This is a genomic window from Enterobacter sp. 118C5 (assembly GCF_034107645.1).
In the GTDB taxonomy this organism is placed as follows: Bacteria; Pseudomonadota; Gammaproteobacteria; order Enterobacterales; family Enterobacteriaceae; genus Enterobacter; species Enterobacter nematophilus.
The window spans coordinates 114209-156245 of record NZ_JAWNEU010000009.1 but is presented as its reverse complement, the minus strand read 5'-3'; the positions used below and the strand labels follow the sequence as shown (position 1 = coordinate 156245).

Below are 42037 nucleotides of genomic sequence, written 5' to 3'. Positions count from 1 at the left end.
CCCCTCACCCTAGCCCTCTCCCCCTTTGGGGAGAGGGCTAGGGTGAGGGGTGAAGGTCAATCGCTACACCTTACTCGCCATAATCTCAATGATCTGCCGGTCCGTAGCCTGCATCGAACGGCACGCCAGCGCGCACAGGTTGGCGATCGACTGCTCCACGTCGTGCGCCACTATGCCCTCGTTACCCGTCACGGCAGTATTATCCAGCGCCATCATCACCGCTTTCCAGGCGCTGCTGACGCTGGTTGAGACCTTCATGGCACAGCTGTTAGACGCCCCGTCGCAGATCGTCCCGCTGACGTCACCGATCATACTGCCGATCGCCATAGAAATGGTCTGGTAAGAACCGCCCATCAGCCACGCCATCCCCGCCGCAGCACCCATCGCCGCCGTTGTCGCCGCACACAGCGCGGACAGGCGCGGAAGCTGGTAATGAATATAGATCGCCGACAGATGCGAAAGCATCAGCGCGCGCGCCAGCCGTTCATCATCGGCCTGAACGTGCCCGGCGACCACGACAACCGGCATGGTGGCCGTGATCCCCTGATTCCCGGAGCCAGAGTTGCTCATCGCCGGCAGCGTCGCGCCGCCCATGCGGGCATCCGAGGCCGCGCTGGTGCGGATAACAATGTCTGAACCCAGATCCTGCCCCATCCATCCGCGTGCGCGCTGCTTATTGAGGGTCGCGCCAATGTGCAGCCCCCACTTCCCGCTGAGCCCTTCACGAGAGAGCGCGTCGTTCAATTGCCCTGCTTCCAGGATAAAGCGGATCGCCTCGAAAGGTACCTGCTCCACAAACTCCAGGATCTGCGAGAGCGTGGTGTTTGACAGTACCGCCAGCGGATCGTTACATACCTCAGCCTGCCGATCGTCAAGCCTGAAGCGCGTTTCGCCCTGACAAACCACCTCCACCACGCGGGTATGTCCGCCCGCAATGGTCACCATGGCCGAGGACTCACCGGCGTAAACGCAGGCACGCGAGTAGAGGATCTCCTCGCAGGGCTCCTGCAGTTTCACCTGCACCAGACCGGCGCTAAGCATTGCTTTGGCCCGCGCCAGCGCATCGGCGGTGACATCTTTCAGCACCTCCAGCCCCGCCTGCGCATTGCCACCGATGGCGCCCAGCGCCGCCGCAATGGGCAACCCGACCATGCCGGTACCCGGCACCGTTACGCCAAGCCCGTTCTTCATCAGATTCGGCGATACCCACGCCTCAATCTGCGTGACGTCGCCAGGCAACTGCTCTGCGGCAATCGCACAGGCAAGGGCCAGAGAAACGGGCTCGGTGCACCCCAGCGCAGGCTTAACTTCTTCCTGCACTACGCGAATAAATTGATTCCATAAAGGATGAGTTTGCTCAGACATCGTTACGACCTTATTTGCCCTCAGGAAAATGCGAGGAAAGGAGAAACACAAAGCAGCAGCCCGGTGATGACGATAATCACCAGCGAGACGCCTTTATATTTATGCAGCGCCGGTACCTTGTAGACCAGCCATGCAGGGATCAGGCAGCCCACCATGCCGAAGATGGGGCTACAGATAGAGGTGAAGCTCAGCACCGGCGCGTTTAACACGATCGCGCTCCAGGCCAGCAGGATAGCGAACAGCATGATCCCGCGCTGGACGGTGCTTTCATTAATACGTTCAGCCGGCATTTTGCGGCGCAGGATATTCATCACGATCCCCTGCGTGGCTTCGCGGAAGCCGAGGTAAACGCCGAAGAAGGCGGTCATCACGGCAAAAATATTGAGGATCACGCTGACGATTTTGACCCAGCCCGCGCCGTCCCCGCTGATAAACTGCGCCGCAATCGCCAGGGCTGAAATGTTCTGCTCGTAGGCTTTCACCGCCTCGTCGTGTCCCATCGCCAGGGTGAAAGAGACGGCGTAGAAGAAGACCGTGACAAATAGTATGCCAAAGGCGATATTCATCGCCCGCAGCGCTTTATGGCGCGCCACCTCAACGGACTTTTCCCGTGAACGATATGAAATCACCATCGGGCTTAAGGTCTGAATAAACAGAATGGAGGTTAAGGTAAAGGGCAGCGTAATAATGGCATTTTTTATCAGCAGCCCCATCGGCGGCAGCATGCCCACGTTGGCTAAATGCCAGAGTCCAATCATTGAAAGACCCAGCGCGGCAACCACAAATAATTTGGTCAGCACCATCAGGCTGGAGACTTTAAACAGCAGCTTTTCACCGCGCGACGAAATGGCGACCAGGATGCAGATCAGGAATAAGCCGTAGAACGGATTTTCCGAGAGCAAACCGTCGGTCACACCGAAGGTATGCAAATACGAGGCGCTGTCGTTGGTGATGGCCGTTGAATAGACAAACATCCAAATCACCAGCATCACGAAATAGAGCGCGCCTAATAAGATGCCCCAGTTTTTACCTAAATAACCGCTGATCACGCTCGGGTAGTCTTTGCATTCCGGCGATTCCGCCAGCGTATTTATAAACAGCCGCTGGAACAGGTACATGGCGGGATAACCAATAATCGACGAGAGCAAAAAGACCCACAGCCCCATTAATCCCACCTGAACCGGGAGAAAAACAATCCCCGCGCCGATGGCCATCCCGATACTCATGATGACCCAGCCCGTGTCGGTGCTGTCGAATTTAATTGCCTCTCGCCATTCGCTTTCGCTCATTCCCGCCCGCCTTGCCGCAGGGGAATCCTTCACAATCACACTGCTGTTTGTTGCCGTATTCATTGGGCACTCGCTTATTTTGTAGGGTAAATAGTTGTTTTTATTAGGTTCCGATCGCCAGCGATTGCGATTCAGAGGGCAGCAGGTGTTTATAGTTGGTGTGAGAAAATCATAGCCGGAGCGAGGGAGAAAAAAGTCACAAGTTTTATATGGATTTTCTGGCGCTGGAGGAAAACTTGCTACTGAATGTGTAAGTGAGAAGGATATTTTCTAAATGTGACGACATTCACGAAATTAAAAGCCTCCTCACACGAGGAGGCACAATGGCAATTTGAATTACATTGCCTGCGTAAACGTCCGCGAAATCACGTCCTGCTGCTGCTCCCGCGTCAGGGCGTTAAACCGCACCGCGTAGCCGGATACGCGGATCGTCAGGTTCGGGTAGTTCTCCGGGTGCGCGATCGCATCCAGGAGCATCTCCCGGTTCATGACGTTGACGTTCAGGTGCTGCCCGCCCTCAATGGACGCTTCATGATGGAAGTACCCGTCCAGCAGCCCCACCAGGTTGGTTTTGCGCACCAGTTCGTCCTTACCCAGGGCCTGCGGCACGATGGAGAAGGTGTAGGAGATCCCGTCTTTCGCGTAGGTGAACGGCAGCTTGGCGACCGACGTTAGCGAAGCCACCGCCCCTTTTCTGTCGCGCCCGTGCATCGGGTTCGCGCCAGGCGCAAACGGCGTGCCGCCGCGGCGTCCGTCCGGCGTGTTGCCGGTCTTCTGGCCGTAAACCACGTTGGAGGTGATGGTCAGGATCGACTGGGTTGGCACCGCGTTGCGGTAGGTTGGCAGCGCCTGAATTTTCTTTATAAAACGCTCCACCAGATCGCAGGCAATGCTGTCCACGCGGTCGTCGTTGTTGCCGTACTGCGGGTAGTCCCCTTCTATGACGAAATCGACCGCCAGACCGGTATGGTCGCGCACCGGCTTCACCGTCGCGTATTTAATGGCCGAGAGGGAATCCGCCGCCACCGACAGCCCGGCGATGCCGCAGGCCATGGTGCGATAGACGTCCCGGTCGTGCAGCGCCATCAGCGAGGCTTCGTAGCTGTACTTATCATGCATGTAGTGAATGAGATTCAGCGCGCTGATGTACTGCACCGCCAGCCAGTCCATAAAGTGGTCGAGGCTCGCCATCACGGTGTCGTAATCCAGCACCTCATCCAGCAGCGGCTCGGTTTTCGGACCGACCTGGATCTTCAGCTTTTCATCCACCCCGCCGTTGATCGCGTACAGCAGCGTTTTGGCGAGGTTAGCGCGAGCGCCGAAGAACTGCATCTGCTTGCCGATCACCATCGGGCTGACGCAGCAGGCGATGGCGTAGTCGTCGCTGTTGAAGTCCGCGCGCATAAGATCGTCGTTCTCATACTGCAGCGACGAGGTGACGATCGATACCTGCGCGGCGTATTTCTTGAACGCGATCGGCAGCTGTTCAGACCAGAGGATCGTCAGGTTCGGCTCCGGCGCGGGCCCCATGGTGTGCAGGGTGTGCAGATAGCGGAAGCTATTTTTGGTCACCAGCGTGCGCCCGTCCAGCCCCATGCCACCGATCACTTCCGTGGCCCAGATCGGATCGCCGGAGAAGAGCGTGTCGAACTCCGGCGTGCGCAGGAAGCGCACCATGCGGATCTTCATAATGAAGTGGTCGATCAGCTCCTGGGCCTGGACTTCGTCCAGCCTTCCTGCCTGCATGTCGCGTTCGATGTAGATATCGAGGAACGACGCCGTGCGCCCCAGCGACATCGCTCCGCCGTTCTGGGATTTTACAGCGGCAAGATAGGCAAAATAGACCCACTGCACCGCTTCCCGGGCGTTCATCGCCGGGCGGGAGATATCAAAGCCGTAGTTCGCCGCCATCTGCTGGATCTGGAGCAGCGCGCGCCTGTGCTCCGCCAGCTCCTCGCGCAGGCGGATCGTCGCTTCAAGATCTTCACCGCGCTCCAGCCTGCCCTGCAGATCGGCAAACTGCAGTTCGCGCTCGCGCACCAGATAGCTGATGCCGTACAGCGCCACGCGGCGATAGTCGCCGATGATGCGCCCGCGCCCGTAGCCGTCCGGCAGACCGGTCAGCACGCCGGATTTGCGGCAGCGCATCATCTCCGGTGAATAGACGTCAAACACCCCCTGATTGTGGGTTTTGCGCAGGTCGGTAAACAGGTATTCGAACTGCGGATCCATCTCCCGGCCGTAGGCTTCGAACGAGCTGCGGATCATATTGATCCCGCCGTACGGGTGCAGGGCGCGCTTGAGCGGCTTGTCGGTTTGCAGGCCAACGATCGTCTCCAGTTCCCGATCGATATAGCCTGGTCCGTGGGCGGTAATGGTGGTGGCAATGTTGGTGTCGAAATCCACCGGGGCGTGGGTGGCATTCTCCTGGCGAATGCCGACCATCACCTTCTGCCACAGCGCCGTCGTTGCTGGCGTCGCCTGCGCGAGGAAAGCTTCATCGCCTTCATAAGGGGTGTAGTTATGCTGAATAAAATCGCGGACGTTGACGGCGTTTTTCCATTCTTTACCGCGAAACCCGGCCCATGCGTCGCTGTAGGGCGCGACGCCCGTATCGATTGTTACTTTCATGTGATTCTCGCTTTATCAGGCGTAAGCCGCAGCCGGAGTGACCTTTCCAAGACGGAGGGCGTCCAGCGCGATCATTTTTTCTTCGTTGGTAGGGACAACCGCGCAGGCCACGCGGGACGACTCGGTGGAGATGACGCGCTCACCCGCGCTGCCCGGCAGGGCGTTTTTGGCGTCGTCGAGGATGATGCCGAACACTTTCAGATGTTCGGCCACCAGCGCGCGGACAAGCGTCGAGTTTTCGCCAATGCCGCCGGTAAAGACCACCCCATCCAGACGGTGCAGCGACGCGGCGTGACCGGCGATATGCCGCGCTATGCGGTGGACAAAGGTTGTTATCGCCAGCTGCGCCCGCTCGTTGCCTTCGTGCCAGGCTTTCTCCAGCGCGCGTAAATCAGAGGAGATGCCGGAGATCCCCAGCAGCCCGGACTCTTTATTCACCACGCGCTCCAGATCTTCAAACGACTGGCCGGTCTGCTGGGCAATCCACGCCATCGCGCCAAAATCCACGTCGCCGCAGCGCGTGCCCATCACCAGCCCTTCCAGCGGCGTCATCCCCATCGAGGTGTCAACGCTCTCGCCGTTGCGCACCGCGCAGATGGACGCCCCGTTGCCGAGGTGGGCAATCACCAGGCCGCTGTCATCGGGGGACAGCCCGAGAAGCGCGTGCGCCTGCCCGGCCACGTAGCGGTGAGAGGTGCCGTGGAAGCCGTAGCGGCGCACGCCCAGCTCTTCAAAATAGCGGTACGGCAGACCGTACAGATAGGCCTGCGGCGGCAGCGTCTGGTGGAAGCTGGTATCAAACACCGCCACCTGCTGCACGCCCGGGAAGAGACGCTCTGCCGCTTCCACGCCGCTCAGGTTGGCGTAGTTATGCAGCGGCGCCAGCGGGGAGACCTGGCGGATCTGCTCAATCACCTCTTCCGTGATCGGGGTCGACTCGCTGAAAAGGTCGCCACCGTGGGCAATGCGGTGGCCAATCAGGGCCACGCTGCTCATCAGGTTACGCTTCTCCAGCTCCAGGGCGATGGCGGCCAGCGCCCCTTCGTAGTCCTGGTGAGCCAGTCTGACCGGCTCACCCCCGTTCACGGAAATAAAGGCCTTTTCGGTGTTGATACCGTCCGCAATGCCCGTCATCAGGGCATCGCAGCCTGCTGCGTCCAGCACCGAAAACTTAACAGAGGACGATCCGCAGTTAATAACCAGTACAACCGGAAACTCAATCATCATATGACTCCGCTCTTCCTGAGCTTTGGGTTAGAACAGTTTGTAAACGATATTCAGAATGGTCAGCAGGCCAACCACGGTAACGAAGATGTTCTCGGTGCGGCCTTTGTATTTCGCCAGCGCAGACGCCTTGCGGATGGCGTACATCGGCAGCAGGCACAGCAGAGAGGCGATGATTGGCGCGCCCATGGCTTCAATAAGGTCCAGAATGTTCGGGTTGGCGTAGGCCACAACCCAGGTGGAGCCCATGATGAACACCATGCTGATAGTGTTCAGCTTGCCAACAGAGACTTTCTTCTTATCGCCCTTGTAGCCGAACTTAAGGATCAGGCCGTTCAGCCCTTCCAGCGTGCCCAGGTAGTGGCCGAAGAAGGATTTGAAGATAGCCACCAGCGCGATGATGGAGGCGCCGTATTCGAGCACCGTCGCGAACGTCGATTTACTGCCGGACATCGAGGCAAAGTGGTTCGCCAGGTAAGAGAGTACCGGAATGTTCTGCGCCTTGGCGTCCGCCATGTTCTGCGGAGAGAGCGTAAACAGGCAGCTGAAGGCGAAGAACATCACCACGGCCACCATCAGCATGCTGGCGCGACCGATGATTTTGGAACATTTCTGCTCGGTAAACTCTTTCCCGAACTCCGGCTCGTACTCTTCACGCTTGGAAACCACAAACGAGGAGACGATAGGCGAGAAGTTGAAGGAGAAGACCATGATGGAGATCCCCAGCCACACCGTAACCAGAATGCCGTCATGACCGGTGAAGGCGATATCGCTCAGGTTGACCTGTTCGATTACCGCCGAGTTCCAGTACGGGATCAGCGACAGGGAAATCAGCACCAGGCTGGCAATGAACGGGAACACCAGGTAGCTCATCACTTTTACCATCAGGTCCTTACCGAACCAGATAACAAAGGCCATCAGCAGCAGCAGGAACAGCGCCACCACGCCGCGATTCAGCGCAGGCATCTGGAGCTGGTTTTCCCAGAACGTCATAAAGGTGTTCGTAATGGTGACGCCGTAAATCCACAGCAGCGGGCAAATGGCGAAGAAGTAGAGGAACGTAATCACCACCCCACCGGTTTTCCCGAAGTGCTCTTCCACCGTTTCGGTGATGTTGCCGGAGACGTTGCTGCCGGACAAACAGAGGCGCGCCAGCGCGCGGTGGCAATAAAAGGCAATCGGGAAGGCGAGTACCAGCATCAGCAGGATGGGGATCAGTCCGCCAAAGCCTGCGCGAATGGGGAAGAACAGCACGCCTGCGCCAATGGCGGTACCAAACAGGCCGAGCGTCCATGTAGTGTCAGACTTACGCCAGGAGGACGTTTTTGTCTGGCCAACGATAATGCTTTCTGTGTTGCTCATAGGTCACCTTTATGCGTCAACGAAGCCGGTAATTTGGGAAACACGGGAGAGATCGATATTGCCGCCGGAAATAATGCAGACGGTTTTACGGCCATGAATATAGTGGTCGAGCTTGCCGCTTAATAACGCCGCGCAGGCCAGCGCGCCCGCGCCTTCCGTCACCACTTTATTTCGCTGAATAAGGGCAATCATGCTGTTGCGAATATCGTCTTCGCTCACCAGTACAATGTCGTCAACTAATTCGCGAACAATTTCGAAGGTTAATTTGCCCGGACGAGACACGTCGCAGCCGTCCGCTAACGTGCCGGTAACGCGATGGTTAGTTATTTCTCCGGCCTGATAAGAGGCCGCCATGCCGTGAACGTTTTCAGACTGTACGCCGATAATATTAATGGTCGGGTTGATGGATTTAATCGCCGTTGCAATCCCGGCAATTAATCCGCCGCCGCCGATAGGGACAATCACGTTATCCACGTCGTATAAATCTTCGAGGATTTCCAGGCCGATGGTGCCCTGCCCGGCGATCACTTTCGGGTCATCATAAGGCGGGATAAATATGCGCCCTTCCAACTCAACGATTTCGCTCACTTTGGCGATGGTGTCGTTAAAGTTCTCGCCGTGCAGCACCACTTCGGCGGAATAGTCGCGCGTCGCGGCCACCTTGGATTTTGGCGCGCCCATTGGCATCACCACTTTGCCGTCGATACCGAGCATCGCACAGGAGAGCGACACGCCCTGCGCGTGGTTTCCTGCGGAGCAGGCGACGACGCCTTTGCGTTTTTCCGCATCGGTCAGCGAGCTTAATTTATTAAACGCACCGCGAATTTTAAACGAGCCGGTACGCTGCATATTTTCAAATTTCAGGAATATCTCACCTTTACACCGTTCGCTGAGATAATTTGAGCGCGGCATGCCGGTTTTATAGATTTTTCCTGCCAGCCGCTTTCTGGCATCCTGTATATCTTCAATGGTAACCGGGAGATCGTAAGTAATGTGCATAATATCCTCGTTATAATAATTCATTCTTTTCAGGCAAAGTCAGGGTATCAGAGCGTTAAAAATCAGCGCCCCGGGTGTTTTAAAGCGTGATTATTTTTATCGTCGTCTTTCGATATTCATCGAAGAATATTGTTTTGCCAGCTCAACTAATACTGACGCCGATTTTTTAATTCTGTAATTTTTCGACCACACGGCGGCATAGCGCGCCACGGGCAATTCATCTTCCACAGGAAGCACAATAAACTGGTCCGAGCCGAACGGCGCAATCATGTCGCGGGGAATCACCGTCAGATAATCGGCATTCAGGACAAGGTTATAAATGGTGACGACGGAATCGGTCTGGACGATGTTTTCAATGCTGATGTGGTTGTCTTGCAGGGTGGTCAGGAGTTCTTTGTAGTAGCCCATATCGGTTTGCGGCATCACCCACTGCTCGTGCGTGAGCGATGCCAGTGTCGTCGGGCCGGTGCACGTTCGTGATTTACTGGCGACCAGCACAAACTCTGACTCAAACAGCGGCTCGACGTGAAGATCCTGCAGCAGCATTTCGTCGCTCAGCGTGCCGATGGCAAAATCCAGCCGACCGTCGCGAATGGCCGGAAGGAAAGAGGAGAGCTGGGCTTCATACATGGATACGCGCGCTTTCGGGAACACTTCCCTGAATTTTTTGATCATCTCAGACAGGAAGGTGAAGCCAATCAGCGACGGATAGCCAAAGGAGACGTCCATGACGGTGCTGAAACTGAGGCTGTTAATCTCGCTCACCATGTTTTTCATCTCGCGGGTGATCGACTCAGAGTATGAAAGCAGCACCTGCCCCGCAGCAGTCAGTTTGACGCCGGTGTTTTTACGCACCATCACTTCCACGCCGAAGTAAGATTCGATGTCGCTGATGATTTTGCTGACGGCGGGTTGCGTCAGGCCCAGTTGTCTTGCGGCAGAACCTATGGAGCCACTTTTAATGACTTCCTGAAATACCACGAGGTGCTGTGTTTTCGGTAGAATAATAGTGTTCATAATATTCTGCGCTTATTTCCCTATGACGCAGCGGATTCTACCTAATATTGTTTAAGAGGTTATGTGCTGTTACTCACAATTTGCTTTCCCGCGCATTTCACGGGAACAACATCAACATAAAAAACATCGTGCAATCAATGCGATAGGTAAATAAAAGCACACCATTACGCTGATATCGATCAATAAAAGCAGCAGTAATAAAATTATTTTATGGCGATAACCTTGATAAACTTTTCTGGGTTAAATAAATCAATAAAGACGATCTTTCAGGCAATTAAAGGCCAATAAATAACCGTTATTCCTTTGAAACATTCTTTCAAATTATCAAATTTTGCAGAGGATTTTTGGACAGCTTTTTATAAACAGTGGAATACGTCACACATTCACAGCCTGAATGTTTTTAATTTCAATATGTTTATATCAAATAAGAAAATATTTGCGATCGTTCAGTTAACATTCGCAACAAATTAACAATACTGTAAATTCGATCTTTTTTAGCGCGAAATTTTGTGATGGCAATCGTCTGCGGGATGCATATCGACGATGGAAAGGGTAATGCAGTGAAATGTGCTTAATGTCGCAAATATGAGAATTGATGTCGTTTGTGCGAGTTGCCGGGTGGCGATGCGCTTACCTGGCTACGACCCCCTAAAAGCAAAAACCCCGCCGAAGCGGGGTTCTGGAAGAAGTTGAAGCTGACCGATAAGCCGGGTTCTGTCGTGGACAGTCATTCATCTAGGCCAGCAATCGCTCACTGGCTCAAGCAGCCTACCCGGGTTCAGTACGGGCCGTACCATGTGAACCCCTATTTGGCCTTGCTCCGGGTGGAGTTTACCGTGCCACGGACTGTTACCAGCCGCGCGGTGCGCTCTTACCGCACCCTTTCACCCTTACCTGATCCCGCTTGCGCGGGCCATCGGCGGTTTGCTCTCTGTTGCACTGGTCGTGGGTTTCCCCCCCAGGCGTTACCTGGCACCCTGCCCTATGGAGCCCGGACTTTCCTCCCCTCCGCCCGTCTCCCCCGAAAGGGACGACGACGAAGCGGCGACTGTCTGGTCAGCTTCGGCGCGCAGTATAGAGGGTTTGCGCGCCGCTGTCACCCTCAGGCGCAGGCAAGATGCTATTAACGCGCCACTTCCACCTTCGCCAGTTTTTCGTAGTAGCACGCAATCGCGCTGTGATCGGCCGTGCCCAGGCCATCCGCACGCAGCGCCTGCATCATCTCCATGACCGCAGCGGTCAGCGGCAGCTGTGCCCCCACGCCGTGAGACGTATCCAGCGCGTTCGCCAGATCTTTGATATGCAGGTCGATGCGGAAACCGGGTTTGAAATTACGATCCATCACCATCGGCGCTTTGGCATCCAGCACCGTACTGCCCGCCAGGCCGCCGCGAATTGCCTGATAAACCAGGTCCGGATTGACGCCCGCCTTGGTTGCCAGGGTCAGCGCTTCAGACATGGCGGCAATGTTCAGCGCCACAATCACCTGGTTCGCGAGCTTGGTGACGTTGCCCGCGCCAATGTCTCCGGTATGCACTACGGAGCCCGCCATCGCTTTCATCAGGTCATAGTATTTATCGAACACGGCCTTATCGCCGCCCACCATCACAGACAGCGTGCCGTCGATGGCTTTCGGCTCGCCGCCGCTGACGGGCGCATCCAGCATCTCTACGCCCTTCGCTTTTAACGCCTCGCTGATTTCACGGCTCGCGAGCGGGGCGATAGAGCTCATATCAATCAGCACCAGGCCCGGCTTCGCACCTTCGATGATGCCGTTCTCCCCAAGCGCGACTTCTTTGACGTGCGGGGAATTGGGCAACATGGTGATGATGACGTCGCACTGCTCAGCAATGGCTTTAGCGGTGGTGGCCGTTTCCGCGCCCGCCGCCATCACCTCAGCCACAGACTGCGAATTATGATCGGATACCACCAGTGAGTAACCCGCTTTAATCAGGTTCTTACTCATTGGTTTACCCATGATCCCAAGACCAATAAAACCCACTTTCAGCGTCATAATCTGTTTCCTCAATGATGGTTATTTTTTAAAAGCGTCCGCTAATTTCTGCGTGGCCGAGCGGAACACGCCAAGGTCGCTGCCGACGGCAACGAACGTGGCTCCCCACTCCAGGTAGCGACGGGCATCGGCCTCAACCGGCGCCAGAATGCCGCACGGCTTGCCGTGCGCTTTGGCGCGGGCAAAGATGTGCTGGATAGCGCGCTGCACGTCAGGGTGGCTGGCGTTGCCCAGATGACCAAAGGCGGCAGCCAGATCGCTTGGGCCAACGAAGATACCGTCCACGCCATTTGTGGCTGCAATCGCATCGACGTTATCAACGCCCTGCTGGCTCTCGATCTGAACCAGAATGGTGATATTGCTATTGGACTGGGCGAAGTAGTCCGGCACGTTGCCAAACATGTTGGCGCGGTGTGACACCGAGACGCCGCGGATCCCCTCCGGCGGATAGCGCGTTGAGGCTACGGCCAGCGCCGCCTGTTCTTCCGTTTCCACAAACGGGATCAGGAAATTGTAAAAACCAATATCCAGCAGACGCTTGATAATCACCGGCTCGTTAGTTGGCACGCGCACCACCGGAGCGCTGGGGCTGCCTTTCAGCGCCATCAGCTGCGGAATAAAGGTGCTGATATCGTTCGGCGCATGTTCGCCGTCCAGCACCAGCCAGTCGAACCCGGCCAGGCCTAACACTTCGGTGCTAATAGGGTTTGCCAGCGCGGACCAACAGCCAATCTGAATCTGGTGCGCCGCGAGGGCAGCTTTAAACTTATTCGGGAAGATATCGTTATTCATCACTTAACCCTTTTTAATTCCGCAGTTTTAGCCAGTATTATTTTTCCAGAACAGATTCTTTATATTTATTTCTCTGACTGAATATTGGCGTTATAAAATCGTCATTCAGTATAATCGGCTCTGCACGGCAGCACATTGTTTTGATGCTCAAGTATCGCGCTACATCTCAACGCTATTTTGAGCATATGCACAAAGCAGTGGGCGCTAATGCACAGAATCAAGGATTAGTCCGCCTGAAACGATCGCGATCACATTTTCACTTTTCCTCTCCTGACATGCTTTATTTCTGCGTTAAGAAAACGATTATCCAACGAGTTATTTTTCATAGCTGAAACTTTGCCGGAGAAGAGTGAATAATGGCCGATATTGCAATTAGAGAGGCATCGCCGACGGCGTTTTATATTAAAGTTCACGATACGGATAACGTGGCGATTATTGTCAACGACAATGGCTTAAAAGCAGGCACCCTCTTCCCGGACGGGCTGGAGCTGATTGAGCATATTCCGCAGGGGCACAAGGTCGCGCTGGTCGATATTCCCGCCCACGGCGAAATCGTCCGTTACGGTGAAGTCATCGGCTATGCGGTACGCGCTATCCCGCAGGGTAGCTGGATTGAGGAGTCTCTGGTGGCGCTGCCAGAAGCACCGCCGCTGAATACGCTCCCGCTGGCGACCCGCGTCCCTGAATCTTTGCCGCCGCTGGAGGGCTATACCTTTGAAGGCTACCGCAACGCGGACGGTAGCGTCGGCACCAAAAACCTGCTCGGCATTACCACCAGCGTGCACTGCGTGGCGGGCGTGGTGGATTACGTGGTGAAAATCATTGAGCGCGATCTGCTGCCGAAGTATCCGAACGTCGACGGCGTGGTGGGTCTTAACCACCTGTACGGCTGCGGCGTGGCGATCAACGCCCCGGCGGCAGTCGTGCCGATCCGTACTATCCACAATATCGCCCTTAACCCAAACTTTGGCGGCGAGGTGATGGTAATCGGTCTCGGCTGTGAAAAATTGCAGCCAGAGCGCCTGCTGCAGGGCACCGAAGATGTCAAAGCCATCCCGGCTGACGGGGCCAGCATCGTGCGCCTGCAGGACGAACGCCACGTTGGTTTCCGGTCAATGGTCGACGATATTCTGCAGGTGGCAGAACGTCATCTGGATAAACTCAACCGCCGCCAGCGCGAAACGTGCCCGGCGTCGGAACTGGTGGTGGGCACCCAGTGTGGCGGCAGCGATGCATTTTCCGGCGTGACGGCTAACCCGGCGGTGGGCTATGCGTCCGATCTGCTGGTTCGCTGCGGCGCCACGGTGATGTTCTCCGAAGTCACCGAAGTGCGCGATGCTATTCACCTGCTCACCCCACGCGCCGTTAATGAAGAGGTGGGCAAACGCCTGCTTGAGGAGATGGCCTGGTACGATAACTATCTCGATATGGGCAAAACCGACCGCAGCGCCAATCCTTCGCCGGGCAACAAGAAAGGCGGCCTGGCGAACGTGGTGGAAAAAGCCCTCGGTTCGATTGCCAAATCCGGCCAGAGCGCGATTGTGGAAGTGCTCTCTCCGGGCCAGCGCCCGACGAAGCGCGGCCTGATTTATGCGGCTACGCCTGCCAGCGACTTTGTTTGCGGCACCCAGCAGGTGGCCTCCGGCATTACGGTACAGGTCTTTACCACCGGGCGCGGCACGCCATACGGCCTGATGGCGGTCCCGGTGATCAAGATGGCGACCCGCACCGAGCTGGCCAGCCGCTGGTATGACTTAATGGATATAAACGCGGGCACCATTGCCACCGGGGAAGAAAGTATTGAAGACGTGGGCTGGAAGCTGTTCCATTTTATTCTGGACGTGGCGAGCGGTCGGAAGAAAACGTTCTCGGACCAGTGGGGGCTGCACAATCAGCTGGCGGTGTTTAACCCGGCACCGGTGACGTGAGGGCCCCTCACCTTGCCCTCTCCCCAAAGGGGAGAGGGTAAAAACCGCACCGAGCCTTTAAACCAGCACCACATCAATTCCGCTTTTCCGCAGCCCGTCCAGGCTTTCCGCAGGAATGCCTTCATCGACGATAATCATATCAATCCTTTGCGTATCAATGATTTTATGCAGGCTCGAGCGGTTAAATTTGCTGGAGTCGGTCACGACGATAATACGCTCTGCCACCTCGCACATTTTGCGGTTCAGGCGGGCTTCATCCTCGTTGTGCGTGCTCACACCGCGATCGAGATCGATGGCGTCGACGCCCAGGAACAACAGATCAAAGTGATAATTCTGTAAGGACTGTTCCGCCTGATCGCCGTAGAAGGACTGCGACTGACGCCGCAAGTGCCCGCCGGTCATCAGCAGCTCTACCCCTTCTGCTTCCAGCAGCGCATTCGCCACGTTCATCCCGTTGGTCATAGCAATGACGTCCGTGTGCTGGCGCAGCATACGGGCGATCTCAAAAGTCGTGGTGCCGGAATCCAGAATAATGCGGTGCCCCGGCTTCACCAGCGCGGCGGCGGCCTGGGCGATGCTTCGCTTCACCGCCGTATTGAGCGAGCTTTTATCCTCAACGGAAGGCTCGACTGCAGGCGCATTCCCTTCGCAGATCAGCGCCCCGCCGTAAGCGCGAACGGCAATCCCCTGCTTTTCCAGAAACGCCAGATCGTTACGGATCGTCACCGTCGATACGCCATATAAATGAGAAAGATCGTTAACCTGCACGCTTCCCTGCGCCCGCAACCGCTGAATGATCTGCTCCCGCCTTTCACTGGTGCCGGTGATGCGCTTCTCTGCGGATGAATCGCTGCTGCTCATACGAGATCCTTAATCAATAAACTTTCGTTTCATTTCGTTTTGCCTATTAACGCCTTTCTTTTTAGCGAATGCAAGTGCTGTCTGGCGGACATACGCAAGCCTGCCTATAGCTGAAACCTTTCATTATGTTTCTTTTGTGAAACAGATCGGAAAACTATTATCTTTCGTTTTATTTTTACACCACCATAATGCAGGATTAAATGAAACAAAACGAAAGATAAAGATCATTACCATCCGAAATGGAGAGGAAAGTGAAACATCTGACAGAAATGGTGGAACAACATAAACGGGGGAATGCAAACGGGATTTATGCCGTCTGTTCCGCACATCCACTGGTACTTGAAGCTGCCATTCGTTACGCCCATTCGCGCCAAACGCCGCTGCTGATTGAAGCCACCTCAAACCAGGTGGATCAGTTCGGCGGCTATACCGGCATGACCCCCGCCGATTTCCACGGGTTCGTCTGTAAGCTGGCGGAATCGCTTGGTTTCCCGACTTCGCAGCTGATCCTCGGCGGCGATCATTTAGGGCCTAACCGCTGGCAAAATCTGCCTGCTCTGCAGGCGATGGCGAATGCCGACGATCTGATCAAAAGCTACGTGGCTGCCGGGTTCAAGAAGATCCATCTCGACTGCAGCATGTCCTGCGAGGACGATCCGGTTCCCTTGACCGATGCGATCGTCGCCGCGCGTGCCGCACGCCTGGCGAAAATTGCCGAAGCGACCTGTCGAGAGCAGTTTGGTGGATCCGATCTGGTCTACGTTATCGGCACGGAAGTGCCGGTCCCGGGTGGCGCGCACGAAACGCTGACCGAGCTTGAGGTCACGACGCCTGAGGCGGCTCGCGCCACGCTTGAAGCCCACCGCCACGCGTTCGAAAAGGAAGGCTTAAATCACATCTGGCCGCGCATCATTGGCCTGGTGGTTCAGCCCGGCGTGGAATTCGACCACGCGCAGGTCTGTGACTACCAGCCCAAAAAAGCCGTCGCGCTGAGTAAGATGGTTGAAGCCTACGACACGCTGGTTTTTGAAGCGCACTCCACCGATTACCAGACGCCGCAGGCGCTGCGCCAGCTGGTGAACGATCACTTCGCTATTTTAAAAGTCGGCCCTGCCCTGACTTTTGCCCTGCGCGAAGCGCTGTTCTCACTGGCCGCCATTGAAGAAGAACTGCTGCCGGCGAAAGCCAGCTCTGGCCTGCGTCACGTTCTGGAAAACGTGATGCTCGATCGCCCGGAATACTGGCAAAGCCACTACCACGGCGACGGCAATGCGCGACGTCTGGCGCGCGGCTACAGCTACTCCGACCGCGTGCGCTATTACTGGCCGGACAGCCAGATTGACGACGCCTTTGAACGACTGGTGCACAACCTGGCAGACGAACCCATCCCGCTGCCGCTTATCAGCCAGTATCTGCCGCTGCAGTACAGCAAAGTTCGCGAGGGCGCTCTCAAGTCAACGCCGCGGGAACTCATCATTGACCACATTCAGGACATACTCCAGCAGTACCATGCCGCCTGCGAAGGCGTAACGACTCCACACGCATAATTAAAAAGAGGAAAACGCTATGCCAAACATTGTCTTATGCCGCATTGATGAACGACTGATCCACGGACAGGTGGGCGTGCAGTGGGTGGGGTTTGCGGGGGCAAACCTGGTGCTGGTGGCAAATGACGAGGTTGCTGACGATCCGGTTCAACAAAACCTGATGGAAATGGTGCTCGCGGAAGGGATCGCCGTGCGTTTCTGGTCGCTGCAAAAAACGATCGACAACATTCACCGCGCCGCTGACCGCCAGAAAATTCTGCTGGTCTGCAAATCACCCGCCGATTTTCTGAAGCTGGTTGAAGGCGGCGTACCCATCACCCGTATCAATGTCGGAAACATGCACTACGCCAGTGGCAAACAGCAAATTGCCAAAACGGTCTCTGTCGACGCGAACGATATCGCTGCGTTCAACGGCCTGAAAGCGGCCGGGGTGGAATGCTTTGTTCAGGGCGTTCCAACAGAGACCGCTTTGGATCTCTTTAAACTGCTTTGAGGGATTCACAATGGAAATCAGTCTGTTGCAGGCATTCGCGCTGGGGCTTCTTGCCTTTATCGCGGGCCTGGATATGTTTAACGGCTTAACACACATGCACCGCCCGGTGGTCCTTGGCCCACTGGTCGGCCTGATTCTGGGCGATCTGCATACCGGGATCCTGACCGGCGGTACGTTAGAGCTGGTCTGGATGGGTCTGGCGCCGCTTGCGGGCGCGCAGCCGCCGAACGTCATTATCGGCACTATCGTCGGCACCACGTTTGCCATCACCACGGGCGTGAAGCCGGATGTCGCCGTTGGGGTCGCCGTACCGTTTGCCGTGGCGGTTCAGATGGGCATTACGTTCCTCTTCTCCGTGATGTCCGGCGTGATGTCCCGCTGCGATCGCATGGCGGCCAACGCGGACACTAACGGCATTGAGCGGGTTAACTATCTTGCCCTGCTGGCGCTGGGTATCTTCTACTTCCTGTGTGCCTTCCTGCCGATTTACTTTGGTGCGGAACACGCGAAAACCGCCATTGATGTCCTGCCGGAACGTCTGATAGACGGCCTTGGCGTCGCGGGCGGCATCATGCCAGCCATCGGCTTCGCCGTGCTGCTGAAGATCATGATGAAAAACGTCTACATCCCTTATTTCATTATCGGTTTTGTCGCTGCCGCCTGGCTGAAGCTTCCGGTGCTGGCGATTGCGGCGGCCGCGCTGGCGATGGCGCTGATCGACCTGATGCGTAAACCACCTGAACCGGCGGCTCCCGCGGCCCAGAAAGAGGAATTCGAAGATGGCATCTAACCAAACTACCCTGCCGGGCGTCTCTGAAAATGAAGAGACCCTGCTCACCGGCGTGAATGAAAACGTCTATGAAGACCAGACCATTGGCGCAGAGCTGACGAAGAAAGACATTAACCGCGTGGCGTGGCGCTCCATGCTGTTACAGGCGTCGTTCAACTACGAGCGTATGCAGGCCTCCGGCTGGCTGTACGGGCTACTGCCCGCGCTGAAAAAGATCCACACCAATAAGCGTGACCTGGCCCGCGCCATGAAAGGCCACATGGGGTTCTTTAATACTCACCCGTTTCTGGTGACCTTTGTTATCGGCATTATCCTGGCAATGGAGCGTTCCAAGCAGGATGTAAACAGCATTCAGAGCACCAAAATTGCGGTCGGCGCACCGCTCGGCGGCATCGGCGACGCCATGTTCTGGCTGACCCTGCTGCCCATCTGCGGCGGTATTGGTGCCAGCCTGGCGCTGCAGGGTTCTATTCTGGGCGCCGTGGTCTTTATCGTCCTGTTTAACGTGGTGCATCTTGGCCTGCGCTTTGGTCTGGCGCACTACGCTTACCGGATGGGCGTCGCGGCCATTCCGCTGATAAAGGCCAACACCAAAAAGGTCGGCCATGCTGCGTCCATTGTGGGGATGACGGTGATCGGCGCGCTGGTAGCCACCTACGTGCGCCTGAACACCACGCTCGAAATCAAAGCCGGGGATGCGGTCGTTAAGCTGCAAACCGACGTGATCGACAAGCTGATGCCCGCCTTTTTACCGCTCGTTTACACCCTGACCATGTTCTGGCTGGTGCGCCGCGGCTGGAGCCCGCTGCGCCTGATTGGCATCACCGTGGTGCTGGGCGTTGTCGGTAAATTCTGTCACTTCCTGTAAAAGCAAAGAGGTTGCGATGTTAGGCATTATTTTGACGGGGCACGGCGGCTTTGCCAGCGGGCTTGAACAGGCGATGAGGCAGATTCTTGGCGAGCAGCCGCAGTTTATCGCCATCGATTTTCCGGAAACCTCCACCACTGCCAGGCTGACCGCTCAGCTTGCGCAGGCGGTGAGTGAGCTGGATCCAGAGCAGGATATTATTTTTCTCACCGATCTTCTCGGCGGCACGCCGTTTCGCGTGGCCTCGACGCTCGCGATGCAAAAACCGGGTAGCGAAGTGATTACCGGCACCAACCTACAGCTTTTGCTGGAAATGGTGCTGGAACGTGACGGGTTAAGCAGCGAAGCGTTTCGTCTGCAGGCGCTGGCGTGCGGCCACCGCGGCCTGACCAGCCTGGTGGATGAGCTTGGTCGCTGTCGCGAGGAAGCCCCCGCAGAGGAAGGGATTTGATCCGGCTACTTTCCGAACGCTCACCTTTGTAATCTTACATTGCGTGTCCCGGCGGCCTTACGGCATCTGATCGTAAGGCCTTTCTTTTCCTTTCCTTAGCTTTACCCTTTCCTTTCACGATCACACTTTTCGTTTTATTTCCTTTCTTTTATTGAACTTTCGATTTCTTTTCTATAGATTTTATTTAACAGCTAATGTGAAAAAGTGAAACGAAACGAAAGATAGCGACACGTATGCCAGCGTCTGATGTGGAATTCACACGACTAAGGACTGAGTTATGCAACAAACCACCGCCGCCACAACCGGCACCTGGACCGAAAAAGAGATCCGCCAGCAGCCAGCCAGCTGGCTCCGCTCACTCAACAACATCGATAATCTGCGCACCTCGATTGACGGTTTCCTTACGCCGCTGCTGCGTAAGCGCGATCTGCGGATCGTCCTCACCGGCGCGGGCACCTCCGCGTTTATTGGCGAGATAATTGCCCCCTGGCTTGCGAGCCACACCGGGAAAAACGTTTCCGCTATACCGACTACCGATCTGGTCACCAACCCGATGGATTACTTCAGCCCGGCACACCCGCTGCTGCTGGTCTCTTTTGCCCGCTCCGGCAATAGCCCGGAGAGTGTCGCCGCCGTTGAGCTGGCGAACCGGTTCGTGCCGGAGTGCTACCACCTGTCGATCACCTGCAACGAGGCGGGAAGCCTGTACCAGAACGCCGTCGAGAGCGATAACGCCTTTGCCCTGCTGATGCCAGCCGAAACGCACGATCGCGGGTTCGCGATGACCAGCAGCATTACTACCATGATGGCAAGCTGTCTGGCCGTATTCGCACCAGAAACGATCGGCAGCCATAACTTCCGGGACGTCGCCGATCGCTGCCAGGCGATCCTCACGTCGCTTGGGGATTTCAGCCAGGGCGTCTTTGGCAGCGAACCGTGGAAACGCGTTGTGTATCTGGGAAGCGGCGGTCTGCAGGGCGCGGCGCGCGAGTCTGCACTGAAGGTGCTGGAGCTGACCGCGGGCAAGCTGGCGGCGTTCTACGATTCGCCAACGGGCTTTCGTCACGGACCTAAGTCACTGGTGGATAACGAAACGCTGGTGGTGGTGTTTATCTCCAGCCATCCGTATACGCGTCAGTACGATCTTGACCTGCTGGCCGAACTGCGCCGCGATCGCCAGGCCATGCGCGTGCTCGCCATCGCCGCCGAAAACGATCCGGCCATTGAAGCGGGGCCGCATATCCTGCTGCCGCCTTCCCGTCCGTTCAACGATATGGAGCAAGCGTTCTGCTTTCTGATCTACGCCCAGGTCTTTGCACTGACCCAGTCTCTGCATGTTGGCAACACGCCGGACACGCCATCCGCCAGCGGAACGGTCAACCGCGTGGTACAGGGCGTGGTTATTCATCCGTGGCAGGCTTAAGAGGATCGCATTATGAGTATTATTTCGACCAAATATCTTCTTCAGGACGCGCAGGCAAAGGGCTATGCCGTTCCGGCCTTTAACATCCATAACGCCGAGACGATCCAGGCGATCCTCGAAGTGTGCAGCGAAATGCGATCGCCGGTGATCCTCGCAGGCACACCGGGTACTTTTAAACATATTGCGCTGGAGGAGATCTACGCCCTGTGCAGCGCGTACTCTCTCAGCTACGACATGCCGCTGGCGCTGCATCTCGATCATCACGAATCGCTGGATGACATTCGTCGCAAGGTACATGCCGGCGTACGCAGCGCAATGATCGACGGTAGCCACTATCCCTTTGAACAAAACGTGAAGCTGGTGAAATCGGTGGTCGATTTTTGCCACCTCAATGACTGTAGCGTTGAGGCGGAACTGGGCCGTCTGGGGGGTGTGGAAGATGACATGAGCGTCGACGCCGAAAGCGCATTCCTGACAGACCCACAGGAGGCGAAACGCTTCGTTGAACTGACCGGTGTGGATAGCCTCGCCGTCGCCATCGGCACCGCGCACGGCCTCTATACCAAACGCCCCAAAATTGACTTCCAGCGGCTGGCTGAGATCCGCGAGGTGGTAGCGGTTCCGCTGGTGCTGCACGGTGCGAGCGACGTTCCGGATGATGATGTGCGCCGCACTATTGAACTGGGCGTGTGCAAAGTTAACGTCGCAACCGAGTTGAAAATCGCCTTCTCTGATGCGGTCAAAGCCTGGTTTGCCGAGAACCCGCAGGGCAACGATCCGCGCTTCTACATGCGCGTCGGGATGGACGCCATGAAAGAGGTGGTCCGAAGCAAGATCGCCGTTTGCGGCTCGGCGAACCGTCTGCGTCTTCCGGCAGAAGCATAACGAAAAGGATCTTACCCTGATGAAAAAAGTGCTCACTCTCTCAATACTTGCCCTGTGCGTTTCCCATAGCGCGATGGCTGCGAACTATACGCTCGCTAATGACAAGATTGCCCTGTCCTTTGATGACGCCAATTCAACGGTAGTGGTGACTGATAAAAGGGCCAACCATCCCATCACCCCGCAGGAACTGTTCTTTCTGACGCTGCCGGACGAAACCAAAATCCACACCGCTGATTTCAAAATCAAGCACGTCGAAAAGCAGGACGGCGCCATTATCATCGACTTTTCGCATCCGGATTTTAACGTGACGGTGAAGCTCAACCTGGTGAAGGATAATTACGCCAGCATCGATTACACCCTCGCGGCGGTAGGCCAGCCGCGTGACGTGGCGAAAATCACCTTCTTCCCGACGAAAAAGCAGACGCAGGCCCCTTACGTTGACGGGGCAATCAACAGCTCGCCGATTGTCGCGGACTCGTTCTTTATTCTCCCGGACAAGCCCATCGTTAACACCTACGCCTATGAAGCGACGACCAACCTTAACGTGGAGCTGAAAACGCCGATTCAGCCCGCTACGCCGGTCAGCTATACCACGTATTTAGGCACCTTTCCGGAAACCAGCCAGCTGCGCCGCAGCGTAAACCAGTTTATTAATGCCGTGCGTCCGCGTCCGTATAAGCCTTACCTGCACTACAACAGCTGGATGGATATTGGCTTCTTTACCCCCTATTCCGAACAGGACGTACTGGGGCGGATGGACGAATGGAATAAGGAATTTATCGCCGGGCGCGGCGTGGCGCTGGACGCCTTCCTGCTCGACGATGGCTGGGACGACCTGACCGGACGCTGGCTGTTTGGCCCGGCGTTCAGCAACGGTTTTGGCAAGGTACGGGAAAAAGCCGACAGCCTGCACAGCTCGGTCGGGCTGTGGCTCTCTCCGTGGGGAGGCTACAACAAACCGCGCGACGTTCGCGTCTCGCATGCAAAAGAGTATGGGTTCGAAACCGTCGACGGGAAGCTGGCGCTGTCAGGGCCGAATTACTTTAAGAACTTCAATGAGCAGATCGTTAAGCTTATCAAAAACGAGCACATTACCTCGTTCAAGCTGGACGGGATGGGTAATGCCAATGCGCATATCCCCGGCAGCCCGTTCGCCTCGGATTTTGACGCCTCCATCGCTCTGCTGCATAACATGCGCAGCGCCAACCCGAATCTGTTTATCAACCTGACGACCGGCACCAACGCCAGTCCGTCCTGGCTGTTCTACGCGGATTCCATCTGGCGTCAGGGTGATGACATCAACCTGTACGGCCCCGGCACGCCGGTGCAGCAGTGGATGACCTACCGCGATGCCGAAACGTACCGCTCCATTGTGCGCAAAGGCCCGCTGTTCCCGCTGAACTCGCTGATGTATCACGGCATCGTCAGCGCGGAGAACGCCTATTACGGGCTGGAGCAGGTGCAAACGGACAGCGATTTTGCCGATCAGGTCTGGAGCTACTTCGCCACCGGCACCCAGTTGCAGGAGCTGTATATCACCCCTTCAATGCTCAACAAGGCGAAGTGGGATACGCTGGCGCAGGCCGCAAAATGGTCGCGGGATAATGCCAGCGTGCTGGTGGATACACACTGGATTGGCGGAGACCCGACGGCGCTGCAGGTTTACGGCTGGGCTTCGTGGAGTAAAGAGAAAGCCATACTCGGCTTGCGTAACCCGTCGGATAAGCCGCAAAGCTACTATCTGGATTTAGCGAAAGAGTTCGAAATCCCCACGGGAGGCGTGGCGCAGTTTAGTCTGAAAGCGGTGTACGGCAATAATTCAACCGTACCGGGGGAGTATAAAAACGCGGTGGTGGTTACGCTACAGCCGCTGGAAACGCTGGTGTTTGAGGCGATGCCAGGTAAATAAAAAAATGTTTAGTTGGCAGGTTAAGCCATAACCTGCCAGCTTCCCCCTTTCCTTGCCCCCAAGCGTTTTAATTTACCTTTTGTTTGCAAAGAACGGAGATAACGTTCTGCAGTGCGGGAAGTCACGCCCATTGCAGAGGCCAGCATCACCGCAGTCATTTGCGGTTGAACGGTAAGAAGCTCAAGGACTGTGTTTTCCTTTTCCGACAATTCTTCCGACATCTTTTCCGACATCTTTTCCGACATAATGGATGTCACATCCATGCCTTCCCGCAAAGCTTCGGCCAAATTTTGCAGCATAAACGCGACGATTGCAGTGCAATCACTGGCCCGATCGCATTGCCCTAAAATCTGGTAATAGCGCGCTTGCTGAAAGTGAATGAGTGTCTCAACGGGCAGCCATGCAAGCTCTGCACGCCACTGGCTTAAGATCAAGGTTTGCCACAGCCGCCCCATGCGGCCATTACCATCCGAAAAGGGATGAATAAACTCAAACTCGTAATGAAATACCGAGTTGGCAATCAGCGGGTGCAGATCGGTTTGCTTAAGCCAGGTAAGAAGATCGTCGATAAGGCGGTTCATCTGCGAGGCTGGCGGAGCCATGAGGACTAACTGGTTTCCACGGTACACGCCTACGTCCCCATTTCTGAGCTTTCCGGGATGATCGACCAGACCCAGCATCAATAATCGATGTGCACTGAGTATGTCATTAAGCTTCCAGGGCTTCCATTCGGGCAATTTCTCATAGGCCAGGATAGCATTGCGTACTTCCTGAATATCTTTTTCGGGTGCAAGCACGCGTTTGCCATCCATGATCGCCGTCACCTGCCCTGTCGTCAGCGAGTTGTGTTCAATGGCTAGCGAGGCCTGAATGGTTCGAATACGGTTCTCTTTACGGAGAAGTGGCGAAGTTCTACCTGAGTGTGCCGCCCAATGCCCCAATAGCTCACCAATCTCAACCACCTGATTGAGGATAAGAGGGGTGATGGTGAAAGGAGGCTGATAGCGGCTCATCTCTGTTACTCCCCCTGCTGCTCCAGCGCATACTTATACAGCGCATTTTTCTTCACGCCGTGTATTTCCGCCGCCAGCGCCGCAGCTTTCTTCAGCGGCAGTTCCGCCTGCAGCAGCGCCAGCGTGCGCAGCGCATCGGCAGGCAGGGCATCTTCTTCCTCCTTGTGCCCTTCGACAATCAGCACCATTTCGCCTTTACGGCGGTTTTCATCTTCCTTCACCCACGCCAGCAGTTCTCCTACCGGCGCGCCGTGAATGGTTTCCCAGGTTTTGGTCAGCTCGCGCGCCAGCACCACGTAGCGGGATTCGCCCCAGACGGTGACCATATCTTCCATGCTTTCCAGCAGACGGTGGGTGGATTCGTAGAAGATCAGGGTACGCGGCTCGGCTTCCAGTTCCTTTAACACATCGCGACGGCCTTTGGATTTGGCGGGCAGGAAACCTTCGTAGCAGAAACGATCGGACGGCAGACCCGCCGCGCTCAATGCAGCAATGGCGGCGCACGGCCCCGGCAGCGGCACAACGCGAATACCGGCTTCGCGACAGGTGCGCACCAGATGGTAGCCAGGATCGTTAATCAGCGGCGTCCCGGCGTCAGAGACCAGCGCGATGTTCTGCCCCTCTTTGAGCTTCGCCACCAGCGTTTCGGCTTTTTGTTGCTCATTGTGATCGTGCAGAGCAAACAAACGAGCGTTAATCGCGAAATGTTGCAGCAGTAAACCGGTGTGTCGGGTGTCTTCAGCGGCAATTAAATCAACAGCTTGCAATACGGTCAGCGCACGTTGGGTAATATCAGACAAATTCCCGATAGGAGTAGGTACAATATAAAGCTGGCCTTGAGAATTATCTGCCGTTTCGTGTTGTTTCATTGTTTCGTCCGTATTGCCGATTTAATATTGAGCATTGCGTAAAAAAATCACTGGATACAGTATGGTACCGTTAACGTTTCTTCGAAAAAAAGCCACGCGCAGCGTGCCGCTGCTGCTCGCAGCCCTGATTTTTGCAGGCTGTGGCACCCAGGCACCTGACCAGAGCACCGCCCATCTTCAGGGCTCCGCTCAGGCTGATTCTGGCTTTTATCTGCAACAAATGTCGCAGAGTACAAATGATACCAGGATCAACTGGCAATTACTCGCCATTCGTGCACTGCTGAAAGAGGGCAAAACCCAGCAGGCTGCCGAGCTGTTCGGCCAACTGCCGAAAGAGCTTAACGATACCCAGCATCTAGAGCAGAGCCTGCTCTCTGCCGAGCTGAAGGTCGCGCAGAAAGATTATGATGGCGCGAAAAAGATCCTGGGGAGCATCGACCTGAGCGCGCTGGATAAAAACCAGCAGGCGCGCTTCTGGCAGGCTGGCATCACCGCTGAACAGGGTCGCCCTTCCCTGACCCTGCTGCGCGCCTTGATTGCCCAGGAGCCGCTGCTCGCCGGTGCCGACAAGCAGAAAAACATTGATGCCACCTGGCAGGCGCTTGCCTCGATGACCCAGGATCAGGCAAAGGCGCTGGTCATTAACGCGGACGAAAACGTGCTTCAGGGCTGGCTCGATCTGCAGCAGATGTGGTTTAACAACCGCAACGATCCTAAGATGCTGAAAGCCGGTATTACCGACTGGCAGACCCGTTACCCGCAGAACCCGGGGGCGAAAATGCTGCCAACCCAGTTGGTAAACGTGCAGAACTTTAAACCTGCGTCGACAAGCAAAATTGCGCTGCTTCTGCCGCTAAACGGCCAGGCGGCCGTGTTTGGCCGTACGATTCAACAGGGCTTTGAAGCGGCGAAAAACGGCACCACGCCGGTAACGGGCAGTGCGGTACCGGTGCAGGCAGCGCAGGCGGCCAACGTAAACGACGTTGTCAGCCCCTCCGCGGCCGAGACCAGTGACCTGACCACGGCGCAAACCCCGGCGCAGGGCACGATGCAAAACCCGGTTACCGCACCGACTACCCCTCCAGCGACTGCCGCACCGGCAACACAGGCTCCGGCGGAGACACAAGCGATGCCTGCCCCAGAGGCAACGGCAGAACAGGCTCAACAGCAGCCTGCACAACCAGCGTCTCAGCCTGCCGCTCAGCCGCAGGCCGTGGCGACCACCAGCGCGAACCCTGGCGCTGAGCTGAAAATCTACGACACCAGTTCGAAGCCGCTTGACCAGGTGCTGGCGCAGGTTCAGCAGGACGGAGCGAGCATCGTTGTCGGCCCGCTGCTTAAGAACAACGTGGAAGAGCTGATGAAGAGCAACACCACGCTGAACGTGCTGGCGCTCAACCAGCCGGAACAGGTTCAGAACCGGGCCAATATTTGCTACTTCGCACTCTCTCCGGAAGATGAAGCCCGCGATGCGGCGCGTCATATCCACGAGCAGGGTAAACAGGCTCCGCTGCTGCTGATCCCGCGCAGTACGCTGGGCGATCGCGTGGCTAATGCCTTTGCCGACGAGTGGCAGAAGCTGGGCGGCGGCATCGTGCTGCAGCAGAAATTCGGTTCCGTTTCTGAACTGCGTGCGGGCGTTAACGGTGGAGCGGGTATCGCGCTCAGCGGCAGCCCGGTTTCCGCCAGCCTGCCGCAGCAGCAGAGCGTGACCATTGGCGGCCTGACCATCCCTGCCCCGCCTACCGACGCGCAGATAAGCGGCGGTGGTAAAGTGGATGCGGCCTATATCGTTGCCACGCCGCAGGAGATCGCCTTTATCAAACCGATGATTGCGATGCGTAACGGCAGCCAGAGCGGCGCAACGCTCTACGCCAGCTCCCGCAGCGCGCAGGGCACCGCAGGCCCGGATTTCCGTCTGGAAATGGACGGCCTGCAGTACAGCGAAATCCCGATGCTGGCGGGCAGCAACCCGGCGCTGATGCAGCAGGCGCTAAGCTCCGTACGTAACGACTACTCCCTGGCGCGTCTGTATGCGATGGGTGTCGATGCGTGGGCGCTGGCAAACCACTTTACTCAGATGCGTCAGGTGCCGGGCTTTGAGCTTAACGGCAACACCGGCGATCTGACCGCCACTCAGGACTGTGTGATTAACAGGAAGTTATCATGGCTCAAATACCAGCAGGGGCAAATCGTCCCGGCCAGCTAAGCCGTAAAGAGACCGGCGATGCGTGGGAGTTAAAAGCGCGTCGCTGGCTTGAAGGCAAAGGACTGCGCTTTATCGCCGCTAACGTCCGCGGGCGCGGCGGCGAAATTGATCTGATCATGAAAGACGGTCAGGTGATTGTGTTTGTAGAAGTCCGCTTTCGACAGTCTTCCCGTTTTGGCGGTGCTGCCGCCAGCGTGACGCTCGCCAAACAACATAAATTATTACAGACTGCCCACTTGTGGCTTGCCCGCCATAATGGGAGCTTTGATACTGTGGATTGCCGTTTCGATGTGATAGCCTTCACCGGAAATGAGATCGAATGGCTTAAAAACGCTTTTGGCGAAGACGCATAATTAAGATTTAAAAGGGATAACGTGCTCGAAAGAATTAAAGTGTGCTTCACAGAAAGCATCCAGACTCAGATTGCCGCGGCGGAAGCCCTTCCGGACGCGATCTCTCGCGCTGCAATGACGCTGGTGCAATCCCTGCTTAACGGCAACAAAATCCTCTGTTGTGGCAACGGAACCTCAGCCGCCAACGCACAGCATTTTGCTGCCAGCATGATTAACCGTTTTGAAACCGAACGCCCAAGTTTACCTGCCATTGCACTTAATACCGATAATGTGGTCTTAACAGCGATTGCTAACGATCGTCTGCATGACGAAATTTACGCAAAGCAGGTGCGCGCCCTTGGGCATGCCGGCGATGTGCTGCTGGCCATCTCCACGCGCGGCAACAGCCGGGACATCGTCAAAGCCGTTGAAGCCGCCGTTACCCGCGACATGACCATCGTCGCCTTAACCGGCTACGACGGCGGTGAGCTGGCGGGTCTGCTCGGGCCGCAGGATGTGGAAATCCGCATTCCGTCTCACCGTAGCGCACGTATTCAGGAGATGCATATGCTAACGGTAAACTGCTTATGCGATTTGATCGATAACACGCTTTTCCCTCACCAGGATGATTAAGGAGTTTTTATGAAGGCTTTATCGACCCTCGCAGTCCTTATGTCTGCATTAATGCTTCAGGGATGTATCGCTGCGGCCGTTGTGGGTACTGCCGCAGTGGGCACCAAAGCGGCGACCGATCCGCGCTCTGTGGGAACGCAGGTGGATGACGGTACGCTGGAGCTGCGGGTCAACAGCGCGCTGTCGAAAGACGAACAAATCAAGAAAGAAGCGCGTATCAACGTGACGGCCTATCAGGGCAAAGTCCTGCTGACGGGTCAGGCACCGAATACCGAGCTCTCCAGCCGCGCGAAGCAGATCGCGATGGGCGTTGAGGGCACCACGGAAGTCTTCAATGAAATCCGTCAGGGTCAGCCAATCAGCCTGGGCACCGCGTCGTCTGACACCTGGATCACCACCAAAGTCCGCTCCCAGCTGCTGGGTTCAGACCAGGTGAAATCCTCCAACGTGAAGGTAACGACCGAAAACGGTGAAGTGTTCCTGCTGGGTCTGGTGACCGACCGTGAAGGGAAAGCGGCGGCGGATATCGCCAGCCGGGTGAGCGGCGTGAAGCACGTCACCACCGCGTTTACCTACATTAAGTAATCCACACCTGACTGTAGGCCCGGTAAGCGCGAGCGCCACCGGGCTTTTTTTTACATCAACGCAATACTTCCCACCATCACCCCGCTCAACGCCACCAGCCCCGCCGTCAGCCACAGAGCTTTCGCCGGGAAAGACTTACGCAGCATGATGAGCGACGGCAGGCTGATTGCCGGCAAGGTGATAAGCAGCGCCAGCGCCGGTGCGGTCCCCATACCGGCCAGCATCATGGTCTGGACAATCGGAATTTCTGCCGCCGTGGGGATCACAAACAGGCAGCCTGCAACGGCCATCGCAATCACCCACATCAGCGTGTTGTCGATCGCCCCATCCGCATGCGGGAAGAGCCAGACGCGCGCCGCGCCCAGAACCAGTACCGCCAGGATATAGACCGGAATGGTGCTCCAGAAAAGCTGCCACAGCGCCTTACCCCAGCGAGTGAAGAAACCGCCCTGCGGTTCGCTGACGTCCAGTTCAACGGCTGCGGGTTCGACGGCAGTATCCTTCACCAGTTTTTGTACCAGCGTCGCCACCACCAGCACCGTCAGCAGCCCGGCAACCAGACGGATAGCGGCAAAATGCCAGCCGAGCACAAAGCCCATAAACACCAGCGTCGCCGGGTTGAGCAGCGGGTTCCCCATCCAGAACGCCAGCGCGCCGCCCATGGATACGCGCTGGCGGCGCATGCCCGCCGCAACCGGTGCGGCGCAGCAGGAGCACATCATGCCCGGCAGAGAGAAAATCGTCCCCAGCAGCGTGCCCTGAAAGCGCGGCTGCCCGAGTGTTTTCACCAGCCAGTTTCGCGGAATAAGCACCTGAATCAGCGAACCCAGGATCACCCCTAAGACGGCAGCTTTCCACACCGCCAGGAAGTAGACCATGGCGTAATCCCACGCCGCCTTCAGCGGGCTGGCATCAGCCTGAGCGAGAATAGATTTACCGATGCTGTGCGTTTCGGCAGCGGTGAAGGCTTTACCATAATACGGCTGCCATTTCACATACCAGAGGCCAATGATGACCACGAGAAAGAAGAGTGCGGGCTTCCACCATTGGACAGGTGTTGCCGCCTGAGATGAAGACTGACCAGTCATACCATTCCCCGGAGAGTGTTATTTAATAAGCCGGAGAAGTTTACGCCTCGCCCTGCGCGATTTCACGCAGTTTTGCCGAAGGGATGATATTGACGCCCTCCTGCGACGGTGCCAGCGCCTCTTTCAGCATCGCCTGCGCAACGTCCCGCGCCTCAATGGACTTCCAGTTGCCCGGCAGGATGCGAAACAGCGGGGCGAAGAAGGATTCGTTAAAACGCCGTTCGTCGCGGTGCCCCATCAGCATGGAAGGCCGCACGATTGTCAGACGCTCCCACTTCTGGGCAATCAGCGCCTCTTCCATTTTGCCCTTCACCTGATTGTAAAAAAACGGTGAGCCGGTGCTGGCGCCGTGCGAGCTGACCACCAGGAAATGTTTTGCCCCCAGCTTTTTCGCCGTCAGGGCGGTATCCACCACCAGCGTGTAGTCCGCATGAACAAAGGCTTCTTTACTGCCCGCCTCACGCCGCGTCGTGCCCAGGCAGCAAAAGGCGATATCTATCGGGTCCTGCACCTGCGCCAGCGCGTCGGTGAGCTGTGGATCGTGCGGGTTAAAGACGCCGGAGATGTCCAACAGCGGGCGACGCGTCGGTGCAGCGATGAAGTTAATATGGCGATCCTGGATCAGCAGCCGCAGCAGATGCCCGCCCACCAGCCCGGTTGCGCCTGTAATCAGTACCTGACTCATCTTATCCCCTTTACAGAATTGTCCGTTTGCGAACTCAGCGTGGTCGACCACACTTAGAAGTCTGTTACAGGTAAGTATTTACCACAAGCGGAGAAAAATCAGTCTGAAGCCAAAACAACGGAGGAAGCATGGGCAAGAAAATCGCAGTCTTGATTACCGACGAGTTTGAAGATTCAGAATTCACCTCTCCTGCAGAGGCGTTCCGCAAGGCGGGACACGAGGTCATCACCATTGAGAAAGAAGCGGGCAAAACGGTGAAAGGCCATAAGGGCGAAGCCAGCGTGACCATCGACGAAACCATCGATAACGTTAGCCCGTCTGATTTCGACGCCCTGCTGCTGCCAGGCGGCCATTCACCGGATTCCCTGCGCGGGGACGAGCGCTTCGTGACCTTTACCCGGGACTTTGTCGGCACCGGCAAGCCGGTCTTTGCCATCTGCCACGGCCCGCAGCTGCTGATCAGCGCCGAAGTGGTTCGCGGGCGTAAGCTTACGGCGGTGAAACCGATCGTTATCGATCTGAAAAACGCAGGGGCCGAGTTTTACGATCAGGAGGTGGTCAACGACAACGACCAGCTGATCACCAGCCGGACCCCGGACGATCTCCCGGCGTTTAACCGCGAGGCGCTACGCCTGCTCGGCGCGTAGCCAGTGAAGCTTCTTGCCGAAGCCCAGGGTGTTATCGGTAAATTTCAGCTCATCGAGGCGGATTTCCCACACCGGGGCTTTTAGCGCAGCGGCAACCGGGAAGCGGCGCGTGTAGCGTTTACGCTGCGCGTCGCTTTCCTCCCCTTCCAGACGACGAATCTCACCCTTAAACTGCACGCCGCGGATCAGCGCGACCGTTTTGGGCTGGCCGTTTACCGTGCCCGCCACCTTTGCCTGCTGGCCGGTCATCTGCGCATGCCGCGTTTTGTCCTCACTCATGACGTAAAAAGCGACGCGTTCAGGATCGTAGTAGTAAAAGGCGTTGGCGCACCACATCTCGCCCTCGCGATATACGCACCAGGTCACGACATGCTGCTTCGCCAGCCAGCGGTTAATGGCGGCCAGTGTTTCCATTTTCGTTCTCTCTCATGCTATGGTGCGTTCACCTTAACATACTGAATCTGTTTACCGTGTGCTGGTTTCTCTATCTTGTCCGAACCGCTGATAACGCACTCTACACCGGGATCACCACCGATGTGGCGCGGCGTTTTTTACAACATCAAACGGGGAAAGGGGCAAAAGCGCTGCGGGGGAAAGGCGAACTGCAGCTGGCTTTTTCTGCCGCCGTGGGCGACAGATCGCTGGCGCTCAGGCTGGAGTACCGCATCAAGCAGCTGACGAAGCGCCAGAAAGAGCGCCTCGTGACCGGAGACGGCTCCTTTGAGGCGCTACGCGAGAGCCTGATTAAAAGCGATTGAAATGATCGTGGTAGTCCACCAGACCATTTACGCCGTTCAGGGCATCATCCGCCAGGCGATGCACCTGGAAGGCGGATTCGGTACCCGGCCAGCGGCAGCGCAGATCGTAATGCGCGGCCTGCTCGAAGCCTAAACGGCCATAGAACGCCGGGTCGCCCAGCGTGACCACGGCGGCATAGCCAAACTCATTCAGCGAGTCCAGTCCTTCATAGACCAGCTGGCGCGCCAGGCCCTGCCCGCGGTAGTTTTCATCCACCGCCAGCGGTGCCATGCCCACCCACTGAAGATCTTCACCCTGAACGATCACCGGGCTGAAGGCGACATAGCCGACAACCTGACCTTCGTCATCGGTGGCAACCAGCCCCAGCGTGATCAGGCCGTCTTCACGGAGATCGTGGACCAGTTGGGCTTCCGCGTCGCTCTCAAAAGAGCGGCGTAATAACGCATCGATACCCGGTGCATCAATCCCTATTTCGACTCGAATCAGCATGGCTCACCTACTGAAGTGTGTTTACTGTCCGGCGGGGATTTCAGCCCCGCCTCAACGAAATCTGCCATTTGCATTAACATCACGCGCAGCGCCTTCGGCATCTGCTCCAGCTCAATGGCATCCATTAAATTCTTAACGTACAGGCCAAGCTCCGTGTCGCCCTCAATCACCAGACGTCGCTGGAAGAAGAGCGTATCCGGATCCTGCTTGCGCGCGGCAATCATCAGCAGGTCGCTGGCGCTGGCGCTAAAGCTCACGTCCGCCTCGGCGGACTCCCGAACGATCAGCTGGTCGTTCTCAACCGAAGTAAACCAGCGCAGCCCGATGTCACGTACCTCAATGCTTAACCAGCGGCCTTCAAGAAACTCCAGTTCACCGTCCTGCAGCGCCTGACGGAACTGCCAGCTCAGGACCTGCTCCAGCACCTGGCGTTTAAGCGCGAACGGCGCCAGCCTGACCGGCACGCTCAGCATTGATGGACCGAATTGTACGAGACGTGAACGCAGTTTATCCAGCACGAGCTTTACTCCCTGATAGCTATAGTCCCGCTATTTTGCCACATCCATTCCAGAACATAGCGGCGTAAATCAACAAACCGTCGTCCGATGTACCTCATTATTGGTGCCATCAATACGCCATTAGCTGCCTTAAATCAAAAATTGTCGCGTATGGGTTAATTAAAATCCCAGCTCGTTAACAATTTTGCTATCGACTACATCAGGATAATTTATGGAGCTGCTCTGCCCTGCCGGAAACCTTCCGGCGCTTAAGGCGGCCATCGAAAATGGGGCCGATGCGGTCTATATCGGGCTGAAAGATGACACTAACGCCCGCCATTTCGCTGGCCTCAACTTTACGGAGAAAAAGCTTCAGGAAGCCGTTAACTTCGTTCATCAGCACCGCCGCAAGCTGCATATTGCCATCAACACGTTTGCCCATCCTGACGGTTACGCCCGCTGGCAGCGCGCGGTAGATATGGCAGCACAGCTGGGTGCCGATGCGTTAATCCTGGCCGACCTCGCCATGCTTGAGTATGCGGCAGAACGCTATCCGCATATTGAGCGCCATGTCTCTGTTCAGGCATCTGCCACCAACGAAGAGGCGGTGCGTTTTTACCATCAACACTTTGACGTCGCCCGCGTGGTGTTGCCGCGAGTGCTCTCTATTCATCAGGTTAAGCAACTCGCGCGCGTCACGCCAGTACCGCTGGAGGTTTTTGCCTTTGGTAGCCTGTGCATCATGGCCGAAGGCCGTTGCTATCTTTCTTCTTACTTAACCGGTGAATCGCCGAATACCGTCGGGGCCTGCTCCCCTGCCCGCTTCGTCCGCTGGCAGCAAACCCCGCAGGGGCTGGAGTCGCGTCTGAATGAAGTGCTGATCGACCGCTATCAGGACGGTGAAAACGCGGGTTATCCGACGCTGTGCAAAGGCCGCTACCTGGTCGACGGCGAGCGCTACCACGCGCTGGAAGAGCCCACCAGCCTTAACACGCTGGAGCTGCTGCCGGAGCTGCTGGCCGCCAATATTGCCTCGGTGAAAATTGAAGGTCGTCAGCGCAGCCCGGCCTACGTGAGCCAGGTGGCGAAAGTGTGGCGTCAGGCCATCGACCGCTGCATGGCGGACCCGCAGAACTATGCCCCGCAAGCGGCGTGGATGGAGACGCTCGGATCGATGTCCGAAGGTACGCAAACCACGCTTGGCGCGTATCACCGTAAATGGCAGTGAGATAACCATGAAATATTCATTAGGGCCGGTGCTCTACTACTGGCCAAAAGAGACGCTGGAAGATTTTTACCAACAGGCCGCCACCAGCAGCGCCGATGTGATTTACCTCGGTGAAGCGGTATGCAGCAAACGCCGCGCTACCAAAGTGGGCGACTGGCTGGACATGGCGAAAAGCCTGGCCAGCAGCGGCAAACAGGTTGTGCTGTCAACGCTCGCGCTGGTGCAGGCCTCGTCCGAACTGGGCGAGCTGAAGCGCTACGTCGAAAACGGTGAGTTTCTGCTGGAAGCGAGCGATCTGGGCGTGGTGAACATGTGCGCCGAACGCAGGCTGCCGTTTGTCGCGGGCCATGCGCTGAACTGCTATAACGCCGTCACCCTGCGCCTGCTGCTCAAACAGGGAATGACGCGCTGGTGCATGCCGGTGGAGCTCTCCCGCGACTGGCTGGCAAACCTGCTGAACCAGTGCGACGAGCTGGGCATTCGCCATCAGTTCGAAGTGGAAGTGCTGAGCTATGGCCATCTGCCGCTGGCCTACTCCGCCCGCTGCTTCACCGCGCGCTCGGAGGATCGCCCGAAAGACGAATGCGAAACCTGCTGCATTAAATACCCGAACGGGCGCAGCATGCTGTCGCAGGAAAATCAGCAGGTATTTGTTCTGAACGGTATTCAGACCATGAGCGGCTATGTCTATAACCTCGGTAACGAGCTGGCGTCGATGGACGGGCTGGTGGACATGGTGCGCCTTTCGCCGCTGGATACCAGCGTGTTCGCGATGCTGGACGCCTTCCGCGCCAACGAAAACGGCGCGTCGCCGCTGCCGCTGACGGCAAACAGCGACTGCAACGGTTACTGGAAACGTCTGGCCGGGCTGGAACTTCAGGCCTAAAAAAGGCTCACTTTGTTAACAACGGTTATCATTTTTTAATGCAGTATTAAAGATTGACCGTCGACAAAGTGAGCTGTTATGACTGACAAAACCATTCCGTTTTCGGTGCTGGATCTGGCGCCGATCCCACAAGGCTCCTCCGCGCGAGAAGCCTTTTCGCACTCTCTCGATCTGGCTCAGCTGGCCGAAAAGCGTGGCTATCACCGCTACTGGCTGGCCGAACACCACAATATGGTGGGCATCGCCAGCGCTGCGACCTCGGTACTGATTGGCTATCTGGCAGCAAATACCACCACCCTGCACCTGGGCTCCGGTGGCGTAATGCTGCCGAACCACGCCCCGCTGGTGATTGCCGAGCAGTTTGGCACGCTGAATACTCTCTTTCCGGGCCGTATTGACCTGGGGCTTGGTCGTGCGCCGGGCAGCGATCAGCCAACCATGCGCGCCCTGCGCCGCCATATGAGCGGCGATATCGACAACTTCCCGCGCGACGTGGCGGAGCTGGTGGACTGGTTCGACGCGCGCGATCCGAACCCGCACGTGCGCCCAGTGCCGGGCTACGGCGAGAAGATCCCGGTGTGGCTGTTAGGCTCAAGCCTTTATAGTGCGCAGCTTGCCGCGCAGCTGGGGCTGCCGTTCGCGTTCGCCTCCCACTTCGCGCCGGATATGCTGCATCAGGCGCTGCACCTCTACCGCACGAATTTCAAACCGTCCGAGCGTCTGGAGAAGCCGTACGCGATGGTGTGTATCAACATCATTGCCGCCGACAGCAACCGCGACGCGGATTTCCTCTTCACCTCCATGCAGCAGGCATTTGTGAAGCTGCGTCGCGGCGAGACGGGCCAGCTTCCGCCGCCGGTGGAGAATATGCATCAGCTGTGGTCCGCCTCCGAGCAGTATGGCGTACAGCAGGCGCTGAGCATGTCGCTGGTGGGCGATAAGGCGAAAGTGCGTCACGGGCTGGAAGCGGTGCTGCGTGAAACGCAGGCGGATGAGATTATGGTCAACGGCCAGATTTTCGATCACCAGGCGCGCCTGCACTCGTTTGATTTGGCGATGCAGGTGAAAGAAGAAATGTAGTGCGTTTTGTTGCCCTCACCCCAGCCCTCTCCCACAGGGAGAGGGTGAAAAGAGGTATTTATTGATACACAGGTAATAGATTAAAGCTCGACAGCACGTGAACCACCGCGTTACCCACCCCAAACACCAGGATCAGGGCAATCATCGGCTTTCCGCCCCAGACGCGGAATTTTGGGCTGCCGAAGCGTTGACGTGATTTGCGCGCCAGCAGCGCCGGCACAATCGCCGCCCAGATGGTTGCTGCCAGCCCTGCATAGCCGATGGCGTACAGGAAGCCGTTCGGCCACAGCAGACCACCGACAATCGGCGGCAGGAAGGTTAGCAGCGCGGTTTTGAAACGCCCCATCGCGGAGTCATCAAAGCCGAACAGATCCGCCAGGTAGTCAAACAGGCCAAGCGTTACGCCGAGGAAAGAACTCGCCACCGCAAAGTTCGAGAAGACCACCAGCAGCAGATCCAGACTGCGGCTGTTCAGCACGCCGCTCAGGGCCTGCACCAGCACGTCGATGTTACCCCCCTTCTGCGCAATGCCGATAAATTCCGGACGCGGGATGTTGCCCATCGTCCCCAGCAGCCAAATCACATACAGCCCCAGCGCCAGCAGCGTGCCGTAGACCAGGCATTTCACGATGGTGCGTGGATCTTTGCCGTAGTACTTCATCAGGCTCGGCACGTTACCGTGGTAGCCAAACGACGCCAGGCAGAACGGCAGCGTCATCAGCAGATACGGGGTGTAGGAGGTGTTCACTTCCGCGACGTTAAACAGCGTGGCGGGCGTGACGTGCCCCAGCAGGCTGCCGAAGGTCAGGAAGAAGGTAATAACCTTCGCGCCCAGCACGATGGCCGTCATGCGGCTTACTGCTTTGGTACTCATCCAGACGATAAACGCCACGCCCAGGGCAAAGCACAGCCCCGCCAGACGCGCCGGAACGTTCAGCGACATCTCAGCAAAGGTATGATGCAGAATCGAGCCGCTCGCCGAGATATACGCGTAGGTCAGAATGTAGAGCACAAACGCGATGGAAAGCCCGTTCACCAGGTTCCAGCCTTTGCCCAGCAGATCTTTGGTGATGGTGTCGAAGCTGGAGCCAATACGGTAGTTCAGGTTCGCTTCAAGGATCATCAGCCCGGAATGGAGCATACAGAACCAGGTAAAGAGCAGCGCCGCCAGCGACCAGAAGAACCACGCACCGGACATGACCACGGGCAGGGAGAACATCCCGGCACCTATAATGGTTCCGCCGATGATCACCACGCCGCCAAGCAGCGAAGGTGACGTTTGGGTGGTGGTTAGTGTCGCCATACAGCCTTGTCTCCAGTTAATCATGCGGTTCTGCATTTTAGTGTGACGCACTGTACCAGTACAAGAGTACAAAGGGAATAAAAAAAGCCCCGATAGCGTGTATCGGGGTTGTATATTTTACTTTACGTCAGAAGCGTAATGCTTACGCGTCACCGAAACGACGACGGCTGGTGCCTTCTTCACGACGTGGGCCACGGCTTTCGCGGCGCTCGCCGGAGAAACGACGACCTTCACCACCGCGACCTTCGCTGCGACCGCCTTCACGACGCTCGCCGCCGAAACCGCGACCACCGCCACGACGTTCACCACCGCGGTCAGGACGTGGCTGTGCATCGCCCAGCAGCTGCATGTTCATCGGCTTGTTCAGGATGCGGGTGCGAGTAAAGTGCTGCAGTACTTCGCCCGGCATGCCTTTTGGCAGCTCGATGGTAGAGTGGGATGCGAACAGCTTGATGTTACCGATGTAACGGCTGCTGATGTCGCCTTCGTTAGCAATCGCGCCAACGATGTGACGAACTTCAACACCATCATCACGGCCCACTTCAATGCGGTACAGTTCCATATCACCCGCGTCACGACGTTCACGACGTGGGCGGTCTTCACCACCACGCTCTGGACGATCGCCGCGTGGACCACGATCGTTGCGGTCGCCACGACGTTCAAAACGATCGTCACGGTCACGGAACTCGCGCTTAGGACGCATCGGTGCATCTGGTGGCACGATCAGGCTACGTTCGCCCTGAGCCATTTTCAGCAGTGCTGCTGCCAGCGTTTCCATGTCCAGCTCTTCGCCTTCAGCAACAGGCTGAATCTGCGACAGCAGTGCACGGTACTGATCCAGATCGCTGCTTTCCAGCTGCTGCTGTACTTTTGCGGCGAATTTTTCCAGACGGCGTTTGCCCAGCAGGTCTGCGTTTGGCAAGTCCGCTTCCGGAATGGTCAGCTTCATGGTGCGTTCGATGTTGCGCAGCAGACGACGCTCGCGGTTCTCAACGAACAGCAGCGCACGGCCAGCACGACCCGCACGACCGGTACGACCGATACGGTGAACGTAAGACTCGGAGTCCATTGGGATGTCGTAGTTTACAACCAGGCTGATACGCTCAACGTCCAGGCCACGTGCTGCCACGTCGGTTGCAATCAGGATATCCAGACGACCGTCTTTCAGACGCTCCAGCGTCTGCTCACGCAGAGCCTGGTTCATGTCGCCGTTCAGCGCTGCGCTGTTGTAGCCGTTACGCTCCAGCGCTTCAGCCACTTCCAGGGTCGCATTTTTGGTACGCACGAAGATAATCGCCGCATCAAAATCTTCCGCTTCCAGGAAACGGACCAGCGCTTCGTTTTTGCGCATGCCGTACACGGACCAGTAGCTCTGGCTGATGTCCGGGCGAGTGGTCACGCTGGACTGAATACGCACTTCCTGCGGCTCTTTCATGAAGCGGCGGGTAATGCGACGGATCGCTTCTGGCATGGTGGCAGAGAACAGAGCGGTCTGGTGACCTTCCGGGATCTGCGCCATGATGGTTTCTACGTCTTCGATGAAGCCCATACGCAGCATTTCATCTGCTTCATCCAGTACCAGGCCGCTCAGTTTAGAGAGGTCCAGAGTACCGCGCTTCAGGTGATCCAGCAGACGGCCCGGCGTACCGACGACAATCTGTGGGCCCTGGCGCAGGGCGCGTAACTGCACGTCATAACGCTGGCCGCCGTACAGGGCTACCACGTTTACGCCGCGCATATGTTTAGAGAATTCCGTCATTGCTTCAGCAACCTGAACAGCCAGTTCACGGGTTGGAGCCAGGACGAGGATCTGCGGTGCACGCAGGTCCGGATCGATGTTGTTCAGCAGCGGCAGCGAGAACGCTGCAGTTTTACCGCTACCAGTCTGGGCCATGCCCAGCACGTCACGACCAGAGAGCAGATGCGGGATACATTCTGCCTGGATCGGAGATGGTTTTTCGTAACCCAGATCGTTAAGGGCTTCAAGGATAGGAGCCTTCAGGCCCAGATCTGCAAAAGTGGTTTCGAATTCAGCCATGTAGTACGAGTGCCTCAATGTCAATGGCGGCCAGTCTACTTAGCTCATCGTGAAAATGATTAGCAATTTTCATTGAAAAGTGTGAACCGGCTCAAAGTAGGTGTATTGACGAACAACAACGCCCTCACCAGTGAAGGTGATGGCAATCAAAAGATTACGGGCTGATGTTTATGTCGTCAGCTATTGCTGGTCCGATTCTGCCAGGTCGTCTTGCTCCTGGCCCAAGAGCGATAATTCCAACAATGCATAACGGTGCTCAACGAAGTTATGTACGTTGTTAGCAACCGCTAATTTGAACAGTGCCGTAGCGCTGTCCATATCCCCCAGACTTAGGTAGTACTTACCTAAATAGAAGTTGGTTTCACTGAGATGCTCAGCGAGCGAGGTGTTATCCGTTGCGTCCGCCTTGAGGCGTTCCATCAGCGTTGCTTCGCTAATGTTGCCCAGGTAGAACTCGACAATGTTCCATCCCCACTGTTCCTTGTCCGATTTATCGAAGCGCTGTTTCAGGGCTTCTTTTGCCTGCTTCTCATCGAGCTTCCGCTCAACGATGTAAAGCCACAGGCTACGGAAAGGATCATTAGGATCGTCTTGATAAAACGCCAGCAGATCATCTTGCGCTAACTTATCGCGACCGCCGTAATACAATGCGATACCGCGATTCAAGTGCGCGTAGTTGTAAGTTGGATCAAGCTCAAGTACAGAATCAAACGCTTCATAGGCAGCATCAAAATTGCCTGCCTGCGTTAAATAAATGCCTAAGTAATTGAATACTTCAGGCATATCAGGTCGGATAGCCAGCGCTTGTGAAAAATCATTTCGCGCTAATGCCCTCAGACCGAGACTATCATACAACACTCCGCGCTCATATAAAAGCTGTGCGCGTTCGTCATCGGTTAAAGCCCGACTGGCAAGTATTTGTTCCATGCGTGCCAGAATCACTTCCTGCTGCAAAGTCGGTTGCAATGGCACTGCGAGGACTTCGCTCTTACGCCAGGCAGAGTTGCTGCATCCTGCCAGCGTTAAAGCTGTCGCAACGAAACACCAGCGCAAAAAAGGCTTCATTTCCCACTCCCGAAGACAACTATTGGATGAACGTCCTGTCCCCCGGCGGCTTAACAAGGCGTCCTGCCTGATAATAAACCCTCCGCCGAAGCGGAGGGCAAATGCTACCTTACTCGCCTTGTTCTGCGGCTGGCGCTTCTGGCGCAGCGGCAGGAGACTGCTCGGTTGCTTCTTTAATGCTCAGACGGATACGGCCCTGGCGATCAACTTCCAGAACTTTAACCGGCACTTCCTGACCCATCTGCAGGTAATCGGTCACTTTTTCAACGCGCTTGTCAGCGATCTGAGAGATGTGAACCAGACCTTCTTTACCGCCACCGATGGCAACGAACGCGCCAAAGTCAACGATACGGGTCACTTTACCCGCGTAGACGCGGCCCACTTCGATTTCAGCAGTGATCTCTTCGATGCGACGGATTGCGAATTTCGCTTTCTCGCCGTCGGTAGCTGCAATCTTCACAGTACCGTCATCTTCGATTTCAATGGTGGTGCCAGTCTCTTCGGTCAGCGCGCGGATTACGGAACCGCCCTTGCCGATAACATCTTTGATCTTGTCTGGATTGATCTTGATGGTGTGAATACGCGGAGCGAATTCAGAGATATCACCGCGTGGCGCGTTGATAGCCTGTTCCATCACGCCCAGGATGTGCAGACGCGCACCTTTAGCCTGGTTCAGAGCAACCTGCATGATCTCTTTGGTGATACCTTCAATTTTGATATCCATCTGCAGGGCAGAGATACCGTCGCGGGAACCCGCTACTTTGAAGTCCATATCGCCCAGGT

Annotated in this window: 40 protein-coding genes and 1 other RNA gene (1 of these 41 only partly in view); 18 read left to right on the top strand and 23 right to left on the bottom strand. The window is 56.6% G+C overall.

Annotated features, from left to right (window positions below; all coding sequences use genetic code 11):
• Nucleotides 1-63: 63 nt before the first annotated feature.
• From UTO39_RS16055 to garL, 10 genes are all read right to left on the bottom strand, one after another.
• The gene (locus UTO39_RS16055; protein WP_320727562.1) at nucleotides 64-1365 is read right to left on the bottom strand and encodes a serine dehydratase subunit alpha family protein; all 1302 of its coding nucleotides are present in this window, start codon (nucleotides 1363-1365) and stop codon (nucleotides 64-66) included.
• Nucleotides 1366-1385: 20 nt separating this feature from the next.
• Nucleotides 1386-2717 carry a hypothetical protein gene (locus tag UTO39_RS16050; RefSeq protein WP_266178981.1) on the bottom strand — a complete coding sequence of 444 codons (1332 nt, stop codon included), beginning with the start codon at nucleotides 2715-2717 and terminating at the stop codon, nucleotides 1386-1388.
• A 273-nt stretch (nucleotides 2718-2990) separates the two neighbouring features.
• Nucleotides 2991-5285: a formate C-acetyltransferase gene (gene pflB / locus UTO39_RS16045; RefSeq protein ID WP_320727561.1), complete on the bottom strand. Its 2295-nt coding sequence runs from the start codon at nucleotides 5283-5285 to the stop codon at nucleotides 2991-2993.
• Nucleotides 5286-5300: 15 nt separating this feature from the next.
• Nucleotides 5301-6509: a propionate kinase gene (gene tdcD, locus UTO39_RS16040; RefSeq protein ID WP_061099619.1), complete on the bottom strand. Its 1209-nt coding sequence runs from the start codon at nucleotides 6507-6509 to the stop codon at nucleotides 5301-5303.
• Nucleotides 6510-6539: 30 nt separating this feature from the next.
• Nucleotides 6540-7871 carry a threonine/serine transporter TdcC gene (gene tdcC / locus UTO39_RS16035; protein WP_253543335.1) on the bottom strand — a complete coding sequence of 444 codons (1332 nt, stop codon included), beginning with the start codon at nucleotides 7869-7871 and terminating at the stop codon, nucleotides 6540-6542.
• 9 nt (nucleotides 7872-7880) lie between these two features.
• Complete coding sequence (tdcB, locus tag UTO39_RS16030) at nucleotides 7881-8870, bottom strand: bifunctional threonine ammonia-lyase/L-serine ammonia-lyase TdcB (RefSeq protein WP_253543336.1); 990 nt, start codon at nucleotides 8868-8870, stop codon at nucleotides 7881-7883.
• A 96-nt stretch (nucleotides 8871-8966) separates the two neighbouring features.
• Entirely contained in the window at nucleotides 8967-9887 is a 921-nt protein-coding gene (gene tdcA, locus UTO39_RS16025; protein ID WP_061096982.1) for a transcriptional regulator TdcA, read from the bottom strand.
• A 687-nt stretch (nucleotides 9888-10574) separates the two neighbouring features.
• Nucleotides 10575-10951: RNase P RNA component class A (gene rnpB / locus UTO39_RS16020), an RNA gene on the bottom strand.
• Nucleotides 10952-11010: 59 nt separating this feature from the next.
• Nucleotides 11011-11901, bottom strand: coding sequence for a 2-hydroxy-3-oxopropionate reductase (gene garR / locus UTO39_RS16015; protein ID WP_151414005.1), 891 nt, complete (start codon nucleotides 11899-11901; stop codon nucleotides 11011-11013).
• A gap of 21 nt (nucleotides 11902-11922) precedes the next feature.
• A complete protein-coding gene (gene garL / locus UTO39_RS16010; RefSeq protein ID WP_151414004.1) occupies nucleotides 11923-12693 on the bottom strand; it encodes a 2-dehydro-3-deoxyglucarate aldolase in 771 nt (256 codons plus the stop codon).
• 356 nt (nucleotides 12694-13049) lie between these two features.
• Here garL and garD point away from each other — a divergent pair, with 356 nt between their 5' ends.
• Nucleotides 13050-14621: a galactarate dehydratase gene (gene garD, locus UTO39_RS16005; RefSeq protein WP_320727560.1), complete on the top strand. Its 1572-nt coding sequence runs from the start codon at nucleotides 13050-13052 to the stop codon at nucleotides 14619-14621.
• Between the two features lie 57 nt (nucleotides 14622-14678).
• On the opposite strand, the gene UTO39_RS16000 is transcribed toward garD, so the two are convergent.
• Nucleotides 14679-15482, bottom strand: a complete 804-nt coding sequence (locus UTO39_RS16000; RefSeq protein WP_320727559.1) for a DeoR family transcriptional regulator — start codon at nucleotides 15480-15482, stop codon at nucleotides 14679-14681.
• Between the two features lie 239 nt (nucleotides 15483-15721).
• Here UTO39_RS16000 and kbaZ point away from each other — a divergent pair, with 239 nt between their 5' ends.
• The 8 genes from kbaZ (at nucleotide 15722) to UTO39_RS15960 (ending at nucleotide 23848) form a co-directional block, all read left to right on the top strand.
• Entirely contained in the window at nucleotides 15722-17029 is a 1308-nt protein-coding gene (kbaZ, locus tag UTO39_RS15995) for a tagatose-bisphosphate aldolase subunit KbaZ (RefSeq protein WP_320727558.1), read from the top strand.
• Between the two features lie 19 nt (nucleotides 17030-17048).
• Nucleotides 17049-17522 (top strand): PTS N-acetylgalactosamine transporter subunit IIB, encoded by a 474-nt coding sequence (agaV, locus tag UTO39_RS15990; protein ID WP_061096976.1) that lies wholly within the window; start codon nucleotides 17049-17051, stop codon nucleotides 17520-17522.
• Between the two features lie 10 nt (nucleotides 17523-17532).
• The gene (gene agaW, locus UTO39_RS15985; protein ID WP_061096975.1) at nucleotides 17533-18312 is read left to right on the top strand and encodes a PTS N-acetylgalactosamine transporter subunit IIC; all 780 of its coding nucleotides are present in this window, start codon (nucleotides 17533-17535) and stop codon (nucleotides 18310-18312) included.
• The gene (gene agaE / locus UTO39_RS15980; RefSeq protein ID WP_218727590.1) at nucleotides 18302-19180 is read left to right on the top strand and encodes a PTS N-acetylgalactosamine transporter subunit IID; all 879 of its coding nucleotides are present in this window, start codon (nucleotides 18302-18304) and stop codon (nucleotides 19178-19180) included. Before agaW ends, agaE begins: the two co-directional genes overlap by 11 nt.
• 16 nt (nucleotides 19181-19196) lie before the next feature.
• A complete protein-coding gene (agaF, locus tag UTO39_RS15975) occupies nucleotides 19197-19631 on the top strand; it encodes a PTS galactosamine/N-acetylgalactosamine transporter subunit IIA (protein WP_061096973.1) in 435 nt (144 codons plus the stop codon).
• 277 nt (nucleotides 19632-19908) lie between these two features.
• Nucleotides 19909-21054, top strand: coding sequence for an SIS domain-containing protein (locus UTO39_RS15970; protein WP_320727557.1), 1146 nt, complete (start codon nucleotides 19909-19911; stop codon nucleotides 21052-21054).
• A gap of 12 nt (nucleotides 21055-21066) precedes the next feature.
• The gene (kbaY, locus tag UTO39_RS15965; protein WP_320727556.1) at nucleotides 21067-21939 is read left to right on the top strand and encodes a tagatose-bisphosphate aldolase subunit KbaY; all 873 of its coding nucleotides are present in this window, start codon (nucleotides 21067-21069) and stop codon (nucleotides 21937-21939) included.
• Between the two features lie 19 nt (nucleotides 21940-21958).
• On the top strand, nucleotides 21959-23848 hold the full coding sequence (locus UTO39_RS15960) for an enterotoxin (protein WP_320727555.1): 1890 nt from the start codon (nucleotides 21959-21961) through the stop codon (nucleotides 23846-23848).
• A 20-nt stretch (nucleotides 23849-23868) separates the two neighbouring features.
• On the opposite strand, the gene UTO39_RS15955 is transcribed toward UTO39_RS15960, so the two are convergent.
• Nucleotides 23869-24861 carry a Fic family protein gene (locus UTO39_RS15955; RefSeq protein WP_320727554.1) on the bottom strand — a complete coding sequence of 331 codons (993 nt, stop codon included), beginning with the start codon at nucleotides 24859-24861 and terminating at the stop codon, nucleotides 23869-23871.
• Nucleotides 24862-24866: 5 nt separating this feature from the next.
• Nucleotides 24867-25730, bottom strand: coding sequence for a 16S rRNA (cytidine(1402)-2'-O)-methyltransferase (rsmI, locus tag UTO39_RS15950; protein ID WP_320727553.1), 864 nt, complete (start codon nucleotides 25728-25730; stop codon nucleotides 24867-24869).
• A 61-nt stretch (nucleotides 25731-25791) separates the two neighbouring features.
• On the opposite strand from rsmI, the gene UTO39_RS15945 reads away from it, so the two are divergent.
• From UTO39_RS15945 to dolP, 4 genes are read left to right on the top strand one after another with little or no spacing between them, the layout of a single operon-like run.
• Entirely contained in the window at nucleotides 25792-27939 is a 2148-nt protein-coding gene (locus UTO39_RS15945) for a penicillin-binding protein activator (protein WP_320727552.1), read from the top strand.
• Complete coding sequence (locus tag UTO39_RS15940; protein ID WP_028014533.1) at nucleotides 27897-28292, top strand: YraN family protein; 396 nt, start codon at nucleotides 27897-27899, stop codon at nucleotides 28290-28292. The genes UTO39_RS15945 and UTO39_RS15940 overlap by 43 nt, the downstream gene beginning before the upstream one ends.
• Nucleotides 28293-28313: 21 nt before the next feature.
• Nucleotides 28314-28904 (top strand): DnaA initiator-associating protein DiaA, encoded by a 591-nt coding sequence (gene diaA, locus UTO39_RS15935; protein WP_003861754.1) that lies wholly within the window; start codon nucleotides 28314-28316, stop codon nucleotides 28902-28904.
• A 9-nt stretch (nucleotides 28905-28913) separates the two neighbouring features.
• Nucleotides 28914-29489, top strand: coding sequence for a division/outer membrane stress-associated lipid-binding lipoprotein (gene dolP / locus UTO39_RS15930; protein ID WP_320727551.1), 576 nt, complete (start codon nucleotides 28914-28916; stop codon nucleotides 29487-29489).
• A gap of 50 nt (nucleotides 29490-29539) precedes the next feature.
• Here the strand turns inward: dolP and UTO39_RS15925 are convergent, their stop codons facing one another.
• A complete protein-coding gene (locus tag UTO39_RS15925) occupies nucleotides 29540-30577 on the bottom strand; it encodes a permease (RefSeq protein WP_028014535.1) in 1038 nt (345 codons plus the stop codon).
• Nucleotides 30578-30617: 40 nt separating this feature from the next.
• Nucleotides 30618-31262 carry an NAD(P)H-binding protein gene (locus UTO39_RS15920; RefSeq protein WP_151412472.1) on the bottom strand — a complete coding sequence of 215 codons (645 nt, stop codon included), beginning with the start codon at nucleotides 31260-31262 and terminating at the stop codon, nucleotides 30618-30620.
• 128 nt (nucleotides 31263-31390) lie between these two features.
• Here UTO39_RS15920 and UTO39_RS15915 point away from each other — a divergent pair, with 128 nt between their 5' ends.
• Entirely contained in the window at nucleotides 31391-31909 is a 519-nt protein-coding gene (locus UTO39_RS15915; protein ID WP_061096966.1) for a type 1 glutamine amidotransferase domain-containing protein, read from the top strand.
• Here UTO39_RS15915 and UTO39_RS15910 read toward each other — a convergent pair.
• A complete protein-coding gene (locus UTO39_RS15910; RefSeq protein ID WP_061096965.1) occupies nucleotides 31889-32323 on the bottom strand; it encodes a YhbP family protein in 435 nt (144 codons plus the stop codon). The genes UTO39_RS15915 and UTO39_RS15910 overlap by 21 nt on opposite strands.
• A gap of 14 nt (nucleotides 32324-32337) precedes the next feature.
• Between UTO39_RS15910 and UTO39_RS15905 the strand changes: the two genes are divergently transcribed.
• Nucleotides 32338-32667 carry a GIY-YIG nuclease family protein gene (locus tag UTO39_RS15905; RefSeq protein ID WP_045260079.1) on the top strand — a complete coding sequence of 110 codons (330 nt, stop codon included), beginning with the start codon at nucleotides 32338-32340 and terminating at the stop codon, nucleotides 32665-32667.
• On the opposite strand, the gene UTO39_RS15900 is transcribed toward UTO39_RS15905, so the two are convergent.
• The gene (locus UTO39_RS15900) at nucleotides 32654-33157 is read right to left on the bottom strand and encodes a GNAT family N-acetyltransferase (protein ID WP_041907900.1); all 504 of its coding nucleotides are present in this window, start codon (nucleotides 33155-33157) and stop codon (nucleotides 32654-32656) included. The genes UTO39_RS15905 and UTO39_RS15900 overlap by 14 nt on opposite strands.
• A complete protein-coding gene (locus tag UTO39_RS15895; protein WP_266178964.1) occupies nucleotides 33151-33675 on the bottom strand; it encodes an SCP2 domain-containing protein in 525 nt (174 codons plus the stop codon). Before UTO39_RS15895 ends, UTO39_RS15900 begins: the two co-directional genes overlap by 7 nt.
• Before the next feature lie 211 nt (nucleotides 33676-33886).
• Between UTO39_RS15895 and UTO39_RS15890 the strand changes: the two genes are divergently transcribed.
• The 3 genes from UTO39_RS15890 (at nucleotide 33887) to UTO39_RS15880 (ending at nucleotide 36848) form a co-directional block, all read left to right on the top strand.
• Nucleotides 33887-34882: a peptidase U32 family protein gene (locus tag UTO39_RS15890; protein ID WP_014885366.1), complete on the top strand. Its 996-nt coding sequence runs from the start codon at nucleotides 33887-33889 to the stop codon at nucleotides 34880-34882.
• Nucleotides 34883-34889: 7 nt separating this feature from the next.
• Nucleotides 34890-35768, top strand: a complete 879-nt coding sequence (locus UTO39_RS15885) for a U32 family peptidase (RefSeq protein WP_151412470.1) — start codon at nucleotides 34890-34892, stop codon at nucleotides 35766-35768.
• Between the two features lie 78 nt (nucleotides 35769-35846).
• Entirely contained in the window at nucleotides 35847-36848 is a 1002-nt protein-coding gene (locus UTO39_RS15880) for a luciferase-like monooxygenase (RefSeq protein ID WP_320727550.1), read from the top strand.
• A gap of 58 nt (nucleotides 36849-36906) precedes the next feature.
• Here UTO39_RS15880 and mtr read toward each other — a convergent pair whose 3' ends face one another.
• From mtr to pnp, 5 genes are all read right to left on the bottom strand, one after another.
• Nucleotides 36907-38151: a tryptophan permease gene (mtr, locus tag UTO39_RS15875; protein WP_320727549.1), complete on the bottom strand. Its 1245-nt coding sequence runs from the start codon at nucleotides 38149-38151 to the stop codon at nucleotides 36907-36909.
• Between the two features lie 142 nt (nucleotides 38152-38293).
• Nucleotides 38294-40189: a DEAD/DEAH family ATP-dependent RNA helicase gene (locus UTO39_RS15870; RefSeq protein ID WP_041907893.1), complete on the bottom strand. Its 1896-nt coding sequence runs from the start codon at nucleotides 40187-40189 to the stop codon at nucleotides 38294-38296.
• Complete coding sequence (yrbN, locus tag UTO39_RS22350) at nucleotides 40182-40262, bottom strand: protein YrbN (protein WP_100122156.1); 81 nt, start codon at nucleotides 40260-40262, stop codon at nucleotides 40182-40184. Before yrbN ends, UTO39_RS15870 begins: the two co-directional genes overlap by 8 nt.
• A 107-nt stretch (nucleotides 40263-40369) precedes the next feature.
• Entirely contained in the window at nucleotides 40370-41254 is an 885-nt protein-coding gene (nlpI, locus tag UTO39_RS15865; protein ID WP_061096959.1) for a lipoprotein NlpI, read from the bottom strand.
• A gap of 109 nt (nucleotides 41255-41363) precedes the next feature.
• A protein-coding gene (gene pnp / locus UTO39_RS15860; protein ID WP_061096958.1) for a polyribonucleotide nucleotidyltransferase crosses the window boundary here: on the bottom strand, nucleotides 41364-42037 show its end. Its footprint extends 1459 nt past the window's final position; 674 of the gene's 2133 nt are visible here — the last part of the coding sequence; its start codon lies off the right edge, out of view — the gene reads right to left on this strand; it ends in the stop codon at nucleotides 41364-41366.

Excerpts from the sequence above, each read along its gene's own strand:
- dolP (WP_320727551.1), top strand. The coding sequence starts at position 28,914 with ATGAAGGCTTTATCGACCCTCGCAGTCCTTATGTCTGCATTAATGCTT.
- UTO39_RS16055 (WP_320727562.1), bottom strand. The coding sequence starts at position 1,365 with ATGTCTGAGCAAACTCATCCTTTATGGAATCAATTTATTCGCGTAGTG.
- UTO39_RS16050 (WP_266178981.1), bottom strand. The coding sequence starts at position 2,717 with ATGAATACGGCAACAAACAGCAGTGTGATTGTGAAGGATTCCCCTGCG.
- tdcD (WP_061099619.1), bottom strand. The coding sequence starts at position 6,509 with ATGATTGAGTTTCCGGTTGTACTGGTTATTAACTGCGGATCGTCCTCT.
- UTO39_RS15970 (WP_320727557.1), top strand. The coding sequence starts at position 19,909 with ATGCAACAAACCACCGCCGCCACAACCGGCACCTGGACCGAAAAAGAG.
- yrbN (WP_100122156.1), bottom strand. The coding sequence starts at position 40,262 with ATGAAAATTGCTAATCATTTTCACGATGAGCTAAGTAGACTGGCCGCC.
- UTO39_RS15960 (WP_320727555.1), top strand. The coding sequence starts at position 21,959 with ATGAAAAAAGTGCTCACTCTCTCAATACTTGCCCTGTGCGTTTCCCAT.
- agaF (WP_061096973.1), top strand. The coding sequence starts at position 19,197 with ATGTTAGGCATTATTTTGACGGGGCACGGCGGCTTTGCCAGCGGGCTT.
- UTO39_RS15915 (WP_061096966.1), top strand. The coding sequence starts at position 31,391 with ATGGGCAAGAAAATCGCAGTCTTGATTACCGACGAGTTTGAAGATTCA.
- UTO39_RS15880 (WP_320727550.1), top strand. The coding sequence starts at position 35,847 with ATGACTGACAAAACCATTCCGTTTTCGGTGCTGGATCTGGCGCCGATC.
- tdcB (WP_253543336.1), bottom strand. The coding sequence starts at position 8,870 with ATGCACATTACTTACGATCTCCCGGTTACCATTGAAGATATACAGGAT.
- kbaY (WP_320727556.1), top strand. The coding sequence starts at position 21,067 with ATGAGTATTATTTCGACCAAATATCTTCTTCAGGACGCGCAGGCAAAG.
- nlpI (WP_061096959.1), bottom strand. The coding sequence starts at position 41,254 with ATGAAGCCTTTTTTGCGCTGGTGTTTCGTTGCGACAGCTTTAACGCTG.
- UTO39_RS15920 (WP_151412472.1), bottom strand. The coding sequence starts at position 31,262 with ATGAGTCAGGTACTGATTACAGGCGCAACCGGGCTGGTGGGCGGGCAT.
- tdcA (WP_061096982.1), bottom strand. The coding sequence starts at position 9,887 with ATGAACACTATTATTCTACCGAAAACACAGCACCTCGTGGTATTTCAG.
- garD (WP_320727560.1), top strand. The coding sequence starts at position 13,050 with ATGGCCGATATTGCAATTAGAGAGGCATCGCCGACGGCGTTTTATATT.
- pflB (WP_320727561.1), bottom strand. The coding sequence starts at position 5,285 with ATGAAAGTAACAATCGATACGGGCGTCGCGCCCTACAGCGACGCATGG.
- UTO39_RS15890 (WP_014885366.1), top strand. The coding sequence starts at position 33,887 with ATGGAGCTGCTCTGCCCTGCCGGAAACCTTCCGGCGCTTAAGGCGGCC.
- UTO39_RS16000 (WP_320727559.1), bottom strand. The coding sequence starts at position 15,482 with ATGAGCAGCAGCGATTCATCCGCAGAGAAGCGCATCACCGGCACCAGT.
- UTO39_RS15905 (WP_045260079.1), top strand. The coding sequence starts at position 32,338 with ATGCTATGGTGCGTTCACCTTAACATACTGAATCTGTTTACCGTGTGC.
- tdcC (WP_253543335.1), bottom strand. The coding sequence starts at position 7,871 with ATGAGCAACACAGAAAGCATTATCGTTGGCCAGACAAAAACGTCCTCC.
- garL (WP_151414004.1), bottom strand. The coding sequence starts at position 12,693 with ATGAATAACGATATCTTCCCGAATAAGTTTAAAGCTGCCCTCGCGGCG.
- UTO39_RS15910 (WP_061096965.1), bottom strand. The coding sequence starts at position 32,323 with ATGGAAACACTGGCCGCCATTAACCGCTGGCTGGCGAAGCAGCATGTC.
- UTO39_RS15885 (WP_151412470.1), top strand. The coding sequence starts at position 34,890 with ATGAAATATTCATTAGGGCCGGTGCTCTACTACTGGCCAAAAGAGACG.
- UTO39_RS15870 (WP_041907893.1), bottom strand. The coding sequence starts at position 40,189 with ATGGCTGAATTCGAAACCACTTTTGCAGATCTGGGCCTGAAGGCTCCT.
- garR (WP_151414005.1), bottom strand. The coding sequence starts at position 11,901 with ATGACGCTGAAAGTGGGTTTTATTGGTCTTGGGATCATGGGTAAACCA.
- UTO39_RS15955 (WP_320727554.1), bottom strand. The coding sequence starts at position 24,861 with ATGAGCCGCTATCAGCCTCCTTTCACCATCACCCCTCTTATCCTCAAT.
- rsmI (WP_320727553.1), bottom strand. The coding sequence starts at position 25,730 with ATGAAACAACACGAAACGGCAGATAATTCTCAAGGCCAGCTTTATATT.
- UTO39_RS15940 (WP_028014533.1), top strand. The coding sequence starts at position 27,897 with ATGGCTCAAATACCAGCAGGGGCAAATCGTCCCGGCCAGCTAAGCCGT.
- UTO39_RS15925 (WP_028014535.1), bottom strand. The coding sequence starts at position 30,577 with ATGACTGGTCAGTCTTCATCTCAGGCGGCAACACCTGTCCAATGGTGG.
- mtr (WP_320727549.1), bottom strand. The coding sequence starts at position 38,151 with ATGGCGACACTAACCACCACCCAAACGTCACCTTCGCTGCTTGGCGGC.
- UTO39_RS15900 (WP_041907900.1), bottom strand. The coding sequence starts at position 33,157 with ATGCTGATTCGAGTCGAAATAGGGATTGATGCACCGGGTATCGATGCG.
- agaV (WP_061096976.1), top strand. The coding sequence starts at position 17,049 with ATGCCAAACATTGTCTTATGCCGCATTGATGAACGACTGATCCACGGA.
- kbaZ (WP_320727558.1), top strand. The coding sequence starts at position 15,722 with ATGGAGAGGAAAGTGAAACATCTGACAGAAATGGTGGAACAACATAAA.
- UTO39_RS15945 (WP_320727552.1), top strand. The coding sequence starts at position 25,792 with ATGGTACCGTTAACGTTTCTTCGAAAAAAAGCCACGCGCAGCGTGCCG.
- agaW (WP_061096975.1), top strand. The coding sequence starts at position 17,533 with ATGGAAATCAGTCTGTTGCAGGCATTCGCGCTGGGGCTTCTTGCCTTT.
- agaE (WP_218727590.1), top strand. The coding sequence starts at position 18,302 with ATGGCATCTAACCAAACTACCCTGCCGGGCGTCTCTGAAAATGAAGAG.